The 57671-nt window shown below is 31.5% G+C and carries 54 protein-coding genes (1 of these 54 cut by a window edge); 22 read left to right on the plus strand and 32 right to left on the minus strand.

Annotated elements, in window-relative coordinates; genetic code table 11:
• Positions 1 to 517: 517 nt before the first annotated feature.
• Complete coding sequence (locus tag H526_RS0101120) at positions 518 to 1600, minus strand: adenylate/guanylate cyclase domain-containing protein (protein ID WP_027391277.1); 1083 nt, start codon at positions 1598 to 1600, stop codon at positions 518 to 520.
• A gap of 131 nt (positions 1601 to 1731) precedes the next feature.
• Positions 1732 to 2826: an adenylate/guanylate cyclase domain-containing protein gene (locus H526_RS0101125; RefSeq protein WP_027391278.1), complete on the minus strand. Its 1095-nt coding sequence runs from the start codon at positions 2824 to 2826 to the stop codon at positions 1732 to 1734.
• 245 nt (positions 2827 to 3071) lie between these two features.
• Between H526_RS0101125 and H526_RS28015 the strand changes: the two genes are divergently transcribed.
• The 4 genes from H526_RS28015 to H526_RS30525 all read left to right on the plus strand — a co-directional run bounded on the left by H526_RS28015 (position 3072) and on the right by H526_RS30525 (position 9390).
• Positions 3072 to 4517, plus strand: coding sequence for a glycosyltransferase family 2 protein (locus tag H526_RS28015; protein WP_035084063.1), 1446 nt, complete (start codon positions 3072 to 3074; stop codon positions 4515 to 4517).
• Between the two features lie 360 nt (positions 4518 to 4877).
• Positions 4878 to 7430 carry a toxin-antitoxin system YwqK family antitoxin gene (locus H526_RS0101135; RefSeq protein ID WP_027391279.1) on the plus strand — a complete coding sequence of 851 codons (2553 nt, stop codon included), beginning with the start codon at positions 4878 to 4880 and terminating at the stop codon, positions 7428 to 7430.
• A 100-nt stretch (positions 7431 to 7530) separates the two neighbouring features.
• The gene (locus H526_RS0101140) at positions 7531 to 8553 is read left to right on the plus strand and encodes a tetratricopeptide repeat protein (protein WP_027391280.1); all 1023 of its coding nucleotides are present in this window, start codon (positions 7531 to 7533) and stop codon (positions 8551 to 8553) included.
• A gap of 99 nt (positions 8554 to 8652) precedes the next feature.
• Positions 8653 to 9390 carry a YARHG domain-containing protein gene (locus H526_RS30525; RefSeq protein ID WP_081415522.1) on the plus strand — a complete coding sequence of 246 codons (738 nt, stop codon included), beginning with the start codon at positions 8653 to 8655 and terminating at the stop codon, positions 9388 to 9390.
• A gap of 64 nt (positions 9391 to 9454) precedes the next feature.
• On the opposite strand, the gene H526_RS0101150 is transcribed toward H526_RS30525, so the two are convergent.
• Complete coding sequence (locus H526_RS0101150; RefSeq protein ID WP_027391282.1) at positions 9455 to 10171, minus strand: LytR/AlgR family response regulator transcription factor; 717 nt, start codon at positions 10169 to 10171, stop codon at positions 9455 to 9457.
• Positions 10172 to 10189: 18 nt separating this feature from the next.
• A complete protein-coding gene (locus tag H526_RS0101155) occupies positions 10190 to 11230 on the minus strand; it encodes a sensor histidine kinase (protein WP_027391283.1) in 1041 nt (346 codons plus the stop codon).
• Between the two features lie 207 nt (positions 11231 to 11437).
• Between H526_RS0101155 and H526_RS0101160 the strand changes: the two genes are divergently transcribed.
• A complete protein-coding gene (locus tag H526_RS0101160; RefSeq protein WP_027391284.1) occupies positions 11438 to 12307 on the plus strand; it encodes a DUF5694 domain-containing protein in 870 nt (289 codons plus the stop codon).
• 109 nt (positions 12308 to 12416) lie between these two features.
• Here the strand turns inward: H526_RS0101160 and H526_RS0101165 are convergent, their stop codons facing one another.
• A complete protein-coding gene (locus tag H526_RS0101165) occupies positions 12417 to 13166 on the minus strand; it encodes an acyl-CoA desaturase (RefSeq protein ID WP_027391285.1) in 750 nt (249 codons plus the stop codon).
• A gap of 250 nt (positions 13167 to 13416) precedes the next feature.
• Positions 13417 to 13932 (minus strand): hypothetical protein, encoded by a 516-nt coding sequence (locus H526_RS0101170; RefSeq protein WP_027391286.1) that lies wholly within the window; start codon positions 13930 to 13932, stop codon positions 13417 to 13419.
• A 301-nt stretch (positions 13933 to 14233) separates the two neighbouring features.
• On the opposite strand from H526_RS0101170, the gene H526_RS0101175 reads away from it, so the two are divergent.
• The 3 genes from H526_RS0101175 to H526_RS0101185 all read left to right on the plus strand — a co-directional run bounded on the left by H526_RS0101175 (position 14234) and on the right by H526_RS0101185 (position 17606).
• Positions 14234 to 15820 carry a phytoene desaturase family protein gene (locus H526_RS0101175; protein WP_027391287.1) on the plus strand — a complete coding sequence of 529 codons (1587 nt, stop codon included), beginning with the start codon at positions 14234 to 14236 and terminating at the stop codon, positions 15818 to 15820.
• Between the two features lie 483 nt (positions 15821 to 16303).
• Complete coding sequence (locus H526_RS0101180; RefSeq protein ID WP_027391288.1) at positions 16304 to 16972, plus strand: hypothetical protein; 669 nt, start codon at positions 16304 to 16306, stop codon at positions 16970 to 16972.
• A gap of 13 nt (positions 16973 to 16985) precedes the next feature.
• Entirely contained in the window at positions 16986 to 17606 is a 621-nt protein-coding gene (locus tag H526_RS0101185; protein WP_027391289.1) for a hypothetical protein, read from the plus strand.
• A gap of 26 nt (positions 17607 to 17632) precedes the next feature.
• Here H526_RS0101185 and H526_RS0101190 read toward each other — a convergent pair whose 3' ends face one another.
• Together H526_RS0101190 and H526_RS0101195 are read right to left on the minus strand one after the other, a co-directional pair.
• Complete coding sequence (locus H526_RS0101190; RefSeq protein ID WP_245591171.1) at positions 17633 to 18589, minus strand: DUF547 domain-containing protein; 957 nt, start codon at positions 18587 to 18589, stop codon at positions 17633 to 17635.
• 82 nt (positions 18590 to 18671) lie between these two features.
• Positions 18672 to 19268, minus strand: coding sequence for a hypothetical protein (locus tag H526_RS0101195; RefSeq protein ID WP_027391291.1), 597 nt, complete (start codon positions 19266 to 19268; stop codon positions 18672 to 18674).
• Positions 19269 to 19376: 108 nt separating this feature from the next.
• On the opposite strand from H526_RS0101195, the gene H526_RS0101200 reads away from it, so the two are divergent.
• Positions 19377 to 20261: a M28 family metallopeptidase gene (locus tag H526_RS0101200; RefSeq protein ID WP_027391292.1), complete on the plus strand. Its 885-nt coding sequence runs from the start codon at positions 19377 to 19379 to the stop codon at positions 20259 to 20261.
• Between the two features lie 38 nt (positions 20262 to 20299).
• Here the strand turns inward: H526_RS0101200 and thrC are convergent, their stop codons facing one another.
• From thrC to thrA, 4 genes are read right to left on the minus strand one after another with little or no spacing between them, the layout of a single operon-like run.
• The gene (gene thrC / locus H526_RS0101205; RefSeq protein ID WP_027391293.1) at positions 20300 to 21589 is read right to left on the minus strand and encodes a threonine synthase; all 1290 of its coding nucleotides are present in this window, start codon (positions 21587 to 21589) and stop codon (positions 20300 to 20302) included.
• A 19-nt stretch (positions 21590 to 21608) separates the two neighbouring features.
• Positions 21609 to 21974, minus strand: coding sequence for a RidA family protein (locus tag H526_RS0101210; protein WP_027391294.1), 366 nt, complete (start codon positions 21972 to 21974; stop codon positions 21609 to 21611).
• 1 nt (position 21975) lies between these two features.
• The gene (locus tag H526_RS0101215) at positions 21976 to 22899 is read right to left on the minus strand and encodes a homoserine kinase (protein ID WP_027391295.1); all 924 of its coding nucleotides are present in this window, start codon (positions 22897 to 22899) and stop codon (positions 21976 to 21978) included.
• 14 nt (positions 22900 to 22913) lie between these two features.
• A complete protein-coding gene (thrA, locus tag H526_RS0101220; RefSeq protein ID WP_027391296.1) occupies positions 22914 to 25358 on the minus strand; it encodes a bifunctional aspartate kinase/homoserine dehydrogenase I in 2445 nt (814 codons plus the stop codon).
• Between the two features lie 404 nt (positions 25359 to 25762).
• On the opposite strand from thrA, the gene H526_RS0101225 reads away from it, so the two are divergent.
• Positions 25763 to 27298: a bifunctional ADP-dependent NAD(P)H-hydrate dehydratase/NAD(P)H-hydrate epimerase gene (locus tag H526_RS0101225; RefSeq protein ID WP_027391297.1), complete on the plus strand. Its 1536-nt coding sequence runs from the start codon at positions 25763 to 25765 to the stop codon at positions 27296 to 27298.
• Positions 27299 to 27414: 116 nt separating this feature from the next.
• The gene (locus H526_RS0101230) at positions 27415 to 28284 is read left to right on the plus strand and encodes an anti-sigma factor (protein ID WP_027391298.1); all 870 of its coding nucleotides are present in this window, start codon (positions 27415 to 27417) and stop codon (positions 28282 to 28284) included.
• 59 nt (positions 28285 to 28343) lie between these two features.
• Here the strand turns inward: H526_RS0101230 and H526_RS0101235 are convergent, their stop codons facing one another.
• The 5 genes from H526_RS0101235 to H526_RS0101255 all read right to left on the minus strand — a co-directional run bounded on the left by H526_RS0101235 (position 28344) and on the right by H526_RS0101255 (position 32517).
• Positions 28344 to 29291: a leucine-rich repeat domain-containing protein gene (locus H526_RS0101235; RefSeq protein ID WP_027391299.1), complete on the minus strand. Its 948-nt coding sequence runs from the start codon at positions 29289 to 29291 to the stop codon at positions 28344 to 28346.
• On the minus strand, positions 29284 to 30240 hold the full coding sequence (locus H526_RS0101240; protein WP_027391300.1) for a hypothetical protein: 957 nt from the start codon (positions 30238 to 30240) through the stop codon (positions 29284 to 29286). The genes H526_RS0101235 and H526_RS0101240 overlap by 8 nt, the downstream gene beginning before the upstream one ends.
• A 1-nt stretch (position 30241) precedes the next feature.
• Complete coding sequence (gene xerD, locus H526_RS0101245; RefSeq protein WP_027391301.1) at positions 30242 to 31138, minus strand: site-specific tyrosine recombinase XerD; 897 nt, start codon at positions 31136 to 31138, stop codon at positions 30242 to 30244.
• A 71-nt stretch (positions 31139 to 31209) separates the two neighbouring features.
• Positions 31210 to 31743: a hypothetical protein gene (locus H526_RS0101250; protein ID WP_027391302.1), complete on the minus strand. Its 534-nt coding sequence runs from the start codon at positions 31741 to 31743 to the stop codon at positions 31210 to 31212.
• 192 nt (positions 31744 to 31935) lie between these two features.
• Positions 31936 to 32517, minus strand: a complete 582-nt coding sequence (locus tag H526_RS0101255; protein ID WP_027391303.1) for an outer membrane beta-barrel protein — start codon at positions 32515 to 32517, stop codon at positions 31936 to 31938.
• Between the two features lie 265 nt (positions 32518 to 32782).
• On the opposite strand from H526_RS0101255, the gene H526_RS28025 reads away from it, so the two are divergent.
• The 4 genes from H526_RS28025 (at position 32783) to H526_RS0101275 (ending at position 35653) form a co-directional block, all read left to right on the plus strand.
• The gene (locus tag H526_RS28025) at positions 32783 to 33415 is read left to right on the plus strand and encodes a porin family protein (protein WP_051335918.1); all 633 of its coding nucleotides are present in this window, start codon (positions 32783 to 32785) and stop codon (positions 33413 to 33415) included.
• 2 nt (positions 33416 to 33417) lie between these two features.
• Complete coding sequence (gene aroQ / locus H526_RS0101265; RefSeq protein WP_027391304.1) at positions 33418 to 33831, plus strand: type II 3-dehydroquinate dehydratase; 414 nt, start codon at positions 33418 to 33420, stop codon at positions 33829 to 33831.
• 1 nt (position 33832) lies between these two features.
• Positions 33833 to 34555 (plus strand): Dph6-related ATP pyrophosphatase, encoded by a 723-nt coding sequence (locus H526_RS0101270; RefSeq protein WP_027391305.1) that lies wholly within the window; start codon positions 33833 to 33835, stop codon positions 34553 to 34555.
• Positions 34556 to 34699: 144 nt separating this feature from the next.
• Positions 34700 to 35653 carry a M23 family metallopeptidase gene (locus H526_RS0101275; RefSeq protein WP_162144472.1) on the plus strand — a complete coding sequence of 318 codons (954 nt, stop codon included), beginning with the start codon at positions 34700 to 34702 and terminating at the stop codon, positions 35651 to 35653.
• An 80-nt stretch (positions 35654 to 35733) separates the two neighbouring features.
• On the opposite strand, the gene lpdA is transcribed toward H526_RS0101275, so the two are convergent.
• The 5 genes from lpdA to H526_RS0101300 all read right to left on the minus strand — a co-directional run bounded on the left by lpdA (position 35734) and on the right by H526_RS0101300 (position 39698).
• Positions 35734 to 37125: a dihydrolipoyl dehydrogenase gene (gene lpdA, locus H526_RS0101280; RefSeq protein ID WP_027391307.1), complete on the minus strand. Its 1392-nt coding sequence runs from the start codon at positions 37123 to 37125 to the stop codon at positions 35734 to 35736.
• A gap of 191 nt (positions 37126 to 37316) precedes the next feature.
• Positions 37317 to 37799 (minus strand): hypothetical protein, encoded by a 483-nt coding sequence (locus H526_RS28030; protein WP_051335919.1) that lies wholly within the window; start codon positions 37797 to 37799, stop codon positions 37317 to 37319.
• Between the two features lie 76 nt (positions 37800 to 37875).
• Positions 37876 to 38271, minus strand: coding sequence for a peptide-methionine (R)-S-oxide reductase MsrB (msrB, locus tag H526_RS0101290; protein WP_027391308.1), 396 nt, complete (start codon positions 38269 to 38271; stop codon positions 37876 to 37878).
• A 4-nt stretch (positions 38272 to 38275) separates the two neighbouring features.
• Positions 38276 to 38761 carry a peptide-methionine (R)-S-oxide reductase MsrB gene (msrB, locus tag H526_RS0101295; RefSeq protein ID WP_027391309.1) on the minus strand — a complete coding sequence of 162 codons (486 nt, stop codon included), beginning with the start codon at positions 38759 to 38761 and terminating at the stop codon, positions 38276 to 38278.
• A 64-nt stretch (positions 38762 to 38825) separates the two neighbouring features.
• Positions 38826 to 39698, minus strand: coding sequence for an alpha/beta fold hydrolase (locus H526_RS0101300; protein WP_027391310.1), 873 nt, complete (start codon positions 39696 to 39698; stop codon positions 38826 to 38828).
• A gap of 176 nt (positions 39699 to 39874) precedes the next feature.
• Here H526_RS0101300 and H526_RS0101305 point away from each other — a divergent pair, with 176 nt between their 5' ends.
• On the plus strand, positions 39875 to 41389 hold the full coding sequence (locus H526_RS0101305; protein WP_027391311.1) for a DEAD/DEAH box helicase: 1515 nt from the start codon (positions 39875 to 39877) through the stop codon (positions 41387 to 41389).
• A 24-nt stretch (positions 41390 to 41413) separates the two neighbouring features.
• On the opposite strand, the gene H526_RS0101310 is transcribed toward H526_RS0101305, so the two are convergent.
• The 5 genes from H526_RS0101310 to mreB form a co-directional block, all read right to left on the minus strand.
• Entirely contained in the window at positions 41414 to 42106 is a 693-nt protein-coding gene (locus H526_RS0101310; protein WP_027391312.1) for an aspartate/glutamate racemase family protein, read from the minus strand.
• 12 nt (positions 42107 to 42118) lie between these two features.
• On the minus strand, positions 42119 to 42904 hold the full coding sequence (locus H526_RS0101315) for a PhzF family phenazine biosynthesis protein (RefSeq protein WP_027391313.1): 786 nt from the start codon (positions 42902 to 42904) through the stop codon (positions 42119 to 42121).
• Positions 42905 to 42963: 59 nt separating this feature from the next.
• Positions 42964 to 43560 (minus strand): short chain dehydrogenase, encoded by a 597-nt coding sequence (locus H526_RS0101320; RefSeq protein ID WP_027391314.1) that lies wholly within the window; start codon positions 43558 to 43560, stop codon positions 42964 to 42966.
• A 41-nt stretch (positions 43561 to 43601) separates the two neighbouring features.
• Positions 43602 to 43913: an ArsR/SmtB family transcription factor gene (locus H526_RS0101325; RefSeq protein WP_027391315.1), complete on the minus strand. Its 312-nt coding sequence runs from the start codon at positions 43911 to 43913 to the stop codon at positions 43602 to 43604.
• Between the two features lie 76 nt (positions 43914 to 43989).
• Positions 43990 to 45024: a rod shape-determining protein gene (gene mreB / locus H526_RS0101330; RefSeq protein ID WP_027391316.1), complete on the minus strand. Its 1035-nt coding sequence runs from the start codon at positions 45022 to 45024 to the stop codon at positions 43990 to 43992.
• Positions 45025 to 45365: 341 nt separating this feature from the next.
• Between mreB and porQ the strand changes: the two genes are divergently transcribed.
• Positions 45366 to 46382: a type IX secretion system protein PorQ gene (porQ, locus tag H526_RS0101335; protein WP_027391317.1), complete on the plus strand. Its 1017-nt coding sequence runs from the start codon at positions 45366 to 45368 to the stop codon at positions 46380 to 46382.
• The gene (cmk, locus tag H526_RS0101340) at positions 46382 to 47083 is read left to right on the plus strand and encodes a (d)CMP kinase (RefSeq protein ID WP_155839594.1); all 702 of its coding nucleotides are present in this window, start codon (positions 46382 to 46384) and stop codon (positions 47081 to 47083) included. Before porQ ends, cmk begins: the two co-directional genes overlap by 1 nt.
• Before the next feature lie 38 nt (positions 47084 to 47121).
• Here the strand turns inward: cmk and H526_RS0101345 are convergent, their stop codons facing one another.
• The 3 genes from H526_RS0101345 to H526_RS0101355 form a co-directional block, all read right to left on the minus strand.
• On the minus strand, positions 47122 to 47439 hold the full coding sequence (locus H526_RS0101345) for a hypothetical protein (RefSeq protein ID WP_027391319.1): 318 nt from the start codon (positions 47437 to 47439) through the stop codon (positions 47122 to 47124).
• A 171-nt stretch (positions 47440 to 47610) separates the two neighbouring features.
• A complete protein-coding gene (locus H526_RS0101350; protein WP_027391320.1) occupies positions 47611 to 50925 on the minus strand; it encodes a reprolysin-like metallopeptidase in 3315 nt (1104 codons plus the stop codon).
• Between the two features lie 300 nt (positions 50926 to 51225).
• Positions 51226 to 51603, minus strand: a complete 378-nt coding sequence (locus H526_RS0101355) for a LysM peptidoglycan-binding domain-containing protein (protein ID WP_027391321.1) — start codon at positions 51601 to 51603, stop codon at positions 51226 to 51228.
• A 152-nt stretch (positions 51604 to 51755) separates the two neighbouring features.
• On the opposite strand from H526_RS0101355, the gene H526_RS0101360 reads away from it, so the two are divergent.
• From H526_RS0101360 to H526_RS0101375, 4 genes are all read left to right on the plus strand, one after another.
• The gene (locus tag H526_RS0101360; RefSeq protein ID WP_027391322.1) at positions 51756 to 52544 is read left to right on the plus strand and encodes a tRNA pseudouridine synthase A; all 789 of its coding nucleotides are present in this window, start codon (positions 51756 to 51758) and stop codon (positions 52542 to 52544) included.
• A 4-nt stretch (positions 52545 to 52548) separates the two neighbouring features.
• Complete coding sequence (locus tag H526_RS0101365; protein ID WP_027391323.1) at positions 52549 to 53196, plus strand: MOSC domain-containing protein; 648 nt, start codon at positions 52549 to 52551, stop codon at positions 53194 to 53196.
• Between the two features lie 6 nt (positions 53197 to 53202).
• Positions 53203 to 54336: a flavin-containing monooxygenase gene (locus H526_RS0101370; RefSeq protein WP_027391324.1), complete on the plus strand. Its 1134-nt coding sequence runs from the start codon at positions 53203 to 53205 to the stop codon at positions 54334 to 54336.
• 80 nt (positions 54337 to 54416) lie between these two features.
• Positions 54417 to 55061 (plus strand): hypothetical protein, encoded by a 645-nt coding sequence (locus H526_RS0101375; RefSeq protein WP_027391325.1) that lies wholly within the window; start codon positions 54417 to 54419, stop codon positions 55059 to 55061.
• Here H526_RS0101375 and recQ read toward each other — a convergent pair.
• Together recQ and H526_RS0101385 are read right to left on the minus strand one after the other, a co-directional pair.
• Positions 55058 to 57172, minus strand: coding sequence for a DNA helicase RecQ (gene recQ, locus H526_RS0101380; RefSeq protein WP_027391326.1), 2115 nt, complete (start codon positions 57170 to 57172; stop codon positions 55058 to 55060). The genes H526_RS0101375 and recQ overlap by 4 nt on opposite strands.
• Before the next feature lie 138 nt (positions 57173 to 57310).
• Positions 57311 to 57671, minus strand: the 3' portion of a protein-coding gene (locus tag H526_RS0101385) for a VOC family protein (RefSeq protein ID WP_027391327.1). Its footprint extends 11 nt past the window's final position; the window shows 361 of its 372 coding nt (coding positions 12-372); its start codon lies beyond the right edge, outside the window — the gene reads right to left on this strand; its stop codon occupies positions 57311 to 57313.

A 57671-nucleotide genomic window follows, 5' to 3' on the forward strand; every position in this document is an offset into this window, starting at 1 on the left:
TTAATGAACACTAAGTGTTTGTTTGTAAACATCCCATTAAACATATATCGTTTGATGAGATGTTTTTTTATTTTCTAACTCTGAGCTGTTACACTGAGCTTGTCGGGCTTCGGCTCCGCGGCTGCTGAGTTTACCGAAGTACAGCCCTCGTATGTTTGAAGGGTGACTGAGGCTCTCGAAGTCACCGGACTTCTGCTCCGCGGTTGCTGAGTTTACTGAAGTACAGCCCTCGGGCACGATCGAACCTTGAGCTGTTACACTGAGCCTGTCGGGCTTCGAGAACCTCAGCCCTCGTATGTTTGAAGGGTGACTGAGGCTCTCGAAGTCACCGTACTTCGGCTCCGCGGCTGCTGAGTTTACCCAAGTACAGCCCTCGGTTGGTTACATTCTCGAACCCTGAGCGTAGTCGAAGGGTGATTCTAGTCGAAGGGTGGTCCAATAAAAAACAAAAAAAGCCGAAGCTTGCAACACAGGGTAAGCTTCGGCTTGCTCGGATTTTCCCCAAAACCCTCGCTATTTATACCCTCGCTATGGTATGAATGTTAACTTCTTCTTGCTTGCCTTTTAATAATACACTTCCTAAAAATTGACAAGTTAAATTGGCATTGATCTTAAGATCTTGAATCAGTTTATCAGAGATTAATAATGGTACTTTATAAGCATTACATTGGCCTTGTATCCGTGCAGATGTATTGATAACATCTCCGTGATAGGCTATTTCTTTTTTTACAATTCCTACTTCGGTTACCATGAGTTTACCACCGTGTAATCCTGCTTTAAACTCTGGTACAACGCCATATTTTTTGAGATAATATTCTGATTTCGCCTGTTTTCGTTGTTGGAAGGCAAAAAATAAATTTACACAGTTGTTATCTGCTAATCCTTTTTTATAGGGCCAACTTAACACTACCTCATCTCCTACATATTGATAGATTTCGGCGTTGTGTTTAGGAACTACTTTATTTAGGTCATAAAAACAATCTTGTATCAATTGGCTATATTTAAAATGTCCTAATTTTTCTGCTATTGTGGTAGAGTCTTTTAGATCAAGAAACATAAAAATACGTTTCTCTTCTTGTGGGTTTTTATATTTTCCTAAAAGCATTTTTATAAAAACTCCTTTTCCGAATTTTTCGTTGGCTATTTTGATAAAAGAGAAGACAAAAGAGGATAAAACAATATACAGAATAACCGCCCAAAACGATTTATTAAAACAACACCAACCTGTATGTTGACCAGCGTGTGTACCTGTAAGTGTTGCGAAAATATCTGTAATCACCATAAATACAGTAAGCGTAACTATAAAATGCAATAATGTTCTTAAAATGATATCCTTAGTAAGTGATATTCTATTATTTGTATAGGCATCAAAAGTAAAGTCCACCGTAGCGTATAATACACCTATTATGATACCGATATTAATGAGTTTCACAAAATAATAAAGTGTTCCCAGTGTACCTTCATAGTTTTTGATCACTGCAAGACCTTCTTCTGAATCAATTCCATAATATCTAAATATCGAATATAGTACCATAGCTATTGTCCAAAAAAGTACAGACTGCTTCAGAAGCTGCGAGTATTGTTTTAATGTATGATTCATAACAGGTATAGTTTACGTGATTTTTGTTTTCTATACCTAAAACACATATGTACGAATTCACCCTACCTTTTTTTCGGTTATTAGAAGAAAAAAGATTTTAAAATGGTTTTAAAACACTCTTTTTTAGGTGCTTAATTAGGTTGTAGGTTTTTGCTAATCGTGTGGATATTGACTTCTTTTTGTTTTCCTTTTAATAAAACACTCCCTAAGAATGTAGTAGATAAGCTAGAATTAATGCTTAGATCTTGTAATAACTCTTCAGAAATAAGAAGCTTCACTTTATGATTATTACATTCTGCCTGTATCCGAGCTGATGTATTAATTACATCCCCATGATAGGCTATTTCTTTTTTGATTACTCCTACTTCTGTAACCATGAGTTTACCGCCGTGTAATCCAGCTTTAAATTCTGGAATTACACCGTACTTTTCTTCATAGTAGTCAGCTTTACTTTGTTTTTTTTGTTGAAATGCAAAAAATAGGGATACACAATTATTATTTGCTAATCCTTTTTTATAGGGCCAGCTCAATACTGCTTCATCTCCTACATATTGGTATATTTCTGCTTCATGTTTAGGAACAACAGTGTTTAGATCATAAAAACAATCTTGTATAAACTGACTGTATTTAAAATGTCCTAATTTTTCTGCGATAGTGGTAGAATCTTTAAGATCCAGAAACATAAAAATGCGCTTCTCTTCTTGTGGGTTCTTATATTTACCTAGAAGCATCTTTATAAAAACACCTCTACCAAATTTTTCAGTTGCAATCTTTATAAATGAAAAAACAAAAGACACCATCACTATATAAAGTATAGTAGCCCAAAATGATTTGTTTTCTTTCCACCAACCTCTATCGGTATCTAAATTAAGATTATAGATGTCTGAAAAAATATCCATAATAATCGTAAATATGATAACGGTAGTAATAAAGTAAAATAAGGTTCTAACGATTAGGTTATATACCAATGATATTTTATTAGAAGTATATTTATCAAATATCAGATCGATGGTAGCATATACAATCCCGATTAGCATTCCAATACTAGAAAAACCCATTAATGCACGTATTGTACCGGTATACCCTCGATATTCTGGAATCATATAGATACCCTCTTCCTCATCAATACCATAATATCTAAATATAGAAAAGAATCCCATGGCTAAGGACCAAAAGAGAACGGATTGCCATAATAAACGCAGGTATTTTTTGATATTTCTGTTCATTTACAAAACAAATGAGATTAGAGAATACTCTAACAAAAATAACTAAATCTTATAAGGCATCCTATAATGAATATAAGGAAGTGAAATCTTAGATAAAATTGTAGAAAATAATGTGGTAAAAATACACAACTGTGTAAGATATACACACTTTTGTTTTTTGGTATTATTCTTAAACCACTGTTATTCAGTAGTGTTTGTGAATGGTATCAATTTTGGTTTTCCAGTGTGGTAACAAAAAAAACATTATGGAGATATCAAGAACAATAGAAATGACAGAAACACCGATAGTGGGAAACTCATTCGGTAATCGAATGAAGAATATGGTCTTAAACGGATCTTCTTCGTTTGTATTGCTAATCACTTTTTTATTATTATTTGGAGCTACATCGTTATTCTATTTTTTGCACCCTTATTTTGAACAAATTCGTTTAGAAAGAATGAATACTGTTTGGGGAATAAGTTTAATGATAGCTGGTATTTCTTTGTTATTGATTAAAGTAAGTTTTCTTGGTTATATATTATATCTGTATCTACGCTATCAAACCACTGATATTGTATCTGATAAAGAATTACCATTATGTACTGTAATTGTTCCCGCTTATAATGAAGGAGAATTGGTATATAAAACACTTCATAGTTTAGCTAAAAGTGATTATCCAATCGAGAAGTTACAGATTATTTCTATTGATGATGGGAGCCAGGATGATACTTGGGATTGGATGAAAAAAGCAAAAAATGAATTAGGAAATAGAGTTTCTATCTATCAGCAACCTGAGAACAGAGGGAAAAGACATGCCTTGTACAGAGGATTTAATTTAGGAATGGGTGATGTTTTTATTACTGTTGATAGTGATTCTATTGTAAAAGAAGATACGTTACGTGTAATGGCTTCGCCTTTTGTTACTAATGAATCTTGTGGGGCAGTAGCTGGTAATGTAAAAGTATTAAATAGCGACAAAGCGTTAATCCCAAGAATGCTTAATGTAAGCTTTGCATTTAGTTTTGAGTTTATACGTTCTGCACAGAGTGCTATTGGATCTGTATTATGTACTCCAGGAGCTTTATCTGCGTATCGCAGAGAAGCAGTTATGAACTGTAGAGCAGAATGGATTACTCAGACTTTTATGGGACAAGTCTCTAAAATAGGAGAAGATCGAGCAATGACTAATATGATTCTAAAACAAGGATATAATGTATTGTTTCAGCGAAAAGCATATGTGTATACGAACACTCCAGAACGTTATAAGAATTTATATAAGATGTTTATAAGATGGGAGCGTAGTAATATTAGAGAGAATATTGCTATGAGTAAATTTGCCTTTAGTAATTTTAGAGAAGGATCAAAAGCTGGTACCAGAGTTTTATTATTAAACCAATGGTTAAAAATGGTAATGGCGTATCCTGCGACTTTATTAATGGTATTTTTTATAGCTACGTATCCAGTTTTATTTTTTAGTTCTACACTAGTAAGTATCCTAATATTTTCGAGTATTCAAGCGTTCTTTTATGCTAAAAAACATAGTCTATCAGAATCTTTATGGGCGTATCCATATAGTTTATTCTATGCATTTACTTTGTTCTGGATTACACCATATGCTATAGCAACTGCTGGAAGAGGTGGATGGCTTACTCGTGACTTATCTAAGAAAGAATTAGAAAAACAACAACAGATAGTTCCTGCAGCTTCTTAACAATATTAATTACCCATTTTATTTCAATTGACCAACCATTTTATTTCCATCAAGGGTCTGAGAATTTTAACCCAAAGAAATTTACAGACCCTGAGGAGATATATTAGGTATAGGATTTAATGGATTATTAGAAAAGTAACTACACAAACTCAACTACACTTTTTTTGCTTATCAATTTAAACTATGATAATCAACCTACCAAAAAGCTCCTCTTCCCCCAATTAGAGGAGCTTTTGCTATTAAAGATATAGTGATTTCTTTTTTCAGGGTTTACAATATCCTTGTTTTCAGGGGTAGTTATTGTATCTGTGATGTTTACTTTTACATCAATAAATCGAAAGAAAAATAAGGAATTAGAGTATGAGTATTGGTAAGAAGAATATTGTATTGGTTAGTATTATTTATGTAATCTTATGTACTATAGGTTTTAAGGCTTTTGGACAGAATGATACAATTTGGTATGATAAAAATTGGAGGCTATCAATTAAAGATGATGCAGCTTTTTACCGTCCACCTGTTTCTAAGAAAGGAGAATTATATCTAGTACAGGATTATTATATAAATGGCTCTTTGCAAATGGAAGGTACATCCTCTAATGCTGCAAAGGATTTTTGGGAAGGTGTGGTAACTTGGTACGATATAAACGGAAAAGTAATACAATCTTTTACTTATGAAAATAACCGTCTAGAAGGTGATTTCATTACTTATTACAAAGATAAAAAGCTTATTGCTCAATACAAGAATGGACGTTTTGTTTCTGGAGAAGCAAATTTTAATAATGGAACTTCACAAACCTATATTGTACAGCGTGATAGTATTATGAAAGAAGTTATCTATGATACCGATATAAATGGTGTTAGGTACGAATATTTTAAAAAGAATACAGGAACCTATGTAGATGCCTATGAAACTAAATTCTATGACAATGAAGGCAAGTATATAGGAACTTCTACAAGAGATAAGACAACTGGAAGTTATGAGGGAATATTTGTTACGTATTATAGAAATCCATTTAGAGTAAAAGAAGTTAGAGATTATAAATACAAAAACGGCAGGGTAATGACTACGTATTATCCTAATGGTGTACTAAGGAATCGTTTTATAGAAGAACCGAAACAAAAAATAGAATATTTTGATAAACAGGGAAATCTATTAAATACAGTAGGAATTGAAAACCCTAATAAAAGCTGGAGTTTTATAAATGGAAAACGTATGCAGTTTTATTCGAATTACGTTTCAGAAGAAATGCATCTTATAGAATATATAGAAGAGTTCAATGAAGTAGGTGATGTGGTCTATATGGAACGTTTTCATAAAAATCAGAAGATAAAGGCGAAGATTTATTTCGAGAATAAAAATAAAAAGGAAGAGATTAATTACGATGAGCAAGGAAAACAATCCAGTAGGCTTACTTATAAAGGGTATAAACCATATCAAGGGACATTAATAGAAAAAGGTAGATCTGTTATATATGACCAAGGAGTTTTAGTAAAAGAGACTAATTTTTATCCAAAGACAAATGTTCCGTTCAGTATTTTTCAGAATAGTAAAGCTATTTTTTATGATAAAAATGGATTAGAATTGGGTCATTTGACATCTAACTCTGATGAATATATGAATGAAGAAGAAGGTACTAGATATAGAATTGATTATAAAGGAAGAATTAATTATGTATCTAAATATTCGGACGGGAATAAAACTTCTGAGAAGACTTATCGATACTTTGATAAAGATACTAGTAAGGTTGGAATCATAGAATATTTTTATGACGGTTATAAAACGTTAAAAGAAGTAACGTTTTATCACGATACGCAAAAAAAACGTTCTGTATTACTTTATAAAAAAGGAAGCAAAGCAAAGGAAATCTTCTATGATCCATCAGGCAATGAGATAGCTACTTATGATCATCAATTAAAGCAAGGAATCTTGTATAAGTATTTTAGTAATACAGATGTGGTAGAGGAATATAAGGAGATGGATAATGGTACATTAGTAAAAAGTAAAAAATATAAGAAACGCTACATGTCTAATGCTAGTAAAGAATATGAATATGTATTAATAGAAGATATAGATATAAATACAAAAGCAGTTTTTTATAAAGAAAGTGGAGAAGTGATTGCAGAGCTGTTATTTAAAGATAAAAAACCATACGAAGGAGTTGCCTACAACCATGCTAATAATTCTTATTTGACCTTTAAAAATGCCAAAAAAAATGGAGCGTATAAACGATTGAATTATTCTAATAAATTAATAGAAGAAGGGTATTATATAAATGATAAAAAAGAAGGATCATTCATTAACTATGATTATAAGGGAAATAAATTGTTTGTAAAAAAATACAAAAATGATAGATTAGAAGGAGAAACCGTTTATTATAACGATAAGGGTAAGGTAGTTAGCACACTGATATATAAAAATGGTAGCCCGTATCAAGGTAAAGAAATATTTGGAGGAGAAGAAGTATGGTACGAAAAAGGAGCAATTGTTAAAAAAGAAAAAACAACCGAAAGACAAGTAATAGTTACCAATTACATTTCTGAAAATAATCAAAATGTAGTGGTGTACAGTGCTAATAGAAAAAATAAAGAATATACATATGCAATAAAGGATTATAAATTAGATGGTAAAGTCATCAGGTATGATCTTAATGATAAGGTACTCCATACCGCTATCTTTGATAATGGAGTGATGAAATCAGGAGAGATTTTGATTAAAGAAAACTCTTATAATTTGCGCATATATGAAAAGATATTTATGAAGTTGGATCAAGATGTTTTATCAATAAAATGTTTTGATAAAGAAAAGAATATTGTGTTAGAAATTACGGAAAAAGCTAATAGCTATAAAGAGTTTCCCAATGCAGTAAAACTAGGTTTAAACCTCGGGTATCTGGGTCCGAATGTTCTTTTTTAGTACAAAACTGGAATAGGTTTTTATAAAGTAATTATAGTATATTACCAGCCAATAGAATTTAGATCACAGAATGAATATAAAAGTGTTATTAATTTTCCTAATGATTTCTATAGTCGCTTTAGGACAAAAAAAAGAATGCGATCAGTTTAGAGAAGGTTATTTTAAAATTGAAGATTCCATAACGGGAGTTTCTTTACTCCATAGATTCGGAAATAAACAAAAAGAGTATAATTCTATTTCTAAAATGAAACTCGAACTTTCTGTAGAATGGTCAGCGTGTGGTTATAAGTTAACATTAGATAAAATAGTAGACAATCCCTATGATATTGATGTGGATACACCATTTTCTATTGATGTCGCAATGTTAGAAACTACAGAAAACTCATATCTTCAAAAGAGTACATCTCCATTTTCTGATATGGTCATACAGACTAGTGTGCAACGTATTACCGAAGAAGAATATCATGAAATTTTAGCACAACAAAAAAAGATCGATAGGAGTCTTAGTATTGATGATCCCATTTTTAAAAAAGAAGTAGCCGAAAGTATGTGCAATTGCTTTTCAGAAGAGGATAAGACAAATATTGATCAAAGCTTTTTTGCCAATTGTGTTGCTAAAAGTATATTAAATCATCAAGAACAATTAATCTCGATAGCATTACAAGATACTACAGGAACTGATCCGGAGATTTTAGGAAGACGTCTTGGAGAAGAACTTGTACTAACTGTACAAAAAGATTTAATTTATGATTGTGATGAGTATTTTAATTTTTTAGACGGAATAAAAAAAGAAGGTGAGAACAATAGGTTTGCAAAGGCAAATCAAAAAATAACGGATTCTCTTTCTTATTTAATTGAAGATAATCAAGAATTATCATTGTATAGGAGTAGAGCCGAAAATTATCTAGGGCTTAGAGATTATGAAAATGCTGAAAAGGATATAGACGCATGTTTTGTTTTTGATCCTACCGATATACAGGCTAAAATGTTGTATGCATTGGTTTTAGAAGGGAAAGAAGAATATGAGAAGGCTGCTGATCAGTATATGGAGATTTCTGAAATAACGGGTAATAAATTTTTACCTATTATCGCAGAATTAACTAAAAGAAAGGCTAAAATGTAATTGTTTTTTCATCCATTGATTAAACATAAATTTCAGATATAGAGTGATTTGACTACAAATAGTATATTTGTAATACCAACTAAAACCAATCACTTTTTTATGAAAAATTACATACTCTTAGTTCTAGTTTTATGCTCTATGACTATAAAGGCACAACTAGAAGACTGCTCTGATTGTGCTACAATTGCGTATGCATCAAAAGACATATCCAAAAATAGTTTGTATCAATTACAACTATTACGAAATGAGATTTTTGCTAGACATCAATATATTTTTAAAGATGAACGTTTGTTAGAACATTTTCAGGAATATTTGTGGTACCAACCAGATTATAATAATCCTGCCGAAATTACTTTAAATGATATAGAAAATACCAACATAGCTCTTTTTAAGGCAGCAGAAAACCGAATTAAGAAAAAACGACAAAGACTGTTTGCAGAATTAAGTGAGTTAAAAAGAGTACTCAGACAAAAAGATACTATTACTATTAATATGTTTTTGGATGATGGTTTATCGGATGGAGCGAACAAAGAAGGAGCTATAGATGAGTTGAATGCTATTTTTTCTAAAATAAACTTAAAAGATGTTAACTGGTATAGAGATACTGCTATATACAGTGTATCGACAGATAATGGATTTTTAATAAGTAAAACAGAATTACTTATAGATGGTAACAAAGTTACGCTTAGTAGAGGTGATCTGGAACATTCAGAAATAATGAAAAAGCCATTTAAATATGGAAGCGATTATTACTCGGAAAGTGAATATAGTTCCCTCTGGGTATTTACATTTGATGGTCAAAAATTAAGATTGGTAGAACATCTTGTTGCTGGATAAACATACAAGAAATAGAGCGCTACAGTCTTTATACAGAAGGATAAAATTAATACGATTTTATCCGTTAGAGTTGATGATTGTCAATAGTCTCAAAAAATGATTTTCTGTACGTATTTCCAATAGGGAGTTCTGTATTCTGGATCCAAATCGTATCATTATTTATTTTATCAATATGCTTGATAGAAATGATGTATGATTTATGGATTTGTATAAAATTAGATGATGGTAGTGTTTCCTTAAAATGTTTTAATGTGTTATAAGTAATGATTTGTTGGTCTTTTAGATGGATAGCAATGTAGTTTTTTAAACTTTCTATAAATATAATATCTTGTAAAAATACCTTGGCATACTTATTCTTTCCGTCGGTTTTAAAAAAGAAAAATTCATCATTATTAGTTGGATTAACTATAGTATCCGAATTATTTGTAGCTTTTATCTTGGAGACTGCGGTATAAAAGCGTTCAAACTCAATAGGCTTAAGTAAATAATCTAAAGCGGCAACTTCATAACTATCTAAAGCGAATTGAGGATAAGCGGTAGAGAAAATAATTTTGGTTCTTTTATTGATAATTTTTGACAATTGAATTCCAGTAATTTCTGGCATTTGTATATCCAGAAAAACTAGATCTACAGATGCACCTTCTAAATATTTTAATCCCTCTAATGGATTTGTAAACGTATCTTTTACCTCTAAAAAAGATACCTTACCACAATATTTCTCTAACAACCTAATCGCTGCTGGTTCATCGTCAATAATTACACAAGTAAATTGGTCTTTCATTAATAAGTTGTTATACGTTTAGAGTTCAAGTTGCAGGTATGCCTCAAACTGGTTTTCAGTTTTTTGATGTTCTAAAATAAAACTATCCTTATAGATAACCTCTAATCTTTGTTTAATATTTTTAGTACCTATGCCTTGTTCCGTATATGTATCAGAAGTATTAATGTAGTTTTTCGTTTTTAACTCTAACGTATGATCGCTGATCACTAATGTAATATTAGCCGGGCGGTTTTTGTCATTGATGATTCCATGCTTACATACATTTTCTATAAAATGTATTAGGATAAGAGATGGAATTTTTTGATTATGTACAAAACCATCTATATGCAATTGCACATGGAAATTATCCTCATACCTGCGTTTAAAGAAATATAAATAATCTTCAATAAAGGTTATTTCTTTATTTATAGAAGTGAAATCTTCGTTTGTTTCATAGGTAACATATCTCAATAATTTAGATAGTTTTAAAATATCACTGGCCGTTTTAGGTTTGTCTTCATATAGTTCTTCATAAAAGTTATTTAAGGTATTAAATAAAAAATGAGGACTTATCTGTGATTTAAGTACAGAGAGTTTTGCTTTTTCTTGCTCGATTTGTAATTGATGTATTTCTTCTTTGTTTTCATTGTATCTAAAAAATAAACACACAACAGCACTAACCAAACAGACTCTTAAGGTATAATAAAAAGAATCCCAAGCGTAGTTGCTAATAAGTTCTGACATAGGAACATTAAAAAAGTAATTATGTCTGCCTGTGATATTATATAAGATGATTTCTTCTAAAAAGAAACGCAGGCCTGCAAATAATAAAATCATCCCTATGAATGCTAAGAAGTATTGAAGGTATTTTTTCTTAAATAGAAATTTAGGAACACTATATATATAATTTATAATATACACTGTTAATAGTGATATAGTAAATGTGGTTTTAAATAAAAATAAAGTAAAGCTCGAAGAAAAAACATCTTTATCAAAAATGATATAATCTCCAAGTACATCTAGGATAATTATTGCCAATACAATTAATAGGTTGTATAGAAACTCTTTTTTAGTATTCATACTCCAAAAGTAGTTTTAAATACGATTCCTTTTATTCAATTAGTATGAACAATTCTTTTTATAGGATGAACTATAGTTTTTGTTATACAAAAACCTATGTTTTATAATATGTAAGGTTTATAAAATAATAAAAGGTGTTCGTGTAAAATTCCTATTGCACCAGCGTTAAGGCCGTAACATTGTATTGAATTTAATAAATCATATATAATGAAATACAGTCTATTATTACTTATCAGCATTAGCATCACTTTATTTACTACTAAAATGGCAGCTCAGGAAATCTCTAAGGAGAATGAAGGAATTCTTAAACCATATGAAAGTTATTATCCAAAACAGAAAACGAAAGTGCTAGTTGTAGGTACATTCCATTTTTCATACCCAGGTCTGGATTATACCAAAACCAATGATGATGATAAAATCGATGTGCTAAAAGAACCTAAAAAGTCAGAGGTAGAAGAGTTAGTGGCTTATATCAAAAGGTTTAAACCTACAAAAGTTGCCATAGAGGCAAAACCAGATTGGGGGATGGATAAAAAATACGAAGAGTATAAAGCAGGGAAACATAGAGATGTAAGAAACGAGAGTTACCAACTAGGAATGCGAATTGCAAATGATTTTAAGTTAGCCAAGATTTATTCTGTGGATGCTACTACGTTTAGCTCAGAATTAGAAAAGAAATACCCTAAAATGATGAAAGAATTGACGGAAGGGTATGATTTTCAATCTGATGATCCTTTTACGAAAATGACGCAGAAATCCTTCAATGAGTCCACTAAATTTCCTTCTAAAGTAAAAATCCTTGATTTTTTCAAATATATGAATACAGTAGAAGGACATAGACATAATTATGGCTCTTATCTTGTGGGCGATTTTAAACTTGATAACAATCGAGGAGCCGATTTTTTATCCATATGGTGGTATAATAGGAACTTAAGAATATTTAGAAAAATACAACAGATAGAGCAAACTAAAGAAGATAGAATATTACTCATCGTAGGAAACGGACATGCCTCTGTATTAAGGCATTTATTCGAGTATTCACCAGAGTATGATTTTATAGAATTTAGTAGTCTGTAGTTTTTATATGAAGACACTTAGTACTAATAAAACAAAAATATCGAGCGTTACAAGCTCGATATTTTTGTTTTATTTGAGTGTGTTTTAAAGCTACTAACTTTATTGTCAATTATTGTTTCGTCGTTACTGCACTCTTCTTTAATTTAATAATGCCTAACGTGTTTAATAACAGCATTATATAATAAGTAGGATCTATTTCATGCCATCGTACACCACCAAAGTTAGCTCTACCACTATATTTATGATGGTTATTATGATAACCCTCTCCCATCATTAAGAAATCAATAGGGAGTAAGTTTTTAGAGGTATTATCCACTTTAAAATTAGTATATCCAACAATATGACCAAACCAATTAATAATAACTCCGTGTATAGGTGCCATAAAGAATGCTATTGGAAGAAATAACCAATGCCACCAAGCGGTAGCAAAAAAATAAAAGAATACAGTGTATCCTAATCCCCATGCGATTCTAGAAAAATTAGAGCTAGCAAACGTATCAAATGATTTCCATTGAGGAGTGTTTTTGGTGAATTTTGTATCTAAAGAAATTCGCTCATTATTGATATCTTGATATATATTTTTAGTTCGCCACATCATGCTGAACATATTACTATCATACTTTGGAGAATGCGGATCTTTTTCGGTATCCACAAATGCGTGATGCATACGATGCATGACACCATAACCATATGCACTTAGATAATTAGATCCCTGACATACCCAAGTTAGAAAAAAACACATTTTTTCTGTAAAATTAGACATGGTAAATGTTTGGTGTGCTGCGTATCTATGTAAAAAGAAACTTTGAAAAAATAAACCTGTATACCATAATACAAGCATAAAAATAAGAATAGCCATTTTTAATTTAGAGTTGAGTTTGTAATCATTTATGATCCACCATTATCTGGTTTAGTGAGATGGGTGCAAAAGTACATATACTTATAAGATGTATTTAGCTATATGTTGGTTTATTTTTAGGGAAAACTAAAATTGATTCTTAAAAGCCGTGGTTTGGTATTTTAATTAGGTAATTAGAATCGATTGATCGTTAGTACAAATAATAAACCAGATCCCATAAGAACCTGGTTTAATTGTATAATCAATTGTTTTATCTATATACAGAATACTGTATAACACAAGAATTGTTTTGTCTGTCATTACACTCAAAATAGATGATATCAGCATCTACAAAAGCAGCTCCTCCAGAACCAACAATTTGTGACACTTGAGCTTGTAAATCGTCTTGATAATGATCAAGGTTAATATCGCTGTCACCATCAACGTAATATACCATACTTCTAAAGTACGTATTTACTACATTAGATGGAGGCCAGTTTCTGGTATACGTAGTGCACTCACGTACATATCTTTCGAATTCTGAAGAAGCATTATCCGAACACCCTTCATCGCCACTTAATGTGCAATTAGCTTTTTCGATAGTTGTAGGGATTTTACTTAATTCTTCAGGTGTAGCAATACGTTGTTCTTCTGTACCAACAAGATCAAAGATAGCTGTTCTGTCTACAGATTCCGCTGATTCATTAAGATCTGTATCGTCGCTACAGGAAACGATTGTTAATGTTAGAAATAATACGCCCAATAATGATTTAAAAAGTGATTTCATTGTAATATATTTAAGGTTAAAAGTTGAAATAAAAGTAAACAACAGTACCTAAAAAATATGATTATTACTTTTTAAGAAATCGTAAATAATATGATGTGTTTTTAGGGGAATTTTTAACTTTTTTTAATGTTTAGTTAAGGTGCAAATAACATAAAGAATAATAACAGCAGGAAACAGTGATATTCTTGTTTTACATATTGATTATTAGTATGTTGTGTTTTTAAGAAATAATCATTTTGAAGTTTATCAAGTATCGTATTAAGATTCTTCTTAGATTTGATATTCAACCAAAAACCAATATATGATTCAGTCCTATAAACAACGTCCTAAATTAGAAGATAAGTATGATGCTATTATTATAGGATCTGGTATGGGAAGTTTAACAGTAGGAGCTATTTTGGCTAAAGAAGGTAAAAAGGTTCTTATTTTAGAACGTCATTATACGGCTGGTGGTTTTACACATATATTTAAACGCAAAGGATATGAGTGGGATGTAGGTATTCATTATATTGGAGGAGTACAGCAAGAGAATAGCCCTATTAGAAAGTTGTTTGATTATGTTTCTAACGGTAAATTAGCATGGGCCGATATGGGAGAAGTATATGATCGTATTATTATTGGCGATAGATCGTATGATTTTGTAAAAGGTGTTGAGAATTTTAGAAATAAAATACTAAGTTATTTCCCAGATGAAGAAAATGCAATTGATACTTATATTGATTTAGTTTTTAAATCAAATAAGGCAATGGGAGCTTTTTACAAAGAAAAAGCACTGCCTGGCTTTTTACGCTTTTTGATTGGAGGTTTCCTAAAAAGACCATACTTGAAATATGCAGATCAAACCACATATCAAGTATTAAGTAAGCTTACTAAAAATGAAGAATTAATTAAAGTACTGTCTGCTCAATATGGTGATTATGGATTGCCTCCAAAACAAAGTAGCTTTGCAATGCATGCTTCTGTTGCTAGACATTATTTTGGAGGAGGTAATTTTCCGGTTGGAGGTTCCTCTAAAATAGTGGAAACAATAGATCCTGTAATAGAATCTTCTTTAGGAACTATTCTGATTAATGCTGAGGTAGATGAAGTGATTATTGAGAATAATAGGGCAAAAGGAGTAAGAATGATAGATGGTAAGGAGTTTTATGCGGATACAATTATTAGCGGTACTGGAGTTTTTAATACTTTCGAAAAATTAATTCCTACCTCTATTAGTACCAAGTTAGGACTATTAGAACAATTACAGAAAGTTACACCTTCGGTATCTCACGCTTGTTTATATATGGGTTTTAAGAGTTCTCCCAAAGAATTAGAATTACCAAAGACTAATTTTTGGATATATCCAAATGATGGAGATCACGATACGTGCGTAGATCGTTACCTAAAAGATGAAATAGCTCCTTTTCCAGTAGTTTATGTTTCATTTCCTTCTGCTAAAGATCCCGATTGGTCCAATAGATATCCTGGACGTAGCACGATTGATATTATAACTTTGGTACCATATGAAACTGTTTCGCAATGGAAAGATACTAGATGGATGAAACGAGGAGAGGATTATGAAACTTGGAAAGAACAGATATCTCAGCGTTTAATGAAGGAACTTTTTAAACAACTTCCACATTTAGAAGGACAGGTAGATCATTACGAACTTTCTACACCTTTAAGTACACAACATTTTGTGAATTATAAAAATGGAGAAATCTATGGAATTGATCATACACCTGATCGTTTTCGTCAGAAGTTTTTACAACCCAGAACACCTATCAAAGGATTATATCTAACAGGGCAGGATATTGTTACAGCTGGTGTTGGTGGTGCTTTATTTGCAGGAGTTGTTACGGCATCTGCAGTTACAGGTACAAATTTTAAGAATAAGATTTTTGTATAGGTAGACATGCTACCACAGAATTAATTCACTTTGGCATGCAATTAGTTCAAGGAAATAAGATGTTAGATCACTTGATTTCAGTGGTTTTCAATTAACTTACGTTTTATGATTAATATAGATATACTAGTTATGATCGTTCAGGAAATATAGCAGGTAAAAAGTAAAAACTGCTGGAGAGAAGATATAATTATATGCCTTTTTAGACCTAACTACTAATAATCTTAATTTTTAATACACTTTCCAATAGATTCTTATTTCTTATAGAATTTATCCAGCAACTTCAGTAATTAGGTAGGATAAACACCCTATTTAATTATTCAATATGGTTGTTCTCTTAACTCGAATAATATGTAATTTGATGAACAAATATTGACTTACAAGGGTAACAAATCACTCTTCTATGATACATACATAAACTATGAGTCATATTTCTTTAGATAAAAGAGTTATGTCTTTAGTTCTAACAATAACTAATTAACCATTATGACAAGAGAAGAACATTTGGCATTTTGTAAAAAATGTGCTAACAGAGAAATGGATCTTAAACAAGGTTTAGTATGTTCACTTACTAAAGAAAAGGCAAACTTCATAAATGATTGCGGGGAATTTAATTTAGATCCAACATATCAGGAACGATTTGACGATACAGAAGAATTACATAATAATGTGGTGAAAAGTATTATAACCGATGACATTTTAGAAAAATTGAAATCAGAACAAAACTACCCGTTTGCAATCATTTCTGGTATTATTGTTGGAATTATAGGTGCTTTATTATGGGGTATAATAACATTGGCAACTGGATATCAAATAGGTTATATGGCACTAGCTATCGGTGCCTGTGTAGGTTTATCAATGAGATATACAGGGAAAGGAATTGATCAGATTTTTGGAATTACTGGAGCTATTGTTGCTGTTTTGAGTTGTTTTGCTGGTAATTTTTTTAGTGTTATTGGTGCTATTGCTAATTTTGAAAATCTTGGATATTTAGAAACTCTTATGTCTTTTGACTATTCACTATTGGTACCAATGATGAAAGAAACTTTCAGTATGATGGATATTCTATTTTATGGTATTGCTGGTTTTGAAGGCTATAAATTTGCTTTTCGAGCATTTACGGAGAAAGAACTAGAGGATTTTAAAAACAAATAGTTTTTTTATTGGGATGAATTATACTGAAAATAATTTTGGTGTAATTATAAGAATTGTACGTATAATGAATAACATATGTAAACTTGTTGTAATATTAATTGTTGTTGTATCCTGTGCTAGAAGTGATGAAGGGGAACGAAGAGCTCTATTTGCTTGTTTGGAAAAAGGAAAAACTATTTCTAAACTGATTATGTCTTCTAAAGCAAAAAAAATAAATAAGACTTTTACTAATACTCCTAATGTAGACTATTTAGTGGAAATTATGGATGAAGAAGTTATGAAGCATGAAAAGTATATGCTAAGCCATCCTAATATTTTTTATAACCCATATGGGGATGAATATATTTATACTATTTATGCAAGTAAATGGATCGATAATGGTACAGATTGGGGATTGAATGATTATCTTTTTGTTATACAATTAGCATTTAAATATGATGAAGATTCTAAAAAGATTTCTGTAGAAAATAGTAGAATTCTTAAAGATCATATAGGTTTTAAGAAATGGTGGTATTCATTTATGAGATCCTATAAAGAACAAGCTTGTCGAAGAAATTTATGGGCAGAAACATATAATCTAATTCCTCCATCGCCACCACCTCCTGCGATAGAGGACTGGATTTCAAAAAGATAGTTATGAATTCATAGAGTCGTGTTAATTTAATCATTAAGATCCCAGTTATAATCTAAGTATTTTATTTCTGCATTAGGAGTTATCTTTGTTGTAGAAAAGTTATTAATAAACGGGATTATACCTTTTTTGAAATCCACTTTGTACCATTCAAATATTTTACTAATTTCAATGGAGTTTTCTGAAATTTTATTTTTTGAAGAATCGGTAATCCAGCTTTTAGAAAGCATATTTAATTGCGAATTTAATTTAGAAGGAAGAAATGCCCCTTTCATCAACTTAGGACAAGAAATAGCAGCACAGTTAAATGCTACATGTAATCTAGGTTCATTAAAATTAGGGCGTACAATAGAGTTTTCTATTTGATTTAGAGAGTATGTTTTATTTCCAGATTTTATGAATTTCTTATCCCAAGGTTTACCATTATTTATATCCTTAATACTTTTTACGGGATAATTACTGGCTATCAGATGAATTGTAGCAGCATTATACAAATTAAACCAATATGCTAATTTTTCATTTTTGGTCCAATCCTTTTTTGGAGGAGTTACTTCTAAATGTGACAAGTAGATTTCAATGGATTTAATATTTGATTTAAAACCATTATAATTTACTTTTCCAGAAGAGGAGACATGTTTTTTGGTTAAACTATTCCAAATGGTATGATGTGGTCTAATCCTTTCAATATTACCTTTCGTAATCTCTTTTTTTTCTTTTTTATCTCCGGCCTTGGCTTCTTTTGCAATTTCTCTACCCTTAGATACCTTTATATCAGTTTCTGATTCTTTTACTTTATTAGTTACAATAACAGAATCTTTTACTTCTATTTTTTCTTCATTAGATATAATTTGCTCAGAGGTGTGATCGACCATAGCAGTATCTATAGCAGTGGTGCTTTCTGGTTTAATATTAGATTTTTCTTCCTTTTTGTTAGAAGTACATCCGATAATAAAGAGGATAACTAATACAAATGATATTTTTCGCATAGTATTTTGGTTTTAGTACTAGTAGATTAGGCCTTATTAAGATAGGCAATTATTTAATAAAATATAAGCAAGGTTTACTTTATTATTTTTTGCAATCTATAGAAACTTGTATTTCATTTAACCTGTTCCATATTGAGTGATCAATTTCTTTAGGAGATATTCTAAAGATTACTAAGTGTTTATCAATAGAATTACATTCAATATAGGTAGCAATAATATTTAGAGCGACCTCTTTTTTAGTTGTAAAAGCGTCATAGGTCATTACTTTACCAGCATAAGATGTATTATCAATTTTTTCGAAGAAAGCCTTAGTTTCTTTAACTTTCTTGGTGGCATCAGGTTCTGATTTAACCATTCCTTGCATTAATCCGATAAAATAATCTTCTAGTTGTGACTCTAAAACTATATTGGATAATGTTGGTTTTTCATCTAGATACCAAAGAAAGGCATAAGAAAAATAATCCTCAGCACCTTCTTTACCCCAACCAGGAGCAAATCGAACATATTCCGTACCTTTATAATTAATTGATGGTGCAAACGATAATGGAAACTCTATAGTTTCTTTTCTCCAATTATCAGGAGCAGATAGATAGTTAATAGATGATTCTTCTTTTTTACAACCACCAATGAATAACAAAGTAATAATGATAAAAAATGGTATGGTTTTTGGATTTATCATAAGGAAATGTTTATTTTAAGACAATATATATACTAATTGTAAAATTATATATTGTTTTTTATAAATTTGTTAGAAGGAAAGGAAAAATAAGAATACAAAAATTTTAAAATGAAATTATATAAGTTTAGAACATTACTATTATTGATTTTTTGCATTCAGATTTCAGTAGCTCAATCATTGACTGATCAAGAAGAAGCAGAGATTATTAATATCCAAAAGGATATTGTTGGTAAACTAACTGGACATATTCCTATAAAAGGAAAAAAGAAATTGTCTAGTAGAGCAAGTAATTCGGAAAGAAGAATCACAGCTGATTATTTATTTAATTACCTGAAAGATTTAGGGATTAAAGCAAAACGTAATAATTATAACGTTCAAGATAAAAAAGGGAATCAGTACAATGGATCTAACATATATGCCGAGATTCCTGCTACCAATGGTAGCGATGAATATATTGTCTTAGGAGCTCATTATGATACAGCAGAAGGGAGTCCTGGAGCAGTTCATAACGCTACTGGAGTTGCCTTAACTTTATATGTGTCGGAAAAGCTAACCAAGTTAGCTAATCGTAATATTAATTTTATGATTGTATTTTTTGATCAACAAGAAACGAATATGATTGGCTGTAGAATGTTTGTAAAAAAACTACAGGATGATAAATACAATGTAAATTCTATGCATCGTGTAGATTATGTAGGATGGGATAATGACGAAGATAGAGCTATAGAGTTATTAGCATCCAATATAAGTTTAGAATCAGCATATCGATTAGAATCTGGTGTACCAGTTTTTAAAAGGAGAGTATCAACTCCAGAGACTAGAGTATTTTCTACTTTAGGGTATGATACGATAACAATAACTGCAGAGTTAATGAATGGAGATAATTCCCCGTATGTGCACCAGTCCGAAGATAAGTATACAACAGTTAATTTTAGGTACCTAGCATCTACTTCTTATATAGTCTCTAAAGTAATGAAATCACTTTCTAAATAAATTTTAGGATAAATAAAATATTCTAAAAGAGTTTCTTCTTAACTAAGAAGAAACTCTTTTAGTTTGTTATAATCATTGGTTTTGATACTTACTTTTTTCTTATCCATTACTTTTTGAATCTGCGGAGGGATTGATATTTTAGTATCTAAAGTTTCTTCGACAATATCCAAAAACTTAACTGGATGAGCAGTTTCTAAAAATACTCCGTATTCATTTTCCTTTAAATTATATTCTTTTAACCCAAGATAACCGACTGCTCCGTGAGGATCTGCTATATACTTTGTCTCTTGATAAACTTCTTTCATAGCTTGTTTTGTGCTTTGGTCATTAAAACTATAAGCAGAAAAACTACTTTTTAAAGATTCGAAGTTATTGTTGAATAACTGTTGAATTCTAATAAAATTACTTGGATTACCTACATCCATGGCATTAGATATAGTTGCTTTAGAAGGTTTTGGATCATAATTTTCCGTATTCATATATCTAACAACCGTATCATTTACATTGGTAGCAGCAACGAAGTGTTCGACAGGAAGGCCAAGTTTATGTGCTACAATTCCGGCGCAAATATTTCCAAAATTACCACTTGGAACAGAAAATACAATATCTTTTCCTTTACTTTTCAATTGTTTATAAGCAAAAACGAAATAAAATAATTGTGGTAACCATCTGGCGATGTTGATAGAATTAGCAGAGGTCAATTGCCTATGATCCGTAATACTTTTGTCCAGAAATGCTTTTTTTACCATATCCTGACAATCATCAAATACTCCATCTACTTCTAACGCTGTTATATTTTGTCCAAGAGTTGTTAATTGTCTCTCTTGTATATCACTAACTTTACCAGAAGGATATAAAATCACCACATCGACACCTTTAACCCCAAGAAAACCTTGTGCTACCGCACCTCCAGTATCACCAGATGTAGCGACTAATACAGTAACTTTATTATCATTAGTTCTATTAAAATATTCTAAACAACGTGCCATAAATCTTGCACCTACATCTTTAAAAGCCATTGTAGGTCCGTGAAAAAGCTCTAACGTACCGATATTTTCTTTGATATCAATTACAGGAAAATCAAAACTTAACACATCCCTAAGAATATCCTTTAATTCTGAATCAGGAATCTCATCACCAACGAATTGTTTAATAGTTTGAAAACCAATTTCTATGGTGTCTAAATGTTCAATATTATCAAAAAAAGATGAAGGTAAAGGAGTTATACTTTCAGGAAAATATAAACCTTTGTCTGGCGCTAATCCTTTTATAACAGCTTCAGAAAAAGGTACTTTAGGAGCGTTATTATGTAAACTATAATATTGCATTTTTAATCTAGTTTTAGTATTATGAAACTATAGCAGAAAATTCAATCTCTACTAAAATATTGGGATCAATTAGTTTAGAAACTTCTACCATTGATGTTACAGGTTTTATTTTGCCAAAGTATTCACCATGAGCTTTACCAATTTCTTCCCATTTGCTAATGTCTGTACAGTATATTCTAGTTCTAACTATTTGATCTAAATCAGCATTGAATTCTTTTAGTACATTCTTTACGGACTCAATAATAGCTTTGGTTTGCTCATATTCGTTTTTTCCTGGAGCAGTTGTTCCTGATACTTCAATGATATTACCAATTTTAATGGCTCTAGAATATCCTACAATGTCTTCCCAAGGAGAACCTGTTGCTATTTTTTTAATTTCTTGCATATCAATTTATTATTTTAACTCCTTGACTATTGATTTTAGAAATATGAATATCAAAGTCAAGTCCTGTTTTTGTATACACTTTATGTATTGCGTTTCCCACGTTTTCCGCAGTAATCATACTTTTGCTTAAAGCAAATATGGAAGGTCCAGAACCCGAAATCCCACATCCTAAAGCACCTTCTGCAATGGCGGCTTTTTTAACGTTTTCAAATTCCGGAATTAGAATCGATCGCATAGGTTCTATGATCACATCTTCTAAACTACGACCTATTAAATCATAATCCTCAGTAAAAAGCCCAGATATAAAACCTCCAACGTTACCCCATTGATGTATTGCTTGCTTTAATGTTACATTTTGTTTTATAACGGATCGCGCATCCGAAGTTTTTACTTCAATTTGAGGATGAATAACAGTCATTACCAAATCATCAGGAGTGTGTAATTTTATCACATCTAAAGGGGCATAACTTCGCACTAAAGTAAATCCGCCTAATAGGGCAGGAGCAACATTATCTGCATGTGCATTTCCACTAGCTAGTTTTTCTCCTTCCATCGCAAATTCGACTAATTTATGAGGAGAAAAGGGATGATCCAATAAATGATTTACGGCCCAAACGGCTCCTGCGCTACTAGCAGCACTGCTGCCAATACCACTTCCTGCTTTGATTTTTTTGTAAATTTCAATATCTACTCCTATTTCATTTTTATAATTAGCTAATAAAGCTTCTACAGCAACACCAGCTACATTTTTTTTAGTGTCTAAAGGGAGATCAGCTCCTTCAATTTTAGTAATTCTTACACCTGGTTTCGAACTAAGTGATATGACCATTTCATCTCCTACAGTGTCCAAACAGCAGCCTAAGACATCAAATCCACAAGATAGATTAGCAACGGTAGCTGGAGCAAATATCTTTATACTTTTCATGTTAATATTGAGATTTACTTTTTACCAATTCTTATAATGTCAGCAAATATACCAGAAGCCGTTACTTCTGCACCAGCACCAGCTCCTTTTACAATAAGAGGTTGTTTTGGATAGCGATCTGTATAAAAAAGAACAATATTATCACTTCCTTCTAAATTGTAGAATGGATGATCCGAAGGTATATGTTGTAAACCTACCTTTGCTTTACCATTCTCATATTGAGCGACATATTTTAATCTACATTCTTTTTTGTTAGCTTCCTCAAGAATTTGAGAAAAATGAGCTTCGTTCTTTTTTAATGATTCGAAAAAATCATCAACAGTTGAAGTGTCGAGACTCTGTTGTGGTAAAAAAGCATCCTTTTCGATATCATCTAGCTCCATTATTTGACCACTTTCTCTGGCTAGAATTAAAATTTTTCGAGCAACATCTACACCACTTAAATCAATTTTTGGATCTGGCTCAGTGTATCCTTCTTCTTGTGCTTGTTTTACAACATCATAAAAATTAGTGTCTTCATTATAATTGTTAAATACAAAATTTAAACTACCCGATAATACTGCTTGTATCTTATGTACATTATCACCCGATGCAATTAGATTGTTTAATGTATCAATGATAGGCAAACCAGCCCCTACATTAGTTTCATAAAGAAAAGAAGCACTAAATTTTCGCGAAAGCTCTTTTAATTCAGAATAGTTAACATATTCATCAGCACAAGCAATTTTATTACAGGTTACAACTGCCATACTTTCTGATAAATAGTGCTTGTATACTTTGGCAATATCTGGATTTGCAGTATTATCTACAAAAATCGAATTACGGATATTTATTGCTTTAGCAGTTTCAAAGAATTTTTCTGAATTCGCTTTTTCTCCACTAGCTAATTTTTCTTCCCAAGAATTTAGTTTAATTCCTTGTTCATCAAAAACCATTGTTCTTGAATTAGAAATTCCAACCACTCGTATCTTTAAACGTAATTTATCTTTTAAGTAACTTTTTTGTTGTTCTAATTGTGATAATAATTTACTACCGACATTACCTACACCTGTAATAAATAAGTTTAGTTGTTTTGTTTTTACTTCGAAAAAACGTTCGTGTAATATATTTAGGGCTTTTTTGATATCTTTTTTCCCAATTACAACAGAAATATTTTTTTCTGAAGCTCCTTGAGCTATTGCTCTAATATTTACATTGTTTTTACCTAAAGTGCTAAACATCTTACCACTTAAACCTTGATGGTGATACATATTATCACCAACTAAAGCAACAATAGCAGCATCGTTTTCAATTTTAACAGGATCTACTTTATGCTTTGTAATTTCAAACTCGAAAGCAGAATCTAAAACTGTTTTAGCTTTTTCTGCATCAATAGCCTCTACAGCTAAGCAGATGGAATGTTCAGAAGAAGCTTGAGTAATTAAGATTACATTGATGTTTTCTAGAAATAGAGCTTCAAACAAACGTTTTGAAAATCCTGGAATACCAACCATTCCACTTCCTTCTAGTGATATTATAGAGATGTTATCGATATGACTAATACCGGTAACTGGTTTTGGTCTATTAGTAACTTCTCTAGTTATCAAGGTACCTTTATCTTCAGGTTTAAAAGTATTTTTGATAACAATTGGAATATTTTTATCTAAAACCGGATGAATGGTTGGAGGATAAATAACTTTAGCTCCAAAATGGGACAATTCCATGGCTTCCTGATAAGAAATATGTGATACAGGTTTTGCTTGTTTTACTAATTTAGGATTGGCAGTATACATTCCACTTACATCTGTCCAAATTTGTAATTTTTCTGCGTGTATACCTGATGCTAAAATTGCTGCTGTAAAATCTGATCCGCCTCTTCCTAAAGTTGTAGGTTCTCCAACCGATGTCCTTGCTACAAAACCTGGAAATAGACTGATCTGATGTTTGTTATCCTCGGCATATCGTTTTATTCTAAAATTGGTTTCCTCATAATCAATAGTAACTTTCGAAGCTTCAGTTGTTATTATATAATCTCTAGAATCTTTTAAAACGATGTCTAATCCTTTTACTTTAGCAGCTTCAGAAATTATAAAAGAGGATAGCATTTCTCCAAAACTAGCAATTACAGATTCAGTTTTAGGAGATAACTCACTTAAAAGATATACTCCTTCACACAAAGATTCTAGTTTATTTAACTCTGATTTGACTTTACTGATGATAGAGCTTTGCGAAACCACCGGGATTAATTCCTTGATAGCTTCGAGATGCCTACTTTCTATAGTTGTTAGTGTATTTTTATATTTTTCGTTGTTAGAAGAAGCTTCTTTGCCAGCCTTTATTAGTAGATCTGTAATTCCACCAAGGGCAGAAACAACCACATAAAGAGGTTTGTTTACAGATTGTTTTTCGATGATTTCTATAACTTTTTCTATAGTAGTTGCATTTGCAACCGAGGAACCTCCAAATTTTAGAACGTTCATAATATATTTTTTATAATGATGTATTTAGTAAAGCTTTTCGTTAGATTATTTACTTAAAATAAACTAACTACTTAATTTCTATGATATATAAATGATTAACCCCTAAGGGTAATAATAATAGTAGAAGTACGTGTAAATGAAGTGTAGGCGAAAGCCGCTGTTGTTCCTAACGCGAAAAGTAAAACCGAGATTGAAACCGTACTAAACATTAGTTTAATTTATATTTAAGTTCAAATGTATAATTTTTTACTTTTGAACAAAATAAAAACGTTAGTAATCATAAACTTTTATTGATACTTTAATTTAAGGCTGTATTCATTAAGGCATTCTTAAAAAAAACTAATCAAAAAGGATTATCAATGTTTGTAAAATGTATCAAAAAATAATCACTAAAATTTAAACTTGTGAAGATATTTTCCGCTGATCAAATGCGTAAGGCAGACGAAGTAACTATTCAATCTCAAAAGATTACTTCTTTAGAGTTAATGGAAAGAGCTGCTACTCAAATATTTAATGTTTTACATCAACGATTGCAAGGAGCTCCGATTCCGATTCATGTATTTTGCGGTATTGGAAATAATGGAGGAGATGGTTTAGTGATTTCACGTTTGTTAGTGGAACATGGATATCATGTAAAGACATATATTGTAAATTTTAGTGATAAAAGATCTGATGGTTTCCTAGTTAATTATGATCGTTTAAAGGGAATAGGTGTAGAATGGCCTGTGCAACTAAAGTCTAATGAGGATTTTCCAGAAATTAAGCAACAGGATATGGTAATCGATGCAATTTTTGGGATAGGTTTAAATAGGCCGGTAGTACCTTGGGTTATTAATTTAATTAAACATATTAATGCGTCTAGATGTTTTACGTTATCTATAGATGTACCTTCAGGTTTATATGCAGATAAAGCGCCAGATGATCCCGAAGGTGTTATATATGCTTCTACGACCGTTACTTTTCAACTACCTAAGCTAATATTTTTCTTACCAGAAACTGGACAGTATTCCCAAGATATGGAGGTTATTGATATTGGCCTAAGTAGAGAGTTTATATCCCAAACTCCGGGCTTTGCAGAATTAATAGGTAAGAACGAAGTACTTTCTCTATACAGGCCTCGTCATAAATTTGCTCATAAAGGAGATTATGGACATTGTCTACTTATTGGAGGAAGTTATGGTAAAATAGGTAGTACAGTTTTAGCAACAGAAGCTGCTTTACGAATAGGAGCGGGGCTTGCTACTGCATATATTCCAGAATGTGGATATGATATTTTACAATCGTCGGTTCCTGAAGCAATGGTTATTACGGATGAAGAAGATGATTATATATCTAAAATAAAGTTTGACATTAAACCATCCGTTATTGGAGTAGGGGTTGGTTTAGGAACTAATGATAAAACGATTGAGGCATTTGGTGAATTCTTAAAGCAAAATAAAACTAAGTTGGTTATTGATGCGGATGGAATTAATATATTAGCTAATAAGTCAGATTTCTTACAATATATACCCGCAAAAACGGTATTAACGCCACATCCTGGAGAATTAAAACGACTAATAGGAGCATGGAAAGATGATTTTGATAAGATTAATAAGGTAAAGGTGTTTTCTAAAAAGCATGATTGTATTATCGTCATTAAAGGTGCAAATAGCTTGGTTATTTATCAAGACGATATTTATGTAAATACTTCTGGTAATCCAGGAATGGCTACAGCTGGTAGTGGAGATGTGTTAACAGGAATTATTACAGGTTTGATTTCTCAAGGATATGATTCGCTGTACGCTGCAGTATTTGGAGTTTATTTACATGGCAGTGCTGGGGATATAGCAATTCAACAAACTGGTTATCAAGGTTTATTAGCAAGAGATATTATTTCCCACATCGGAAAATCTTATATAGAATTGTTCAAAAAACCGCAACAAGCGCCGCCAGAAGCATAAAATTCTTTAATACACGTTGAAAAATAACGTTTAAAACGTACAATTTTATCAGCTTTTTGTAGTTAATTTGAATATTGATATCCATACTATCAAGAATTAAATTAAAAAAGCAAAAAATGATGAAAAACAAGATGATGGCGATGGCAGCAATCGCCTTAGGATTATTGGGTGTTTCCTGTTCTAGTGATGACGGACCACCTGTAGCTAATGTTGCTATAGAAACAATTGGATTAGAAAACTTAACTGGAGGTTCTACCTACCAAGGATGGTTAATAGTAGATGGTCAAGCGGTACCAACTAGTAGATTTACAAACCCTGCGGGAACTATAAATCTTACAGTATTAGCTTCTGACCTAGCTGATGCTACCGAATTCGTTCTTACTGTAGAACCAGTAGGCGATACAGATAATGTTCCTTCTGATGCTAAAATTTTGACAGGAAGTTTTAATGGATCTAATACTGCGACGCTTAATTTTGCGCCAGTAGTTGCGGATTTATCTAGTACAGCGGGACAGTTTTTTCTAGCTACTCCAACTGATGATGTAGCTGATAATGATGAATTTGGTGTTTGGTTTATGGATGGAACATCTGCAGGATTAACATTACCTACTTTAGCGAGTGGTTGGAAATATGAAGGTTGGGTAGATTTCGGTAATGTAACAGTTTCGACTGGTACATTTTCTGATGCAGAAGGAAGAGATGATGCTAATTTCTTTAGTGGTTCTGGAGGGATGATTCCAGATTTTCCTGGGGAAGATTTTCTTGTACTTCCAAGTCAAATTCCATTGACTGGGGTTACATTTCCTGCTTCAGTAGCAAGTAGAAGAGTTTTTATTACCGTAGAGCCTTTTGGCGATAATGATCCAGCACCTTTCTACATTGAGCCATTAAGCGGAACTGCAGGTATTACTACAGGTCCTTCAAATCCTGTTATAATGACTTCGGATACTTCTATGCCTTCAGGTAGAGCAACGCGACCTAATTAAATCTTATTTTAAGATATAATAACAATACTAAAAGACTCTCGGTTTTTCCGAGAGTCTTTTTATTTATAATTCTTTTGTTGGAACGACAGTAGGAAGAACCCTTTGAAAGTTTCTTTTGCTTTTACGATCTCTTCTTGAGATAGTGGGTTATTATCCAAAATTAGTCCCGCTAACGGGTATTTTTCAGTTTCATAGGTAATAGGGATTGATACAATCTCATTATTATTAATATGTACCATAAGTAAAGATTTCATACTTGAAAAAACACTAGGGAGCTCTTTAAATTTGTTAAACCCGGCGTGTATTACCCACACACTTTTCATTTCCTTTAATTGATCAGGAAGCGTTTCTAAATCATTATGATCTATATAAAAAAATCGAATTTGATTAAGTTTACTAATAGTATTTGGTAACTCCTTTAGATTGTTATGATCTATCCATAAAGAATACAAATCGGGTAATTTTCCTAAATGAGAATAACTTGCTTCATCGTGTATCTCATTATATGATAAATTTAAATCTCTTAGCGTATTGAGTGCTGTTATATTCTTAGGGATTTTAGTGAGCTGGTTATTTTTTAGGTTTAAAAACTCAATGGGTAATTCAGAAATTTGCTGTAGTATTTGTGAGAGATCAAAGCCTGGATTATTTATTAATGAAATCTGCTTTAGCTTAGGGAATAGTTTGATGGATTCAGGTATTGTTTTAATATCTAAGCTATCTAAGATTAATACTTCTAGATTTTTATGAACCGAAAGCACCCGGAGACTATTGTCGATATCTAACCCCTTATTATTACTTAGATTAATCATTCTAAGATCTTTTAATTTGGTAATTGAGTTAGGTAACTCCTTAAGTTTTTGATTGCTTAGGTCTAAACGGTGAATTTTTGAGAATTTTTCTAAATTGATTTCTACATGAGTTTTACTATAAAATGTGGTGTAAGTATTACAGCTACTGCAAAGCAATAGAAGACACAGGTGAAATAAGAATTGTTTTTTAATCATCTGTAGTCGTTTTATAAAATACATTTCCGCTTACTTCTATATAGATTTTATCTTTGGTTTCTACTAACCAAGGGAATCTAGGATTTAGCCCTAAACCATCGTGCAGTATGTTTTGTATATATGCTCCTGCTTTTTGGCTATTAATTCCTAGTTTAGAATGTATAGAAAAATCATTTTCTTGATGTGTTACATATCCGTATAAGTTTCCATAAAATAACTCTTTAAAAGGAGGTAGTGTAAACCATACGTTTTTACGTCCATCATCAGAGTTTACTTGATTTCTGGGGGATTGACTGTAATCAGGTCTTGGCGTAAATAAATCAATACCAATCCCAAATTTTTGTATTGTTTGTGGATCAATTATTTTAGTAAAACCAATGTCCAAAGAACCTGTAACACCATAATCGGTGCCCGCTCCCTTAAATAGTCCAATACTAAAATCATTCTGAAAGGCGAAATGGATATTATGATTTGCGTTACTAAATCGCATAAGAAATGCTCCACGTCTTAGCCCATATAATTTCAAAGATTTAGGAAGATAATCTTTACTAAAACCAAAGCCTAAACCATTAAAACCTCCTTTTCCATTAGGGTTAAATATAAGGGTGGTGTTTAGGTTAGAAATAGATGAACCTAGTAAATTACTGTTTTTACCAATACCAGCTAATGCAAAAAATTCATAAGAATATGCGAGTCCAGAACCGTTAACAGTATGTCGTTTTAAGAATTGATAAGAAGCAAAGGATAATCCAGTTTCCATAGAAATATCTCCATAGTTTAAAGTTCCAAAACCATAAGCTCCTAGTTTTAACCATTGATTTTGATTGCCAATAGTAATTTCTGCCTTAAGCATAACACCTCCATCTGCACTGAAGCGTTGGGAATAGATTAAAGAGCAACTTAAAAATAGAATATAGGTAATGTATTTTCTTAAGGTATTCAAAATCATACTATCTTCTTGGATGAAATGTATTAATTACCTCATTAAGATGGCTTCTGTCCATATGCATATATATTTCTGTAGTCGTAATACTTTCATGACCTAACATTAATTGAATAGCTCTAAGATCTGCTCCGTTTTCTAATAAATGGGTTGCGAAAGAATGTCGGAAGGTGTGCGGACTTATATTTTTATGAATTTCGGCTCTTTCTACAAGTCTTTTTACAATAGTAAAAATCATAGCTCGTGTCAGTTGCTTACCTCTTCTGTTTAAAAACAATGTATCTTCATGTCCATTCTGAATATTTAGATGAGTTCTTATTTCATCCTTGTAAATATTGATGTATTTTTGCGTTACATTTCCAATAGGAACAAATCGTTGCTTATCACCTTTACCAGTGATACTAATAAAACCTTCATCAAAGAAAAGATCCGAGAGTTTTATATTGATCAATTCGCTAACTCTTAATCCACAACCATAAAGTGTTTCGATAATGGCTCGATTACGCTCTCCTTCAGCTTTGCTTAAATCTACCTTAGAAATAATTAAATCTATTTCTTCTAATGATAAAGTATCGGGTAGTTTTCTTCCAATTTTAGGAGCTTCTATAAGTTCCATTGGATTTGTATCTCTATAATCTTCAAAAACTAAATAATTAAAAAAACTTTTTAATCCAGATATGATTCGGGCCTGTGATCTAGCATTTACTAGTTTTGCGGTTTCATATATAAATTGTTGTAGTATATCTTTTTCTATGGATAATGGAGTCTTTTGTATATCGTGTGCTTCTAGATATTTGATTAGTCTTTGAATATCAAGACTATAATTAATGATGGAATTATCAGAAAGTCCTCTTTCTATTTTTAGATAATGTTCATAGTCTTTTATGGCGTGACTCCATTTCATTTTTCTAATATAAAAAGAAAAACCATCCTGATCTAATCAGGATGGTTTAATAAATTTATAAAAGATAGTTTTTATAGATGAATAGCAAATCCAATATTAAGTTGAAATGCATCCGTATAGAAATCATCATTTAAACTTAAATTATATCTTACTCCAGGCTCAATGCTAACATTGTCTCCAATGAAAAAAGCATACCCACCTTGAATACCAAAGTAAGAAGGATCTTCATCGGCATCGCTACTGATACCACTGTAATCTATTTGTACTGGTATAGACCCTATAACGTAATATTTAGCACCAATTTTATAACTAAACCTATCAACTGCATCAGCATCAGAATTAGCTTTAATTGATCCATATCCTAATCCAGCTTTTAAGGCTAAATTGTCGATAATAAAATATCCACCTTCTAATCCAATATTAAAAATGGATCCTGCATCGTCAGAAAAAGTAGTGAATTGTATACCAGTGTTGGCTGTGTGAGCAGCGCCAAAATTAGTATTGGCTTCAATTAGCCATTTTCCTTTAGAAGTTTGCTCCCCATCCTGAGCATTAGCAAATGTTAAGCTGCATACTGCAAGAGCAGTTAGAATTAATTTTTTCATGATCATTGTTTGTTTAAAGTTGAAACAAATGTATATCAGCTATTCATGAAAAAAACCACTGTTTTCAGGTAGATTTTAAGTAAGATTATTCCTGAAAATAGGGGATGAAAAAAGAAATATTTATTGTTCAAAAAAATAAACTCCATCATAATTATGTATATGATGGAGTTTAAAATTTATATGTGCTCTATATTAGAACTTGTATACTAAACCTAAGTTGATATCATCTAGATCTAAACCTACACTTACTGCATTAGTAGAATCGGCACCATCAATATCTGGTTTTGCAGTTGCATATGCTAATGCTCCCCAGAAAGCCTCAAGTGCAAAATGATCACTTAAGAAATAGCTTACACCAGGACCAACATTAAGTCCAAAACCGTTTATTTTAAGTTCACCAGTTCCTTGTTCTTGTTTAGAACTAGCATATTCAAAAGCTAATTCACCAAACACAGAAAATTTACTAGATGGTGTAAAATAGTAACGACCAAAGGCTCCAGCATTGAATGAATTATTTTTTATATCTTCAGTAAAAGGAGCTTCTTGTTTACTAGTAGTAAAACCTAATCTAGCACCAACAGCTATATTTTCTGACACAAAGAAACCTACTCTCGGAGTAAATTCAAATGAGTTGTTTTTAATATCTCCCGTAGATGTCGAATTGTAACCAAAAGATCCAGAAACAAAAATATCTCCTTTAGCGAAACCTCCATCTTGTGCGTTGACAAAAGTTAGTGTGAATACTGCAATTGCAGTTAAAATCAATTTTTTCATAATGTTTGTTTATTTGTTAATACACACATTAGTTACATTGATGATAATTTTGTTACTCCAGTTTTCTATATTTTTTTGATATTTTTTCCTTGTAAAATCTAACACTCTTACTTTCAGTAATTAATAGATTGTTAAATTTTGAAGACTAATTTACTTTCGTCTTCTGTAATAGGTTTTCTCTAGTTTTTGATAGCAGTTTTTTTAGTTACTTACATATGGTTATAAAAAATAAAGCTACTTTTGAGTATCAACTTATTATTAGATTATGAAAAGAAATGTTTTTATTCTCATTGTGATTATTTTTAGTTTCATTTCTGTAAATGCTCAGAAAATTTCTGATGAAGACCCATTATATGCTCGTGCAGGTTTTAAAGGAGGTATAAATTACAGTAGTATTCTTGGTGATGCTGATGATACTAGCGGGAGAGTGAGGATACATCTAGGTGCTTTGGTAGAGTATCCTATTTCAAGTAAATTTTATATTCAAGGAGAACTGTTATATTCAGCACAAGGATATAAGGTAGAAGTAGCTGGACAAGAACAAAAGATTAGTCTAAATTATATTTCATTACCTATTGTAACCAAATTCTATGTTACAGAAAAAATTAGTTTAGAAACAGGCCCACAATTTTCAATTTTAACGACAGTAGGAAATGATGATGTAGCTGATAATGATCCATTTTTTGACTCTTTTAATGATTTTGATTTTAGCTGGGCAGTGGGTGCAGGTTATAAGCTAGAGAGTGGTTTGTTTTTTCAAGTTAGATATAATTTAGGATTAACAAACATTAATGATACTGGAGTTATAGATATTACCAATAGAAATTCAGTTGCACAATTATCAGTGGGATATTTGTTTAAAACTAAAGATAATCGAAGAATCATACGAGAACAATAAGAATGAAACTTTTACTATTAAACGGCCCTAATCTAAATCTTTTAGGCAAAAGAGAACCCGGTATATACGGAAGTCAGACTTTTGAAGATTTTTTTTCAGAATTACAAATGAGATTTAAAGATGTTGAATTAGGATATTTTCAATCCAATATTGAAGGAGAGTTAATTACTAAAATTCAAGAAGCAAATGATACTTTTGATGGTGTTATTCTAAATGCAGGAGCCTATACACATACTTCCATTGGTATTGGTGATGCAATTAAAGCAGTAGATGTTCCTGTTATTGAGGTACATATTTCCAACACTTTTAGCAGAGAGGAGTTTAGACATCAATCGTATATTTCTCCAAATGCAAAAGGTGTTATTCTTGGTTTTGGTCTACAGAGTTATGCATTAGCGATCCAAAGTTTTCTATAAGATGCGTAAAACGTATTTTAACTGGAGCAGTGGTAAGGATTCTTCACTGGCATTATATTATACATTACAACAAAAAGAGTATAATATAACGAAACTAGTTACTACAATTAATGATGATTTTAAAAGAGTTTCCATGCACGGATTGAGAGAGTCTCTTCTCGATGCCCAAGCAGTAAGTCTAAATTTACCTTTGCATAAAATAAAACTTTCTGCAAACGTTTCTATGACTTCATACAATGAGGTAATGAAAGATAATGTGATGAATTTAAAATCAGAAGGATATACACATTGTGTTTTTGGAGATATTTTCTTAGAGGATTTACGGATTTATAGAGAAGATCAACTAAGGAGTATTGGAATTCAAGGGGTTTTTCCTCTTTGGAAAAAAAACACAAAAGAACTTTTGTTAGAATTCATTAATCTAGGATTTAAAGCAATTACTGTTTGTGTAAATGCTAAATACCTTGATGATTCTTTTTGCGGTAGGATACTGGATGAATCGTTTCTAAATGATTTACCAGAAAATGTAGATCCTTGTGGAGAAAATGGAGAGTTCCATACCTTTGTTTTTGATGGTCCAATTTTTAGTAATCCAATAAACTTCGAAATAGGAGATAAGGTGTTAAGAAATTACACTCCATCATCTGATGATGATGATAATTGTTTTACAGACGAAGATGATAAAAGCTGGGACACTTCTTTCTGGTATTGTGATTTGATATAATTTGAATTAAATTGTACTAAGTACGTGAATATTTTTTTCTGTTAATTTTTTTAAGTTTAAATGTTAAAATTCATTACTTTCGTTTTAAAAATATTGGTCAACCAATTTGTAGTTAAATATTAAATGAAAGTAAAAAATATTATTATGTCGTATATACTCTTTATTGCGACAATTATTGGAATACAAGGGCAATCAAAAGTTATCAATATAGAGTCAAGAAGAAATAATGATAAAAGTATAGATATCATTTATGAGAAATCAAAACCTGGTAGTTATACAGTCATGATTGAATTTACTAAATTAGAAAACGCAGATATTACTGCTTATGGAGGTAGATCTTTTAATCAAAAATTTATAGGGACGGTTGATAGCAATAGAGGGATAGTACTAAAATTACGTCGGCGTAATCCAGAACAAGGAATTTCTTATGGATATACTACAAGTTATATTAGGGGTAAATATAATCCTAAAGTAAAGAAAGATTTTGTTTACACATTACCATTCAAAAAACGAACTAGGATCAAGGTTAAAGATGCTGGTAATCTTTCTACAAAATATTTTGATTCTGAACTTCCTGATAATTGGAAATCCTTTGTTTTTAGAGCAAAAGATAGTGATACTATTGTTGCTGTGCGCAAAGGGCTTGTAATTGAAGTAAAAGATCAATATAAGTTGGATACGGTATCTCATTTTACTTCAAAGAAAAACCAAGTACTCATTGAACATAAAGACGGAACTTTAGCAATTTATAAAGGTTTTTCGAAAAATGGAGTGCTTGTTAAGGTAGGGCAAACTGTATATCCGCAAACTAGTTTGGGAGTTTTTGATGCAAAAGGAAATAAGAGTAACGATAATGTCTTACATTTTAACATTTCCTATTTATCTGATATTAAGATTGATGGTCAAATCAAGAAAAAACTAAAAGATAAAAAAAGTAGAAGTACTTATTTAAATCCGAATTTTTTAACTGATGATGGAGTAATGAAATTAGGTAATAAAGAGATATATACCGTTGAAGTTAATGAGGATGTAATTTTCTCTGAATTTACAAGAAGAGAAAAAAAGAAATATAAAAAAGGAGATCTCTTGATCAAATAAAATTGTAATTAAGGAATAATTAAAAAGCCTTATGAATATATATATTCATAAGGCTTTTTAATTTAATAGTTTATCTATTACTATAAATGTATCACTTCGTCATAAGCGTCAGCAACTGCTTCCATAACAGCTTCACTCATCGTTGGATGTGGATGTATTGCTTTTAGGACTTCGTGTCCAGTAGTTTCTAGTTTTCTACCTAATACAGCTTCTGCGATCATATCAGTAACTCCGGCACCAATCATATGACATCCTAACCACTCACCGTATTTAGCATCAAAAATCACTTTTACAAAACCATCCTTTGTTCCAGCAGCACTTGCTTTACCAGATGCAGAGAAAGGAAATTTACCAACTTTGATTTCGTACCCAGCTTCTTTTGCTTGATTTTCAGTCATCCCAACACTAGCGATTTCTGGAGAAGCATAAGTACATCCAGGGATGTTACCATAATCAATTGCTTCTACATGCATTCCTGCTATTTTTTCTACACAAGTAATACCTTCTGCAGAAGCTACGTGAGCTAGAGCAGGACCGGGAACAACATCACCAATTGCATAAATACCAGGGATATTTGTTTGATACCAGTCATTTACTACAATTTTATCTCTATCGGTAGCAACTCCTAGTTCTTCTAAACCAATATTCTCTATATTCGTTTTGATACCAACAGCAGATAATACGATATCAGCTTCAAGAATTTCTTCTCCTTTTTTAGTTTTTACAGTAGCTTTTACTCCGTCACCACTTGTGTCAACACTTTCTACAGAAGAATTTGTCATTACTTTAATACCAGCTTTCTTAAAGCTTCTTCCAAATTGTTTTGATACTTCTTCATCTTCTAATGGTACCAGATTTGGTAAATATTCTACAATGGTAACTTCTGTTCCCATTGCGTTATAAAAATGAGCAAATTCTACACCAATGGCTCCAGAACCAACTACGATCATTTTCTTAGGCTGAGATGCTAAAGTCATAGCTTCTCTATATCCAATTACTTTTTTACCGTCTTGTGGTAAATTAGGTAATTCTCTTGATCTTGCACCTGTTGCTACTATAATATGTTTTCCTTCATAATCAGAAGCATTTCCATCTTTATCAGTAACGGTTACTTTATTGTTAGCTTTTAATTTACCAAAACCTTCAATAACATCAATTTTGTTCTTTTTCATTAGAAATTGAACACCTTTACTCATTCCATCAGCAACGCCACGACTTCTTTTTACTACTGCATCAAAATCTTTATCGAATTTTTCAACTGTTAAGCCATAATCAGAAGCATGTTTTAGGTAATCAAATACCTGTGCACTTTTTAATAATGCTTTTGTAGGGATACATCCCCAATTTAAACATACACCTCCAAGGCTCTCTTTTTCAATAATAGCAGTTTTAAACCCTAATTGAGAAGCTCTAATAGCAGTAACATAACCACCAGGTCCACTTCCTAATACGATAATATCATATGCGCTCATAAATGTGAATTTTTTGAAGACACGAATTTACGGATAATTCGTTTAATCAAAAAGGGTTTTGCAGATTCGGTTTTCACAATTATACCTTAATAAAATTCATAAAAAAACACTATCATAATGATAGTGTTAATTTTTTTTCATTTTCCTTATCTTTTTGGAATAATAAGGAATAATATTTATTTCTTAATTACTTAAAATTCTAGGTTCAATGCTGATTGTACTTCTTCTAGATTTGATAAATCAATGTCTGTATTTTCTGCAAAAGATGCAGGTACAACAACAACTCTAAATGTTTGATTATTCGTTAAATCAGCTGGCACCAATTCTGGAGCATTACTCTCCAATAATACATCTACATCACCAGAAGTGAAATTAAATCGATATAAAACAGTAATGTCACCGCCATTACCATCATCTAAGAATATAGTAGCTGTAGGTAAAGGTTCCCAAACATCTAAATTATTGTCTACAGTTTCTAGTCTATACACTAGTACAACATCTGAATCAAAAATGTTTTCATTAAAAAAGAAACGATGCCCGAAATCGTTAGCTTGATTAAAATTTGTAGTAAATTCAAAAGTTGTTCCAATGGTATCGAAATCTACGTCATCATCATTTACGCAAGAAGTGAATACAAGTGTTGATAAAAATAAAAGTGCAAAAATCTTTTTCATAATGTGTAATTATTTGTTGTTTCTGATATGAGAACTAACTATCAATAAGTGTTCCAAAGTATAAAATTGATAGTCTTTATGATTTATTGAAATCGATACTTACTGAATTTACACAATATCGTTGACCAGTTTCAGTTGGGCCATCATTAAAAATATGACCTAAGTGACTCCCACAGTTTGCGCATAAAATTTCTGTTCTAATCATTCCATGTGATGTGTCTTTTATATATTCTACATTTCCCTCTATAGATTGATCAAAACTAGGCCATCCACATCCAGAATCAAATTTTGATGTACTTATAAATAAAGGAGTATGGCAAGCCATACATTTATATGTTCCATTTTCTGAATGAATATTGTATTCTCCAGTAAAAGGACGTTCGGTACCTTTTTGTCTAAGTACCCTATATTGCTCTTCTGTGAGTTCTTTTTTCCATTCTTCTTCTGTTTTATGAAAAGGATATTTATTCATTTATTTATCTTTTTTTTGGTTCAAAGACTAAAGCGTCTCCATTAATACAATGCCTTTTTCCGGTGGTTTCTCTTGGTCCATCACTAAAAACATGTCCTAAATGTCCACCACAGGTCGAACATAATAGTTCGGTTCTAGCATATCCAAGTTTATAATCTGTATCTACATCTACATTTCCTTTTACAGCTCTATCAAAACTAGGCCAACCTGTACCACTATCAAATTTATGTTTACTCTCATATAAAGGTGTTTTGCACGCTGCACAATAAAATGTTCCAGCGGCATATATCTTATTTAAAGGACTAGAGAAAGGTCTTTCTGTCCCAGCTTGTCTAAGAATATAGTATTGATCGTTAGTTAAGATTTCCTTCCATTCTTTATTAGTTTTATTTACAGCATATTCTTTCTTTTCTTTTTTACTGTCTTTTTGAGCAGTACCTGAGCAACTTATAGTTAAAATGCTGATACATAGTATGATGATTTTTTTCATTTTATTCAAATTAAAGTTCTTGTATCTATATAGTCGTTTATAAAGTTCATCAATAACAAAAGATTTATGATTCTGAAATAAATGCCGCAATTTTCTTTATTATTGATTTGTCTCCAAGAATTTTCCGATGACCTAATTTTTCAGTTAATATTATTTTCCCATTTTTAAGTTTACTTTCAATTTCAATTGCCGAACTATAATGAACGTCTATATCGTTTTTATCATGAATTACTAGTGTTGGTGTTTCTATACCTTCCGCAGAAATTCCTCCAGAGTAGTTATCCAGGTCTTCACCATAATGCTGATCAAAATATTGTTTCATTAATTTACCAGTTTTATCTCCTAATTGCAAATTTTTAGCAAAATCCTTAGTGATTTTGGTTATACTATTCGCTGTTCCAATAATAACTAGTTTTTGTAATCCTAATCCAAATTTAGTTGCTCTTAATAATGACATCCCTCCTAAAGAATGGCCAACAGCTGCATGAAATGGTCCATGTGTTTTTTCTAATTGATAGATAGTCTCAATGAAGTGAATCATGTTACTTCTTTTTCCAGGAGATTGGCCATGTGCAGGAGCATCAAAACTTACTGTGCTGTATCCGATATTTAATAGTTGATCAGCTATCATAGAAAGTTGAGTTCCACTACCAGACCACCCATGAACTAATAAAACCTTTTTGTTGGATACTCCATAATTATAAATTATAACTTCTCTGTTTATTTTTTTTATTGACACATTCTCTTTAAGGCTTTGAACAGCCATCGTTTCCTCTCTTTTAGGTCTTTTGTATTTAAAGGGAGTTAGAAATAACCGAGCAGCAAACCTCGATGCTAAAAAAGGAGAAATCCAGTTTAACACCTTTCCAGTATACAGAATAGGTTTAGGAATAAGTAATGCTTGAACTGGTATTAGGTCTTTGTCAATCTTAGCCATGAAATAGTTATGGATTATATTTTAAAATTATAAAGAACAACGCAAGTGATAAGGAATATTATGAATAATTAACACTTTTGAAACTATTGTAAGACAAAACAAAATATATTTTATAAAATCTTTTATATAAGTATAGAAAGTGTTTAATTTTGTAGCTTATTTTTAATCGAGAGCAAATGCGGGTAAATCCCTCTGAAATAGAAAAAAAAGAACAAAAAGTTCTATATGATTATCAGGCCAGAGATATCGATAAGATTTTTGGGCGTTTGCAGGAATTTTCTGGAAATTATAATTTACTATATCAATTACCAACCGGTGGAGGTAAAACGGTAATATTTTCTGAAATTGTTCGAAGATATATTGAAACTACTAAGAAAAAAGTAGTAGTACTTACACATCGTATAGAACTGTGTGATCAGACATCTAATATGCTTACAGAATTTAATGTAAAGAATAAAATCATTAATAGTAATGTAAAAAAATTAGAAGATCAGCATGAGTATATGTGTTTCGTAGCAATGGTAGAAACACTAAATAATCGTCTTAATGATGACCAATTAGAGATTGATAATGTGGGCATGGTCATCATTGATGAGGCACATTATAATTCATTTAGAAAATTATTTCGCTTTTTTGATACTTGTTTTATCCTAGGTGTTACTGCAACTCCTTTAAGTTCTAATATGAAACTCCCAATGAAAGATAATTATAGGGAGTTAATAGTAGGGGATACCATTAGTTCTCTTATTGGAAAAGGTTTTTTGGCTAAGCCAGTAACCTATACCTATGATGTTGGTCTTGGTTCTTTGAAAATTGGTATGAATGGTGATTATACCGTCAAATCTTCAGAAGACTTGTATACAAATGCCTTGATGCAGGATAAATTACTAAAGGCTTATGAGGAAAGAGCAAAGGGGCAAAAAACACTAATTTTTAATAATGGAATTAATACATCCATTCATGTATATGACGTTTTTAATAGAGCAGGATATCCAATACGGCATTTAGATAATACTAATAGTCGGCAAGAAAGAGCTGATATTCTTAAATGGTTTAAACATACGGATGATGCAATTCTGACTTCAGTTAGTATATTGACTACTGGTTTTGATGAACCTACTGTAAAAACTATTATTTTAAATCGTGCTACTAAGTCATTGACATTATATTTTCAAATGATAGGTAGAGGCTCTAGAATATTGCCTAAAAAACCAGAATTCTCTATCATTGATATGGGTAATAATACTGCTCGTTTTGGCTTGTGGAATGGAGAGATTGATTGGCAAACAATATTTAGGTCACCTGATTTCTACTATGATAGTCTTGTTAGTGATGATGAAATTGAGCGTAATTTTAAGTACGTTATGCCAGAAGAAATAAGAAAAGAATTCAATAATTCTGTAGACATAGATTTTGATATTGAAGCTGAATATGCAAATACGAAAAAATATGGTCTACGTAGTAAGAGTGTTTTAGAAAAATCAATAGAACAACATGCTAAGATGTGTGCAGAAAATAGCGAAGATGTATTTGATGCTAGAATTCTTAGTAAATTGTTAGAACATGATATTGAATATCGCGTAAGAAGATATTCCTACTGTATTAGTAAAAGCACAAAAAACTATAGAGATTGGTTACAGGAGGATTATGGAAGGAAATTAAGATCCAAAATCAATCAAATGTTTTTGTAATCACTATAGTTTTTTATTAATAAATTAGTCTTTTAGTGCCCATTCTACTGCGTTTTCTGCATGGATTTTTGTAGTATTAAAGATAGGAATATCTACATCATCTTGCTTTATTAACAATGGTATTTCTGTACAGCCCAGAATTATACCTTCTGCTCCTTTATTTTTTAAATCAGTTATTATTCTTTTGTATATTTCTCTAGAACTATTTTTGATTTTGCCTTTAACTAATTCTTCATAAATAATCTGATGTATTTGTTCTCTGTCATTTTTTTCAGGAATTAAAATATCAATTCCATATTTTTTAAGAATAGTTTTATAAAAATCTTTTTCCATTGTGAATTTAGTGCCTAAGAGCGCCAATTTTTGTAACCCTTGGGATTTTATACTATTTCCAGTAGCATCTGCTATATGAAGAAATGGGATGGTTGTATTTTTAATCATTTCTTCACTACACAAATGCATTGTATTTGTGCAAAGTATTATTAAATCAGCTCCAGCATTTTCTAATTGCTTCGCAGCATTAATCATTAATTTGGTTAGGGCTGGCCAATCATTTTTTCCTTGTAGATCTTCAATTTCTGCAAAATCTACTGAAATCATAATTGATTTTGCCGAGTGGTAACCTCCTAGCAGTTGTTTTACTTTTTTGTTTATCAATTCATAGTATATGGTAGAGGATTCCCAACTCATACCACCAATTAATCCTATAGTTTTCATAATATGATCAGTTTAGATTTCTATTTCTCCAGTTAAATAGGGTACAGCGTAACCGCTTAAAAAGACTCTATCTTTCTCTAGTCTACAGTCTAATTCACCACCTCTTTTGGATAATTGTTTAGCTATTAACTTAGTTTTACCAAGTTTTTCAGCCCAAAGAGGGACTAAAGCAGCATGTGCAGATCCAGTTACAGGGTCTTCCAACGGTATATCTGGATTAGCATCAAATACTCTAGATACAAAATCAGAATCATTTCCTTTGGCTGTAATAACGGTACATAAATAGGGAAGTCCTTTTAGTATTTCTAATGTGGGTTCTTCGTTTATAATATCTTCTTCTGAATCAACGGTAATAATTAGATCTCTACCTGCATATGCTTCAATTGGTTTCGATGTAAAGGCTTTATATACTTCTTTGGGAATTTCTATTGGTTTTGGTAATCTAGAAGGAAAGTCTAAAGTAATGGTGTTATTCTTTTCTTTTTTAGCTTTTAGAATACCACTTTTAGAAGAAAATATAACTTCGCTTGCCGAGGCGTCTACATAATTAAAGATTACATAAGCTGCTGCTAAAGTTGCATGTCCGCATAAATCAATTTCTGCATAGGGCATAAACCATCTAATTTCATAGATGTCATCCTTTTTTACGAAGTAACCGGTTTCTGCTAAATTATTTTCAATGGCTATGTTTAATAAAGTTTTATCATCTAACCAATGAGGTAAATGACAAATGGCCGCTGGATTTCCTCCGAATAGTTTTTGGGTAAAAGCATCAATCTGATATATTGGAATTTTCATGAATAGTAGTTTTTAATGGTTTGTGGTGAGCTTGTTATACTGATTTAATAGTTTTATGTTTAATATATTTTTAGAATTTGTCCACTATTAGTTGTGGTCAAAGAGTATTCATAAATTTTTACGACATCTTCAATTTCTACAGGAAAATAGCCTGCAAATTTCTTTTCTTTAGGAAAATCACCTGAGATAGCCCCTGGTGCAACTGTGTTTAAGCGAATACCTCTGTTTAATTCTTTTGAAGCCGCATTAACAAAACTATGAATAGCACCATTTACTAAGGATAATGCTACTGCATTAGGTTCATAATGTTCCGCTAAAATACCAGTAGTTAGGGTAATTGATCCGTGATCATTTATATAATCTTTTGCTATGTGTACTAAGTTAACTTGTCCCATCAGCTTACTTTTTATTCCTAGATAATAATCTTCTTCTTTAAGTTCAAAAAGAGGTTTCCAGGATGCTGTACCGGCTGCATTTATAACTGCATCTAGTTTAGGTAATTTTTCGAACAGTTGTCTGATCGATTCTTGATTGGTAATGTCGATAGGATAGGAGTCACTGTTTCTATGTGCTCCATATACTTCATGATGTTCTTGTAGGGATTCGTAGATTTTTTTACCTATTGTTCCTGTATATCCTATTATTAATATCTTCATAATTATATATTTAATTTTGTAAATATGTTATTTTAAATTTTTTATAAATTATCTTTTATTTCATCAATGTATTGTTGTATAATTTTTTCATTTCTTTTGAAATAAGTCCATTTCCCATGTCTAGTTGGAGTTAATAAACCTGCTTTATTCATAATAGCCAAGTAGTGAGAAATAGTAGGTTGTGATAAACCTGATTTTTCTTTAATAAATTGACCACATACGCCAAAATCAAAATGACCGAGTTCTGAATGGGGAGGAAAATTAGATTCAGGATCTTTTAACCAATTCAAAATTTCTAATCTCGTTAAATTAGCTAATGCTTTATTTATTTCTAGTACTTGTTCCTTATCCACCAATCAAATATACATATTTGATTTTATAAATATGTTTTACTTTGTTAAATAATTATCATTTTACAAAGTAATCTATTTATATATTCCTAATTAATACATTAGTATATCGTTCTAAATTTTTTAATACAATATCGCTTCCTTTTACAACTACTTCTAATGGATTATCTCCTTTGTATACTGGGAGTTCCGTAGTTACAGAAAATCTTTTATCTAAACCACGAAGCAAAGAACCACCGCCTGTTAAAAATATACCTGTGTTATAGATATCAGCAGATATTTCTGGAGGTATATTGGATAAAGTATCTAGTATGTGATTTTCTATCTGTGTTATTGATTTGTCAAGGCTTTTGGATATTTCTCTATATGTTATGTACGCTTGCTTAGGTTTACCTGTTAAGATATCTCTTCCTTGTATTGGTGTATTTTTAGGAGGTACTTCTAAAGTTTCTACAGCAGATCCGATATTAATTTTTATACTTTCTGCAGTATTTTCACCAATATGCAAGTTGTGTTTCTCTCTTATGTACTGTATGATATCATTGTTAAATACATTACCAGCAATTTTCACAGATTTACCGGCAATTATTCCTCCTAGAGTTATAACAGCTATTTCTGTGGTACCACCTCCAATATCAATTACCATATGACCTTTCGGTTGTAGTACATCAATACCAGCTCCTATAGCCGCTGCCATAGGTTCCGAAATTAGATATATTTTTTTTGCATTTAATCGTCTTGCAGATTCTTTTACTGCTCGCATTTCTACTTTGGTGATCCCACAAGGTATTGCGATAATCATATTATATGATTTGATAAAAATAGCACTACTTATGTCTGATAATTTCTTTATCAGAATTTTAAGCATTTTTTCTGATAGATCGAAATTGGCAATAACTCCATTTCTTAAAGGATAACAGGTTTTTATATTTTTATGAATTTTGCCTCGCATTGAACTCGCTTCTTTTCCAACAGCGATTATTTTTCCTGTAATTTTATTTACTGCTATTACTGATGGCGCATCTATTGCTATTTTGCCTTTATGAGTTATTAATGTGTTAGTTGTACCAAGATCTACGGCTATCTTATTGGTTAAGAAATCAAAAAAGCCCATGTTTGTGTGTTAAGTTAGTATCGATTAGCATTATATAAATAAATCATTCGCTAAAATGATATTATACATTTGGGTTGCTAATTCATTATAACTCTGATATACGTATTATATTGTTAGATGTATTGTAAAATTCTGATATTCAATCACATGTGTTTATTATGTTTTGACCTGTACTATTAATCAAATAATTTAATATATGATGTACTATGTATATATCTGTACTTATAAAGTTAATATTTGGTTCATTCTTGATGGTCTTATCCGTTTTATTTGATGTCTTATAAAATTTTTGTTGCTAACTATCGTTTTCCAGATAGTTTCTTTTATTTTTGCTGCTAATGATGCGTAGATATATATTTTTGGTAATCATTTTTTTTACCACATTAACCTATTCACAGATAGGAGGTAGGTATACTTATCAATTCTTGAATTTGGTTTCTTCGCCAAAACAGGCTGCGCTTGGTGGTAAGTATGTTACTGGTTATAATATGGACCCTACTTCGGCAATGCTTAATCCAGCTACAATTAATATCGAAATGGATAATCAATTATCTATAAATTATGTGAATTATATTGCTGATGTTAATTACGGATCAGTATCATACGCAAAAGCATTCGGAGAAAAACAAAGAGTATTTCACGCTGGAATTACTTATATCAATTATGGTAAGTTTGATGGATTTGATGAGTTTGGAAATGAAACTGGTGATTTTGGGGCTGGAGAAGTAGCAATTTCAGTTGGATACGGATATACAATTCCTAATTCAAATTTTCATGTTGGTGCGAGTGGTAAATTTATCTCTTCCAAATTAGAAGAATACACTTCTTTAGGAGGTGCGCTGGATTTAGGTTTGATTTATCATAATCCAGAATCAAAGTTTGATTTTGGTTTTGCGGTTCGTAATCTTGGAACCCAATTTACTACATATGACAATACTAGAGAGGACTTACCTTTATCTGTAGATATGGGAATTGCTCAAACTCTAAAAAATGTACCTATTAGATGGAATTTTACATTAGAAAATCTTCAGGTTTGGGATGTTGCTTTTAGAAATCCAGCTAGAGATATTACGGATCTCGAGGGAAATGTAGAGGCTGATGATCCTAGTTTTGTAAATAATGCGTTACGCCACGTTGTAGTAGGGTTAGAGTTTTTTCCTGAAAGTGGTTTCAATATTCGTTTAGGATATAATTTTAGAAGATCAGAAGAATTGAGAATAGAAGATCAGAGATCTTTTGCAGGACTAAGTGGTGGTTTTTCTTTAAAATTAGGGAAGTTTAGGTTTGCCTATTCATACGCCCGTTATAATTCGGCGGCTTCGTCCAGTACTTTTGGTGTTAATGTAAATCTTCAATAGTGAATCACAAAATAATAATAGCAATAGATGGGTATTCTTCAACTGGTAAAAGTACAGTTGCTAGACAATTAGCAAGGGAATTAGGATATATATATGTTGATACGGGTGCGATGTATCGCGCTGTTACATTGTACGCTATGAATCAAGGTTATATTGATGAAAATACTTTTGATAAAAATGCCTTGACTCAAAATCTTCATTTGATTAATATCAGGTTCGAAGTTAGTACTATTACTGGTTTAGCTGAAGTATTTTTGAATGATGTTAATGTCGAAAAAGAAATTAGAACACTTAAGGTTTCTAGACAAGTGAGTCCTGTAGCCGCAATATCTTCTGTTCGAAGAAAATTAGTTGAGCAACAACAACTAATGGGAAAAAATAGAGGTATTGTAATGGATGGAAGAGATATTGGCACTGTCGTTTTCCCTAATGCAGAATTAAAGTTATTTATGACTGCTACTGCCAAAGATAGGGCAGAAAGAAGATATAAAGAGCTTGTAGAAAGAGGAGAAGATGTTACTTATGAGGATGTTTTGAAAAATGTAGTTAATAGAGATCATATTGATAGTACAAGAAAAGATTCTCCATTGCGTAAAGCTGAAGATGCAATAGAAATTGATAACTCAAATCTTACACTTGTTGAACAGTTTGATCAAATCCTTACTATTGCTAAAAAAGCAATTGCTAAAGGGAAAAAATAATATCCTTTTCTATGAAACTATAAATAAAAAAGTAGTTATTAGTAAGCTTTAACTTCCCTTAGTTCGTAGAATAGCATTTTTCCTTTAGTCCATTCTATCAATTCCTTTGATTTATTATCTTCTTTTACTAAAAGCACTCTATTTAGAATTAGAATATTATCTCGGAATTTATACCTTAAAGGAATTGTAGTATCAGAAACTGCATATAAGGGAGTTTCTTTTACTATTTGATATTCTTTCCCATTATTCATTACTACAGTCTTTTTAGACTCATAAATTATATTGGTTTTAGATAGAACTTGCCCATAACCAGATATAGCAATTACTAGAAAAAATGAAAATAAAATCGATTTCATAATTATTGATAGTTTTGGCGGGGTATATTTACGGTAAAACCTCAAAGTTACACAATTTTTTATTTTAGGAAAGTATTTTCCGACAAAGAGAAACAATTAATTTTTTAAGTGTGTTTATCTTTTATTGATAGTACGCTAGGTTTTGAGAATATTAAAAAAAATGATGTTTTCTTATTTCACAATAATTGCGTGATTAGATAACTTCCCTTCGATATTTAGGGAAAGAATATAAGATCCTGATTGAACCCCTTGTAGGCTTATTGATTTGTTATTTATTGATCCATTGGATACACTTCTTCCTTGTAGATCATAAAGTATATAACTGATTTTTAAATTAGGTGCAATAACATTTAAATAACTATTTGAGCTAACAGGATTTGGGTAAGCACCAATCTGTAATCCTTCAGTAGTTGTAAAACTTTCTATTTCTGGACCTCTTGCTGTTCCTCCAACTGAGAAAGTAGTAGATTCGGATCCTCCAAAAGATCCACCAGAAGCTAAAGTAGTACTTCCTGCGGATAGAGTATACGATCCATTACCGTAAGAACAGCAAATCCCATCACCATAAGAATCATTAATTGTAAATGTATATGATCCAGCATCTAGACATTCAGTAATAGAAATTGTAGAACCATCAGGCTGTGAACCGTATGTTCCTCCAGAAGCTACCACTTGATTGTTACTATTGATAATTTGCCAGCTTGTTTCTTCAGGATAGTTATCTAATGTTATAGATAATGTTACATCAGTACAAGAAGGAGGTGTTACGGTACCTGTAGTTAAATTAATGTCATCAACTGTCATATCTCCAGCCCAAGAGGAACTAGTAATACCGTTAAATCTAAGTTGAACTCCAGAACCGGTTAATGATGCTAAATTTACAGTTGCATTTTGCCAAGAATTTCCTTGATTACCCGATTCAGACCATAAAGATGTCCAAGTGATACCATTATCATTACTTCCTTCTAGAGTTAATGTTCCCATGCTGTTACCATACATATGATATTGAAAAGTGAATGTTGCTTGAGTAGTTCCGGTTAGATCAAAACAAGGAGAATTTAATATAGCTCTTTTGTTTGGATAGCCATTTCCATTTCCAGATGCTTCAATATACATATAAAAAGATCCTTCCGTAGCACTAGACGGTCCTGTATTTCGTGACGGTGTACCATTAGAATCTCTAGTCCAATTAATATCATCAGCAGTAGCTTGCGACCAATTTCCTAATCCATTTTCAAAACCTTCACTATATGGGAATGAAGAAATTTCTCCGGTACAACCTGTATTTGGAGTTCCAGCATCAGTAGTAATATTTACTGTGTTACTAAAACTTGATTCATTTCCTGCTGCATCTTTAGCTTTAACTCTAAAAGAATATGCTGTTTCTGAGGATAATCCAGAAACCGTATATGATGTATTTGCAACAGTAGCAATTATAGTATTATCTCTATAAACATCATAACCAGTTACCGCAACATTATCTGTAGAAGCATTCCAGGAAAGATCAGTAGTACTACTAGTTGTGTTAGTAGCTGTTAAACTAGATGGAGTAGAAGGTGCTTGTGTGTCTGGAGTAATTACACCAGAAATTTCAAAGTCTGTGTTAGAAATATCAAAGAAAATATTTCCAGAACCTTTAACCATAATTCTATTTTGAGTACCCTGAACATTAGGAACTGTAATATCATGAGAACCATCATTTGGTACTCCAGTTGCTAATGCTATAGAATATGTGTCTCCTCCATCTGTAGATAATAAAATATCTACATTGGCGGCATTAATTCCATTTCCAGTAGTTCCAGCTACATCCCAAGTTACTGTTTCAGTTGCATTTGCCGACCAACTAACATTGGTATTAGGTGTATTTATTACAAACGGCCCTGCACTAGCAGTAACATTAACGCTCATATCATCACTATTGTTTCCAGCACCACCAGCTTTATTGTCTCTTACGGTTAACCTGAAATTAAGCGTTCTAGTAACATTAGGAACAGCTTCCCATTGCCAAGAAGTAGCTCCTGTTTTTATAGTTTCTAATCTAGGAAAATACCTTTTATTTGATGTAGATGGGTTAAAAGATCTAAATGCAACACCAGATGTTCCAGTAACACTTGGATATGTAGACGAAGCGTTGTTTTCATCTCTTTGTTCCCAGCAATATGTAAGTACATCTCCAGAATTAGCATCAGAGCCTTGACCTTCTAAAACAAAAGGAGTTCCGCTGGGGATAGTATAATTAGATCCAGCATCAGCAGTTGGGATAGCATTACCGGTATTAGTATTTGTTTGACAACTTGTAGATTTTACATAGTTAGTTACCTGTTCAATAGAATAAAAGTGAAAATAAGGATCACTATTCTGTTGAACATCTGTAGCACCAGTTATACCTGCATATCCCATAATAGTAGTTCCACTTCCTGGCTCAAAATGAGCATTAGTGCCTTCATTTCTGATTGAAAATGTATGGTTAGCTCCAAATTGATGTCCGATTTCATGAGCTACATAATCCACATCAAAAGCATCACCTATCGGAGTACTTCTAGAAGTAAAAGCACTTCCTTTACTTCCGTTCACACAAACACAACCAATACAACCAGCATTACCATTATCACCTGCTTTTGCAAATAAATGCCCAATGTCATAATTCGCTTCACCAATAACATTTGTTAACGTTGATTGAAGTTGACTATTAAAACTACCGGTATAAGGATCTGTATTAGCATTGGTATAAATAACATCATCAGTATTTCCTATAAGAACCATGGTAACCGCAAAATCGCTTTCAAAAATACCATTTACACGGGTCATAGTTGTATTGATAGCTGCTAAAGCACCAGCTTTAGTTCCTCCATGGAATTCTGTATACTCACCATTTGTTGAAACAGCTAAACGGTAAGTTCTTAAAGTGCTATCGTCAGCATTTTTCATATTTGATGAAGTAGAGTTACTTAAGTTAGGAGTATCTCCATCCACTAAACATTCAAATTTCTTAACTGTATCAGATTTTTGGTCTCTAGTATAAATTGTATACGTAGTACCATCTGTAGAAATAGGCTCTATAAATACTGTAGGCCCATTACTTAAGCGCATACTTTGCAATCCTAAAGGGGACATGCTAAATCTTACTCTTGTAGTAGGGTCCTCAATACTCTGTCCAGCATATGATTTAATTCCAGGATATTTAGCAGCAAGTTCATCACTAAATACTGGAGCTTCAAATACTCTATAGGATTCCATATTTCCGTCTGCATTTGGTAATGGAATGATAGTAGATGATCCAGTAGATTTTCCTCTTAATGGAGAATTGGCAAGCATTTTCTGAATACTATTTATATCTAATGTAAAAAGAGTATTCGCTGGTAAGTCCTTTTTAGTTGAAATAACGTTTGAACTTTTAAGGTTTGTGTTTGTTTTTGTCCAAGGATTTTGGGCAAAACTGAGACTTATCATGAATAAGCCCATGATTAAAGATAATCGTGTTTTCATAATTAATAATAAATTGAGTTAGTGGAGTCAAATGTAGATATATTTTCATAATTTTTGTGAAATAGTTAACATAAAAATATACTTTGGTTAATAATTATACTAAAATTGATAATATATTATATGTTTCAATGTCAAATATTCAATTTACGAACCTTTTTTATGGGTGAATTAACTGTATTGATATTGTTAAATAAGTCATAATTACTTATCGTTAATGGAATACTTCATCGTCAGAGTAGAACAAAAAAAGACCGCTGTAAAGCGGTCTTTTTAATATATGTGTTATAAGGTCTATCTAATCTATAGATTTGGAATAATTAATTCTTGATCCGGGTGAATTACATCGGGATTCTTTAGAATATGTGTGTTTGCAGCAAAAATTTCTTTGTACTTCATAGGATCTTTGTAGTAATGCTTTGCAATTTTACTTAATGATTCACCACTTTTTACAGTATGTCTATGATATACAGAACCATCTGCTACGTCAATGTCAGCTACAATATCAGATGGAGCTTCTCCACCGATTTCTTTTATTTTATCCCAAAGTTGATTTTTCTCATATTGAGTATTAGCCGTTCCTTTTACTTTAAGAACCCCATTTTCTTCGGATACATCACCATTTTGGATATTTAATTCTTGTCCTAAATCCAAAACGTCTTGATATTTTGCTTTAACCATAACTGAGTTGATTTTTTAAATTATTAATTAGATTTACTCAAATATAATAATTTCTAAAGTTGATTTTATACTATTTACTCATTAAAAAACATCTTATTATCGATGAAATACATAATTTATCTATATTCGAATACTTTTAAATAATTATCAATATGTTTAGAAAACGATACTATTACCTTATTCAACTACAATATTTAGGTTTTAGATATCATGGGTGGCAAAAGCAGCCTAATGTTAATACACTACAAAGAATGGTTGAACGAACCATTAATTATGTCCTAGAAACAAAAGATTTTAAAGTATTAGCGGCTGGACGAACGGATGCAAAGGTATCTGCAAATGAAGCTTATGTAGAATTATTTGTGGATTATAATCCGTTGGTGCTAAAGGATTTTTTTGAGTTATTTAATCAAAATCTACCGCAAGATATCAGAGGTATAAGTATACAGGAAACAGATGAGTACTTTAATATTATACAGCATCCAAAAATTAAAGAATATATATACTTGTTTTCCTATGGGAAAAAATTTCATCCGTTTAGTGCTCCTTTTATGTATAATGTTATAGGAGATTTGGATATTGATAGTATGATGGAAGCAGCAAAACTATTTGAAGGGAGACATAATTTTAGATCTTATTGTCATAGACCTAATGCAAATACGATTTTACACGGAGAAATAATACAATGTGAAATTGTAAAAAATGATTTATATACAGCAAATTTTTTTCCGGATTCGAGTTATTTGTTTAGAGTAAAAGGAGAGGGTTTTAAAAGAAACCAAATAAGATTAATGATGGGGGTGTTATTAGATTTAGGCAAAGGTAAAGTGGATATAAATTTTATTAAGAAAACATTGAATCCTATGGAAGAAGAAATTACTTTAGAGCACATTGTTCCTGGTTCCGGGTTGATTTTAAATACTGTAAAGCTAAAAGAATAACTAAATGAAAGTAGTATCCACTAATATTGGAGAGACCAAAACGATTTCTTGGAGAGGAAAAGAAGTTAAAACGGGTATTTATAAGTATCCAGTTGATGAACCTATTTATCTAGATAAAGAAGATGTAAAAGGTGATCACGTTGTAGATCGGCGTGTTCATGGAGGTGTAGATAAAGCCTGTTATTTATATGCAGCTGAACATTATCCATATTGGAAAGAGAAATATCCTAATCTAGATTGGGATTATGGAATGTTTGGCGAAAACCTAACAGTTCTTGGACTTGATGAACGATTAATTAATATTGGAAGTGTTTATGTGTTGGGAGAAGCGTTGGTGCAGGTTTCACAACCTAGACAACCTTGCTATAAATTGGGTGTGCGTTTCGGGACTCAAACGATTTTAAAACAGTTTATTACAGCATTGATACCTGGTGTGTATCTTAGAGTTTTAACTCCAGGGATAGTACAAACTGATGATATACTTATTCCACATGAAATACATACCGATGGCATATCAATCCAAGATATGTATAAGTTATTTTATGATCAAAATTCGCACGAAACTTTAGCTAAAAAAGCAATAAAAGACCCTTTTGTTACTACTAACAATAAAAAGAATATCCTAAATAGATACGGTAGCTCAATTTCTTAATTGATTATGAATGTAAGAGTAATTGAAAACTTGATTATTGGTGCCGGGCCTGCTGGATTAGCAGTTGCGGGTCGTTTTGTTAAACAAAATGTTCCTTTCGAAATAATAGAAAAAACAGATAAAATTGCTTATAGTTGGCATCATCACTACGATAGACTTTTATTGCATACAGTAAAAGAACTTTCGTGTTTACCTTATTTAGAGTTCCCTGATGAGTATCCTAGATACGTTCCTAGGGCTAGGTTAGTGGCATACTATGAGAATTATGCAGAACATTTCAATATAAAACCTCAGTTTAATATAGAAGTACAATCCGTACAGAAAGAAGATGGGTTTTGGCGCGTAATAACGGATAAACAAAGTTATCAAACAAAAAATGTCATTGTTGCTACGGGAATAAATAGAGTTCCTTTTTTACCTGTTTGGCTGGATCAAGAAAAATTTGATGGTGATATTATTCATAGTAGAGATTATAAAAATGCAATCCCTTTTGTAGGAAAGAAGGTGTTAATCATTGGTATGGGTAATACTGGTGCAGAATTGGCGCTAGATTTAAGTGAACATAATATTGATGTTAGTATTTCTGTCAGGAGTCCTCTTCTTATTGTGCCAAGAGATATTAATGGTCGTTCCGTGCAGCTCACTGCAAAGAAATTAGAGAGATTGCCTTTTGGTTTAGGAAGATGGATTGGAAAACAAGTACGCAAGATTGTTATTGGAGATCTTTCTAAATATGGAATTTTATCTTCTAAAAAAGATCCAATTGATCATTTAAAACAAACAGGAAAGACACCTGTTATAGATCTAGGTACCGTTAAACAGATTAAATCTAATAAAATCAAAGTAATTGGAGATGTTGCGTCATTTTACGCAAATGGGGTACAATTAATAAATGAGACTAAATTAGATTTTGATGTTGTTCTATTAGCAACAGGGTATAGAGCTAAAGTAAGCGATTTTATAGATAACACTGATGGGCTATTAGATCAATACAATATTCCTAAACAAGTTGTAGCCGATGGTAAGCATAAGGGATTGTTTTTTGTGGGTTTTGATAATTATAAATTAGGAGGGATATTAGGAACTATTATAGCGGATTCTAAAACAATTGTATCTAAAATTTTAAAAGATGCGTTATAATTTCACGGTTAACAGTGTTTTATTGAGTATATAGTCTTACTAGATTTGTTAAGTTTTTTTTATCAATTTATAAGAGTTTAATGAAGGATATATTATTTCTATTTTTGCTTGTAGTAAGTAAATCTTTATTTGCTCAGGAACCTCGTCAACCTATAGTTGACTATGAAGAAAATAATCTAATTTTGGATAATTTTCCTGCGATTTCCGAAGATGGTTCTCATTATTTAGCTGTGTATAATCAATATTCGTGTTGTATTTATTTGGGAAATTCGTTACAAAAGATAGAAACGAGTAGTGGAAAGATCTTAAGTGAAATTATTATTTCTCCAACTGAAGAGTCCGTTCAATTCACCATTTCTAAGCAAAAATCTATTTATAAAAACATAAAGCATCTTCTTAAAAGTAATCATTATTATACAATGAAATTGATTGACAAATTTAAAGTAATGTATGGAGAAGATAAAGATGAGTTGTATATTATGGTTAATATATCTGATAACATATACGCTAGTAAGAAATTTATCTTACCCAGAATAAACTCTCATGGTTTTTGTTGTAATGGGGGTATCGATATGAATGAAAACTGTTTACTAAATCAAGAAATAATCAATGTTTCTTTTTCGATTAGACATAATGTTCTTTTGGTAGAAACAGGTTTAGATCAGCTTGCAGATGGCTGTGATCAAGGGCCTTTTTATCAAGTGATTCCTATTTCAAAAAATTAGTCGTTTTCCAGAATAGCTAGTGCCAGTTTGATAGAGTTATAATCCATTGCTTGTTCAAAATGCTCAAAATATGGTTTTAACCCGTCCGGATTATCCAATGTTTCTTTGGCTTCTTTTACAGATTTAATATCAGCGTTACTAATAAATTGCTTTAAATCAATGTCTTCTCCATCATTATACAGCTTCATGATATGAGAAAAAATAGTTGATTGTGCTAGTTTTCTTTCTTGAGCGATTTCTTCTATGGACAACCCTTGTTTATATAAATTAAAGGTTTCTTTATAAGAGTTGCCTTTATTCTTATTTGATTTTTTCTTCTTCTTTGTTTTTTCTGTAGAAAAGTCAATGATCGTTTTAATGAATTGATATCCATAGTTTTGCATTTTCATTTTCCCAACTCCATTTATTCGCATAAACTCATCATCACTCATCGGTCTTACTTTTTCCATTTCTTTTAAGGTTGCATCATTAAATATTTGATATGCAGGAATACCAGCTTCTTTAGCAAGGCTTAAACGTAATTCACGTAATTTATCAAATAATGTATTAGATGAAACTTTCTTGGTTTGCTCAACATTCTTTTCTTTAATTTTTTCTAATTCGATAAGATTTGCAAGACGTACTTCTTCATTTTCAAAAAGAACTTTTTTTGAAAGTTCAGTAAGTTTTAATTTGTTGTTTAAGTGAAAAGCAATTTCTAAATATCCTTGATTTATTAATTGAATGATATATTGTTGCCAATCTCGCCAAGAAATATCATTCGCGATACCGTAAGTTTTAAGTTGCTGATATCCTTTATCTAGTACTAATGCATTCTGGGCACCTCTTAATACATCGATTATAGTTCCTATGGGTTCTTCTTCTTTAATTCTAGCAACGGTAGATAAAGCTTTCTGGGCAATTATAGTGCCATCAATAAAACTAGGAGGATTATTACATACATCACAATTACCGCAATCCTCTTCTATTAATTCTCCAAAATAACTAAGTAATATTTTCCTTCTGCAACTTAGAGAATCTGCATATTGCTTCATTCTATCTAATTTTGCCATCTGGACTTCTTGATTCCCGGATGTAGTTGCAAATTTTTGTAATTGAACAACATCTGCATAACTATGAAAGAGTAGTGTAGCAGATGGTAGTCCATCTCTTCCTGCACGACCAATTTCTTGATAATATCCTTCAATGTTTTTGGGTAAATTATAATGAATAACCCAGCGTACATTGGACTTGTCAATTCCCATTCCAAATGCAATGGTAGCACATACAATTTGAATATTATCATTTATAAAACCTTCTTGTACGTTGGCTCTTTTTTCGTGTGGAATACCAGCATGATATGCCTCTGCAATAAACCCTTGATTCTGTAGTTTTTCTGCTAACATTTCTGTAGTCTTTCTACTTAAGCAGTAGATAATACCAGAATCGTTAGGTTTGTCTTCTAGAAAATTAAGTATCTGCTCAATTCTTTTATTTCCCGGGCGAACTTCGAGACTTAAATTTTTACGATCAAAAGAAGCTAAGAATTGTTTGGCATTTTTAATATTAAGTTGTTGACAAATATCTTGCCTAGTTGCTTTATCCGCTGTAGCAGTTAGTGCAATCAAAGGTGTGTTAGGGAATCGACTTTTTAGATATCCTAATTGTGTATATGCTGGTCTAAAATCATGACCCCAGGAGGAGATGCAATGAGCTTCGTCGATTGCGATTAAACCTATTTCTATTTGTGATAATAACGAATCTAAGAAATTCAAACTCTCCGGAGCTACATAAAGTAGTTTAATTTCCTGATTAAGGATTTTTTGATAAATTTCTTGTTGTTCATTTTCGTTTTGACTACTATTTACAAATGCAGCTTCTATTCCATTAGACTTTAGTCCATCTACCTGATCTTTCATAAGAGCAATCAATGGAGAAATAACTAATGTAATACCAGAAAGAAGTAAAGCAGGTAATTGATAGCAGATAGATTTTCCACCACCAGTAGGCATAATAACAATGTTATCATGACCATTAAATATAGAATTTACAATGTCTTCTTGTAATGGTCTAAAACTATCATATCCAAAATATTCTTTTAGCGTGCTTAAAATTTGTTTTTGATCTGGCATAAATGCAAAGAAAGGAAAAAAGCTTTCAAAAAATAAATGATATTGGTAGAGCTTATCAAAATATTTATAGTGATTGATTTTTCTATTTAAAAAGCCCAATGAATAGACATAATAAAGCTTGATTGCTTTTTTGATATCTTAGACATGTTGGTCAATTAGGATAGTATTTCCATCAGGATCTGTTAATACAATACTTGCTGGTCCACTTGTGTTCTCGTCCGCCTCTTTTTGTAATTGTATGTTTTTGTTTTTGAGGTGCTTTTGAATTTCTCTTATGTCTTCAAAATTTTCAAGTTTATTAGCTTTTTGATCCCATCCTGGATTGAAAGTAATAATATTATTTTCAAACATTCCTTGAAAAAGCCCGATAAGAGTTTTCTCATTTTTCATTATTAAATAATTGTTTTTTATGTCTCCTGCAAATACTTCAAACCCTAAGTTTTCATAAAACTCTTTTGAGATATGGATATTCTTAACATTTAGACTTATTGAAAATGCA

The sequence above is a fragment of the Aquimarina latercula DSM 2041 genome (assembly GCF_000430645.1).
Lineage (GTDB): Bacteria > Bacteroidota > Bacteroidia > Flavobacteriales > Flavobacteriaceae > Aquimarina > Aquimarina latercula.

What these genes read in the sequence shown, in the direction of transcription:
- msrB (WP_027391309.1), bottom strand. Translation starts at nt 38,761, where the DNA reads ATGAAAAAAATCATCATACTATGTATCAGCATTTTAACTATAAGTTGC.
- recQ (WP_027391326.1), bottom strand. Translation starts at nt 57,172, where the DNA reads ATGCCAGATCAAAAACAAATTTTAAGCACGCTAAAAGAATATTTTGGA.
- H526_RS0101165 (WP_027391285.1), bottom strand. Translation starts at nt 13,166, where the DNA reads ATGGCTATTCTTATTTTTATGCTTGTATTATGGTATACAGGTTTATTT.
- H526_RS0101135 (WP_027391279.1), top strand. Translation starts at nt 4,878, where the DNA reads ATGAGTATTGGTAAGAAGAATATTGTATTGGTTAGTATTATTTATGTA.
- H526_RS0101240 (WP_027391300.1), bottom strand. Translation starts at nt 30,240, where the DNA reads ATGATTTTGAATACCTTAAGAAAATACATTACCTATATTCTATTTTTA.
- H526_RS0101175 (WP_027391287.1), top strand. Translation starts at nt 14,234, where the DNA reads ATGATTCAGTCCTATAAACAACGTCCTAAATTAGAAGATAAGTATGAT.
- H526_RS0101200 (WP_027391292.1), top strand. Translation starts at nt 19,377, where the DNA reads ATGAAATTATATAAGTTTAGAACATTACTATTATTGATTTTTTGCATT.
- H526_RS0101370 (WP_027391324.1), top strand. Translation starts at nt 53,203, where the DNA reads ATGAATGTAAGAGTAATTGAAAACTTGATTATTGGTGCCGGGCCTGCT.
- H526_RS0101185 (WP_027391289.1), top strand. Translation starts at nt 16,986, where the DNA reads ATGAATTATACTGAAAATAATTTTGGTGTAATTATAAGAATTGTACGT.
- H526_RS0101315 (WP_027391313.1), bottom strand. Translation starts at nt 42,904, where the DNA reads ATGAAAATTCCAATATATCAGATTGATGCTTTTACCCAAAAACTATTC.
- H526_RS0101375 (WP_027391325.1), top strand. Translation starts at nt 54,417, where the DNA reads ATGAAGGATATATTATTTCTATTTTTGCTTGTAGTAAGTAAATCTTTA.
- xerD (WP_027391301.1), bottom strand. Translation starts at nt 31,138, where the DNA reads ATGAAATGGAGTCACGCCATAAAAGACTATGAACATTATCTAAAAATA.
- H526_RS0101120 (WP_027391277.1), bottom strand. Translation starts at nt 1,600, where the DNA reads ATGAATCATACATTAAAACAATACTCGCAGCTTCTGAAGCAGTCTGTA.
- H526_RS30525 (WP_081415522.1), top strand. Translation starts at nt 8,653, where the DNA reads ATGAAAAATTACATACTCTTAGTTCTAGTTTTATGCTCTATGACTATA.
- H526_RS0101250 (WP_027391302.1), bottom strand. Translation starts at nt 31,743, where the DNA reads ATGAAAAAATTAATTCTAACTGCTCTTGCAGTATGCAGCTTAACATTT.
- msrB (WP_027391308.1), bottom strand. Translation starts at nt 38,271, where the DNA reads ATGAATAAATATCCTTTTCATAAAACAGAAGAAGAATGGAAAAAAGAA.
- H526_RS28025 (WP_051335918.1), top strand. Translation starts at nt 32,783, where the DNA reads ATGAAAAGAAATGTTTTTATTCTCATTGTGATTATTTTTAGTTTCATT.
- thrA (WP_027391296.1), bottom strand. Translation starts at nt 25,358, where the DNA reads ATGAACGTTCTAAAATTTGGAGGTTCCTCGGTTGCAAATGCAACTACT.
- H526_RS0101150 (WP_027391282.1), bottom strand. Translation starts at nt 10,171, where the DNA reads ATGAAAGACCAATTTACTTGTGTAATTATTGACGATGAACCAGCAGCG.
- H526_RS0101215 (WP_027391295.1), bottom strand. Translation starts at nt 22,899, where the DNA reads ATGAAAAGTATAAAGATATTTGCTCCAGCTACCGTTGCTAATCTATCT.
- H526_RS0101345 (WP_027391319.1), bottom strand. Translation starts at nt 47,439, where the DNA reads ATGAAATCGATTTTATTTTCATTTTTTCTAGTAATTGCTATATCTGGT.
- H526_RS0101275 (WP_162144472.1), top strand. Translation starts at nt 34,700, where the DNA reads ATGTCGTATATACTCTTTATTGCGACAATTATTGGAATACAAGGGCAA.
- H526_RS28015 (WP_035084063.1), top strand. Translation starts at nt 3,072, where the DNA reads ATGGAGATATCAAGAACAATAGAAATGACAGAAACACCGATAGTGGGA.
- aroQ (WP_027391304.1), top strand. Translation starts at nt 33,418, where the DNA reads ATGAAACTTTTACTATTAAACGGCCCTAATCTAAATCTTTTAGGCAAA.
- H526_RS0101125 (WP_027391278.1), bottom strand. Translation starts at nt 2,826, where the DNA reads ATGAACAGAAATATCAAAAAATACCTGCGTTTATTATGGCAATCCGTT.
- thrC (WP_027391293.1), bottom strand. Translation starts at nt 21,589, where the DNA reads ATGCAATATTATAGTTTACATAATAACGCTCCTAAAGTACCTTTTTCT.
- H526_RS0101210 (WP_027391294.1), bottom strand. Translation starts at nt 21,974, where the DNA reads ATGCAAGAAATTAAAAAAATAGCAACAGGTTCTCCTTGGGAAGACATT.
- H526_RS0101365 (WP_027391323.1), top strand. Translation starts at nt 52,549, where the DNA reads ATGAAAGTAGTATCCACTAATATTGGAGAGACCAAAACGATTTCTTGG.
- H526_RS0101180 (WP_027391288.1), top strand. Translation starts at nt 16,304, where the DNA reads ATGACAAGAGAAGAACATTTGGCATTTTGTAAAAAATGTGCTAACAGA.
- H526_RS0101170 (WP_027391286.1), bottom strand. Translation starts at nt 13,932, where the DNA reads ATGAAATCACTTTTTAAATCATTATTGGGCGTATTATTTCTAACATTA.
- H526_RS0101310 (WP_027391312.1), bottom strand. Translation starts at nt 42,106, where the DNA reads ATGAAAACTATAGGATTAATTGGTGGTATGAGTTGGGAATCCTCTACC.
- mreB (WP_027391316.1), bottom strand. Translation starts at nt 45,024, where the DNA reads ATGGGCTTTTTTGATTTCTTAACCAATAAGATAGCCGTAGATCTTGGT.
- H526_RS0101320 (WP_027391314.1), bottom strand. Translation starts at nt 43,560, where the DNA reads ATGAAGATATTAATAATAGGATATACAGGAACAATAGGTAAAAAAATC.
- H526_RS0101360 (WP_027391322.1), top strand. Translation starts at nt 51,756, where the DNA reads ATGTTTAGAAAACGATACTATTACCTTATTCAACTACAATATTTAGGT.
- H526_RS0101300 (WP_027391310.1), bottom strand. Translation starts at nt 39,698, where the DNA reads ATGGCTAAGATTGACAAAGACCTAATACCAGTTCAAGCATTACTTATT.
- porQ (WP_027391317.1), top strand. Translation starts at nt 45,366, where the DNA reads ATGCGTAGATATATATTTTTGGTAATCATTTTTTTTACCACATTAACC.
- H526_RS0101270 (WP_027391305.1), top strand. Translation starts at nt 33,833, where the DNA reads ATGCGTAAAACGTATTTTAACTGGAGCAGTGGTAAGGATTCTTCACTG.
- H526_RS0101195 (WP_027391291.1), bottom strand. Translation starts at nt 19,268, where the DNA reads ATGATAAATCCAAAAACCATACCATTTTTTATCATTATTACTTTGTTA.
- H526_RS0101305 (WP_027391311.1), top strand. Translation starts at nt 39,875, where the DNA reads ATGCGGGTAAATCCCTCTGAAATAGAAAAAAAAGAACAAAAAGTTCTA.
- H526_RS0101255 (WP_027391303.1), bottom strand. Translation starts at nt 32,517, where the DNA reads ATGAAAAAATTGATTTTAACTGCAATTGCAGTATTCACACTAACTTTT.
- H526_RS0101350 (WP_027391320.1), bottom strand. Translation starts at nt 50,925, where the DNA reads ATGAAAACACGATTATCTTTAATCATGGGCTTATTCATGATAAGTCTC.
- H526_RS0101155 (WP_027391283.1), bottom strand. Translation starts at nt 11,230, where the DNA reads ATGAATACTAAAAAAGAGTTTCTATACAACCTATTAATTGTATTGGCA.
- H526_RS0101190 (WP_245591171.1), bottom strand. Translation starts at nt 18,589, where the DNA reads ATGCGAAAAATATCATTTGTATTAGTTATCCTCTTTATTATCGGATGT.
- H526_RS0101355 (WP_027391321.1), bottom strand. Translation starts at nt 51,603, where the DNA reads ATGGTTAAAGCAAAATATCAAGACGTTTTGGATTTAGGACAAGAATTA.
- H526_RS0101235 (WP_027391299.1), bottom strand. Translation starts at nt 29,291, where the DNA reads ATGATTAAAAAACAATTCTTATTTCACCTGTGTCTTCTATTGCTTTGC.
- H526_RS28030 (WP_051335919.1), bottom strand. Translation starts at nt 37,799, where the DNA reads ATGAAAAAGATTTTTGCACTTTTATTTTTATCAACACTTGTATTCACT.
- H526_RS0101160 (WP_027391284.1), top strand. Translation starts at nt 11,438, where the DNA reads ATGAAATACAGTCTATTATTACTTATCAGCATTAGCATCACTTTATTT.
- lpdA (WP_027391307.1), bottom strand. Translation starts at nt 37,125, where the DNA reads ATGAGCGCATATGATATTATCGTATTAGGAAGTGGACCTGGTGGTTAT.
- H526_RS0101230 (WP_027391298.1), top strand. Translation starts at nt 27,415, where the DNA reads ATGATGAAAAACAAGATGATGGCGATGGCAGCAATCGCCTTAGGATTA.
- H526_RS0101140 (WP_027391280.1), top strand. Translation starts at nt 7,531, where the DNA reads ATGATTTCTATAGTCGCTTTAGGACAAAAAAAAGAATGCGATCAGTTT.